This is a genomic window from Streptomyces sp. x-19 (assembly GCF_046549115.1).
GTDB lineage: Bacteria > Actinomycetota > Actinomycetes > Streptomycetales > Streptomycetaceae > Streptomyces > Streptomyces albulus_C.
Genome location: NZ_JAJPWK010000037.1, coordinates 1 through 44,782, shown reverse-complemented (window position 1 = coordinate 44,782; position 44,782 = coordinate 1). Strand labels below are relative to the sequence as shown.

The 44,782-nt window shown below is 72.4% G+C and carries 42 protein-coding genes and 1 pseudogene; 21 read left to right on the top strand and 22 right to left on the bottom strand.

Features of this window, described 5'->3' with window-relative positions:
- Positions 1-123: 123 nt before the first annotated feature.
- Complete coding sequence (locus ACLJT4_RS39310) at positions 124-288, bottom strand: hypothetical protein (protein WP_411129850.1); 165 nt, start codon at positions 286-288, stop codon at positions 124-126.
- Between the two features lie 228 nt (positions 289-516).
- On the opposite strand from ACLJT4_RS39310, the gene ACLJT4_RS39305 reads away from it, so the two are divergent.
- From ACLJT4_RS39305 to ACLJT4_RS39250, 12 genes and pseudogenes are all read left to right on the top strand, one after another.
- Positions 517-1,749 carry a helix-turn-helix domain-containing protein gene (locus ACLJT4_RS39305; RefSeq protein WP_411129849.1) on the top strand — a complete coding sequence of 411 codons (1,233 nt, stop codon included), beginning with the start codon at positions 517-519 and terminating at the stop codon, positions 1,747-1,749.
- Between the two features lie 172 nt (positions 1,750-1,921).
- Positions 1,922-2,101: a hypothetical protein gene (locus ACLJT4_RS39300; protein ID WP_411129848.1), complete on the top strand. Its 180-nt coding sequence runs from the start codon at positions 1,922-1,924 to the stop codon at positions 2,099-2,101.
- Positions 2,098-2,409 (top strand): hypothetical protein, encoded by a 312-nt coding sequence (locus ACLJT4_RS39295; RefSeq protein ID WP_411129847.1) that lies wholly within the window; start codon positions 2,098-2,100, stop codon positions 2,407-2,409. The genes ACLJT4_RS39300 and ACLJT4_RS39295 overlap by 4 nt, the downstream gene beginning before the upstream one ends.
- An 8-nt stretch (positions 2,410-2,417) precedes the next feature.
- Positions 2,418-2,837 (top strand): ATP-binding protein, encoded by a 420-nt coding sequence (locus tag ACLJT4_RS39290; protein ID WP_411129846.1) that lies wholly within the window; start codon positions 2,418-2,420, stop codon positions 2,835-2,837.
- Complete coding sequence (locus ACLJT4_RS39285; protein WP_411129845.1) at positions 2,834-3,370, top strand: DUF6624 domain-containing protein; 537 nt, start codon at positions 2,834-2,836, stop codon at positions 3,368-3,370. The genes ACLJT4_RS39290 and ACLJT4_RS39285 overlap by 4 nt, the downstream gene beginning before the upstream one ends.
- Before the next feature lie 101 nt (positions 3,371-3,471).
- Positions 3,472-4,386 (top strand): radical SAM protein, encoded by a 915-nt coding sequence (locus ACLJT4_RS39280; RefSeq protein ID WP_411129844.1) that lies wholly within the window; start codon positions 3,472-3,474, stop codon positions 4,384-4,386.
- A complete protein-coding gene (locus ACLJT4_RS39275) occupies positions 4,383-5,525 on the top strand; it encodes a methyltransferase domain-containing protein (protein WP_411129843.1) in 1,143 nt (380 codons plus the stop codon). The genes ACLJT4_RS39280 and ACLJT4_RS39275 overlap by 4 nt, the downstream gene beginning before the upstream one ends.
- Before the next feature lie 883 nt (positions 5,526-6,408).
- Positions 6,409-6,678 carry a helix-turn-helix transcriptional regulator gene (locus tag ACLJT4_RS39270; protein ID WP_411129842.1) on the top strand — a complete coding sequence of 90 codons (270 nt, stop codon included), beginning with the start codon at positions 6,409-6,411 and terminating at the stop codon, positions 6,676-6,678.
- 114 nt (positions 6,679-6,792) lie between these two features.
- Positions 6,793-8,166, top strand: a complete 1,374-nt coding sequence (locus ACLJT4_RS39265) for a tyrosine-type recombinase/integrase (RefSeq protein ID WP_411129841.1) — start codon at positions 6,793-6,795, stop codon at positions 8,164-8,166.
- Between the two features lie 14 nt (positions 8,167-8,180).
- Positions 8,181-8,294, top strand: a pseudogene (locus tag ACLJT4_RS39260) (3-hydroxyacyl-CoA dehydrogenase family protein); the annotation flags it as partial.
- Between the two features lie 390 nt (positions 8,295-8,684).
- Positions 8,685-9,956 (top strand): hypothetical protein, encoded by a 1,272-nt coding sequence (locus ACLJT4_RS39255; RefSeq protein ID WP_411129840.1) that lies wholly within the window; start codon positions 8,685-8,687, stop codon positions 9,954-9,956.
- A complete protein-coding gene (locus ACLJT4_RS39250) occupies positions 9,953-10,591 on the top strand; it encodes a hypothetical protein (protein ID WP_411129839.1) in 639 nt (212 codons plus the stop codon). Before ACLJT4_RS39255 ends, ACLJT4_RS39250 begins: the two co-directional genes overlap by 4 nt.
- A gap of 153 nt (positions 10,592-10,744) precedes the next feature.
- Here the strand turns inward: ACLJT4_RS39250 and ACLJT4_RS39245 are convergent, their stop codons facing one another.
- A complete protein-coding gene (locus ACLJT4_RS39245; RefSeq protein WP_411129838.1) occupies positions 10,745-12,895 on the bottom strand; it encodes a tetratricopeptide repeat protein in 2,151 nt (716 codons plus the stop codon).
- Positions 12,896-13,479: 584 nt separating this feature from the next.
- On the opposite strand from ACLJT4_RS39245, the gene ACLJT4_RS39240 reads away from it, so the two are divergent.
- Positions 13,480-13,737: a hypothetical protein gene (locus tag ACLJT4_RS39240; protein WP_275465444.1), complete on the top strand. Its 258-nt coding sequence runs from the start codon at positions 13,480-13,482 to the stop codon at positions 13,735-13,737.
- A gap of 12 nt (positions 13,738-13,749) precedes the next feature.
- On the opposite strand, the gene ACLJT4_RS39235 is transcribed toward ACLJT4_RS39240, so the two are convergent.
- The 9 genes from ACLJT4_RS39235 to infC all read right to left on the bottom strand — a co-directional run bounded on the left by ACLJT4_RS39235 (position 13,750) and on the right by infC (position 23,431).
- The gene (locus ACLJT4_RS39235) at positions 13,750-14,280 is read right to left on the bottom strand and encodes an NUDIX hydrolase (RefSeq protein WP_411129837.1); all 531 of its coding nucleotides are present in this window, start codon (positions 14,278-14,280) and stop codon (positions 13,750-13,752) included.
- Positions 14,281-14,328: 48 nt separating this feature from the next.
- The gene (locus ACLJT4_RS39230; protein ID WP_411129836.1) at positions 14,329-15,666 is read right to left on the bottom strand and encodes a transcriptional regulator; all 1,338 of its coding nucleotides are present in this window, start codon (positions 15,664-15,666) and stop codon (positions 14,329-14,331) included.
- A 200-nt stretch (positions 15,667-15,866) separates the two neighbouring features.
- Positions 15,867-18,392: a phenylalanine--tRNA ligase subunit beta gene (gene pheT / locus ACLJT4_RS39225; protein ID WP_411129835.1), complete on the bottom strand. Its 2,526-nt coding sequence runs from the start codon at positions 18,390-18,392 to the stop codon at positions 15,867-15,869.
- Positions 18,392-19,516: a phenylalanine--tRNA ligase subunit alpha gene (gene pheS, locus ACLJT4_RS39220; protein WP_016576623.1), complete on the bottom strand. Its 1,125-nt coding sequence runs from the start codon at positions 19,514-19,516 to the stop codon at positions 18,392-18,394. Before pheS ends, pheT begins: the two co-directional genes overlap by 1 nt.
- A 175-nt stretch (positions 19,517-19,691) precedes the next feature.
- A complete protein-coding gene (locus ACLJT4_RS39215; RefSeq protein WP_411129834.1) occupies positions 19,692-20,807 on the bottom strand; it encodes an ATP-binding protein in 1,116 nt (371 codons plus the stop codon).
- Positions 20,808-20,881: 74 nt separating this feature from the next.
- Positions 20,882-21,745 (bottom strand): TrmH family RNA methyltransferase, encoded by an 864-nt coding sequence (locus ACLJT4_RS39210; protein ID WP_016576625.1) that lies wholly within the window; start codon positions 21,743-21,745, stop codon positions 20,882-20,884.
- A gap of 179 nt (positions 21,746-21,924) precedes the next feature.
- Positions 21,925-22,311 carry a 50S ribosomal protein L20 gene (rplT, locus tag ACLJT4_RS39205; RefSeq protein WP_016576626.1) on the bottom strand — a complete coding sequence of 129 codons (387 nt, stop codon included), beginning with the start codon at positions 22,309-22,311 and terminating at the stop codon, positions 21,925-21,927.
- Between the two features lie 106 nt (positions 22,312-22,417).
- The gene (gene rpmI / locus ACLJT4_RS39200; protein ID WP_016576627.1) at positions 22,418-22,612 is read right to left on the bottom strand and encodes a 50S ribosomal protein L35; all 195 of its coding nucleotides are present in this window, start codon (positions 22,610-22,612) and stop codon (positions 22,418-22,420) included.
- Between the two features lie 123 nt (positions 22,613-22,735).
- The gene (infC, locus tag ACLJT4_RS39195; RefSeq protein ID WP_275465440.1) at positions 22,736-23,431 is read right to left on the bottom strand and encodes a translation initiation factor IF-3; all 696 of its coding nucleotides are present in this window, start codon (positions 23,429-23,431) and stop codon (positions 22,736-22,738) included.
- 358 nt (positions 23,432-23,789) lie between these two features.
- Here infC and ACLJT4_RS39190 point away from each other — a divergent pair, with 358 nt between their 5' ends.
- Positions 23,790-24,179, top strand: a complete 390-nt coding sequence (locus ACLJT4_RS39190; RefSeq protein WP_016576629.1) for a DUF1844 domain-containing protein — start codon at positions 23,790-23,792, stop codon at positions 24,177-24,179.
- A gap of 83 nt (positions 24,180-24,262) precedes the next feature.
- Here the strand turns inward: ACLJT4_RS39190 and ACLJT4_RS39185 are convergent, their stop codons facing one another.
- The 4 genes from ACLJT4_RS39185 to ACLJT4_RS39170 all read right to left on the bottom strand — a co-directional run bounded on the left by ACLJT4_RS39185 (position 24,263) and on the right by ACLJT4_RS39170 (position 28,559).
- Positions 24,263-25,030 (bottom strand): MIP family channel protein, encoded by a 768-nt coding sequence (locus tag ACLJT4_RS39185; protein ID WP_411129833.1) that lies wholly within the window; start codon positions 25,028-25,030, stop codon positions 24,263-24,265.
- Between the two features lie 101 nt (positions 25,031-25,131).
- A complete protein-coding gene (locus ACLJT4_RS39180) occupies positions 25,132-25,863 on the bottom strand; it encodes an SseB family protein (protein WP_411129832.1) in 732 nt (243 codons plus the stop codon).
- Between the two features lie 123 nt (positions 25,864-25,986).
- Positions 25,987-27,156, bottom strand: a complete 1,170-nt coding sequence (gene mycP, locus ACLJT4_RS39175; RefSeq protein WP_411129831.1) for a type VII secretion-associated serine protease mycosin — start codon at positions 27,154-27,156, stop codon at positions 25,987-25,989.
- Positions 27,153-28,559 (bottom strand): hypothetical protein, encoded by a 1,407-nt coding sequence (locus tag ACLJT4_RS39170; RefSeq protein ID WP_411129830.1) that lies wholly within the window; start codon positions 28,557-28,559, stop codon positions 27,153-27,155. The genes mycP and ACLJT4_RS39170 overlap by 4 nt, the downstream gene beginning before the upstream one ends.
- 216 nt (positions 28,560-28,775) lie before the next feature.
- On the opposite strand from ACLJT4_RS39170, the gene ACLJT4_RS39165 reads away from it, so the two are divergent.
- The gene (locus ACLJT4_RS39165) at positions 28,776-30,038 is read left to right on the top strand and encodes an amino acid deaminase/aldolase (protein WP_411129829.1); all 1,263 of its coding nucleotides are present in this window, start codon (positions 28,776-28,778) and stop codon (positions 30,036-30,038) included.
- A gap of 49 nt (positions 30,039-30,087) precedes the next feature.
- Here ACLJT4_RS39165 and ACLJT4_RS39160 read toward each other — a convergent pair whose 3' ends face one another.
- From ACLJT4_RS39160 to ACLJT4_RS39145, 4 genes are all read right to left on the bottom strand, one after another.
- A complete protein-coding gene (locus tag ACLJT4_RS39160) occupies positions 30,088-31,425 on the bottom strand; it encodes a haloacid dehalogenase-like hydrolase (protein WP_411129828.1) in 1,338 nt (445 codons plus the stop codon).
- A gap of 88 nt (positions 31,426-31,513) precedes the next feature.
- Positions 31,514-32,314 carry a 3-oxoacyl-ACP reductase gene (locus ACLJT4_RS39155; RefSeq protein ID WP_411129827.1) on the bottom strand — a complete coding sequence of 267 codons (801 nt, stop codon included), beginning with the start codon at positions 32,312-32,314 and terminating at the stop codon, positions 31,514-31,516.
- 43 nt (positions 32,315-32,357) lie between these two features.
- Complete coding sequence (locus ACLJT4_RS39150) at positions 32,358-33,731, bottom strand: aldehyde dehydrogenase family protein (RefSeq protein WP_411129826.1); 1,374 nt, start codon at positions 33,729-33,731, stop codon at positions 32,358-32,360.
- A gap of 9 nt (positions 33,732-33,740) precedes the next feature.
- Positions 33,741-35,108, bottom strand: a complete 1,368-nt coding sequence (locus tag ACLJT4_RS39145) for a glutamine synthetase family protein (protein ID WP_411129825.1) — start codon at positions 35,106-35,108, stop codon at positions 33,741-33,743.
- A gap of 73 nt (positions 35,109-35,181) precedes the next feature.
- Here ACLJT4_RS39145 and ACLJT4_RS39140 point away from each other — a divergent pair, with 73 nt between their 5' ends.
- The 3 genes from ACLJT4_RS39140 to ACLJT4_RS39130 all read left to right on the top strand — a co-directional run bounded on the left by ACLJT4_RS39140 (position 35,182) and on the right by ACLJT4_RS39130 (position 38,282).
- Positions 35,182-35,913 (top strand): FadR/GntR family transcriptional regulator, encoded by a 732-nt coding sequence (locus tag ACLJT4_RS39140; protein WP_411129824.1) that lies wholly within the window; start codon positions 35,182-35,184, stop codon positions 35,911-35,913.
- A 133-nt stretch (positions 35,914-36,046) separates the two neighbouring features.
- Positions 36,047-37,522, top strand: coding sequence for an ethanolamine permease (eat, locus tag ACLJT4_RS39135; protein ID WP_411129823.1), 1,476 nt, complete (start codon positions 36,047-36,049; stop codon positions 37,520-37,522).
- A 49-nt stretch (positions 37,523-37,571) separates the two neighbouring features.
- A complete protein-coding gene (locus ACLJT4_RS39130) occupies positions 37,572-38,282 on the top strand; it encodes a gamma-glutamyl-gamma-aminobutyrate hydrolase family protein (RefSeq protein WP_411129822.1) in 711 nt (236 codons plus the stop codon).
- 23 nt (positions 38,283-38,305) lie between these two features.
- On the opposite strand, the gene ACLJT4_RS39125 is transcribed toward ACLJT4_RS39130, so the two are convergent.
- On the bottom strand, positions 38,306-38,869 hold the full coding sequence (locus tag ACLJT4_RS39125; RefSeq protein ID WP_411129821.1) for a helix-turn-helix domain-containing protein: 564 nt from the start codon (positions 38,867-38,869) through the stop codon (positions 38,306-38,308).
- A gap of 152 nt (positions 38,870-39,021) precedes the next feature.
- Between ACLJT4_RS39125 and ACLJT4_RS39120 the strand changes: the two genes are divergently transcribed.
- Both ACLJT4_RS39120 and ACLJT4_RS39115 read left to right on the top strand, forming a co-directional pair.
- A complete protein-coding gene (locus tag ACLJT4_RS39120; protein WP_411129820.1) occupies positions 39,022-40,155 on the top strand; it encodes an aryl-sulfate sulfotransferase in 1,134 nt (377 codons plus the stop codon).
- 3 nt (positions 40,156-40,158) lie between these two features.
- On the top strand, positions 40,159-41,463 hold the full coding sequence (locus ACLJT4_RS39115; RefSeq protein ID WP_411129819.1) for a uracil-xanthine permease family protein: 1,305 nt from the start codon (positions 40,159-40,161) through the stop codon (positions 41,461-41,463).
- Between the two features lie 43 nt (positions 41,464-41,506).
- Here the strand turns inward: ACLJT4_RS39115 and ACLJT4_RS39110 are convergent, their stop codons facing one another.
- Entirely contained in the window at positions 41,507-42,466 is a 960-nt protein-coding gene (locus ACLJT4_RS39110) for a LysR family transcriptional regulator (RefSeq protein ID WP_411129818.1), read from the bottom strand.
- Positions 42,467-42,536: 70 nt separating this feature from the next.
- Here ACLJT4_RS39110 and ACLJT4_RS39105 point away from each other — a divergent pair, with 70 nt between their 5' ends.
- The gene (locus tag ACLJT4_RS39105) at positions 42,537-43,703 is read left to right on the top strand and encodes a TDT family transporter (protein ID WP_411129817.1); all 1,167 of its coding nucleotides are present in this window, start codon (positions 42,537-42,539) and stop codon (positions 43,701-43,703) included.
- 19 nt (positions 43,704-43,722) lie between these two features.
- Here ACLJT4_RS39105 and ACLJT4_RS39100 read toward each other — a convergent pair whose 3' ends face one another.
- Complete coding sequence (locus ACLJT4_RS39100) at positions 43,723-44,481, bottom strand: helical backbone metal receptor (protein WP_411129816.1); 759 nt, start codon at positions 44,479-44,481, stop codon at positions 43,723-43,725.
- Between the last annotated feature and the right edge of the window lie 301 nt (positions 44,482-44,782).

Genomic DNA, 44,782 nt, shown 5'->3' with positions numbered 1-44,782 from the left:
GCATCGCCACCCGCTACGACAAGACCCCAGACAGCTACCTCGCCGGCCTTCATCTTCGCGCCTCCATGATCTGGATCAAGGACCTCGCTCAAACCAGCCATTGATCACAACTCAATACGCGCCCTAGAACGGCTCCGCGGCGCAGTCGAGACCGGGTTCGCCCGCGTCGACGGCGCCCTCGCACTCGTCGTTCAGCGATCCGACCAAACCGACCGACGCCTCGCCGACCTCGACAACCGCCTCGACGCCGTCGAACGCCGCCGCTGGCCTCCCCAGCATCGCCGCCATGGTCGGCATCGTCGACCTGGCCGTGACCGTCTGGCAGGCCACCATCGCCCGATAGAACCAACGCGCCCCCGCACGGCCGTTCGTGGCCGTGCGGGGGCATTCGTGCGTTTCGGCATCTGGGACCGCCGGCCGCTCTTGCCATATCAGCCCAAGTTCCCGGTACCCGGAGCTTGCGCCCCGCGTACTCTGGCAGTAGTCCCGCGTCGTCACTACCCATAAGGGGTGCCGGTGAACACCTACTCGCGTGAACTCACCACAGGCGACCGAATCAAGCTGTACCGCCAGCGCAAAGGGCTCTCGCAGGCCGCGCTCGGGGGCCTGATCGGCCGTTCAGAAGACTGGGTAAGCAAGGTCGAACGGGGTGTGATCCCGGTCGACAAACTCTCTGTCCTGCTCGAAATCTCGCGCGTCCTCGACATCCGAGAGTTGGCCGAACTGACCGGCCGCAGCATCGCTCTGGCCGTGACCGGGTCGCCCGAACACGAATCAGTGCCGGCGATCCGCCGCGCGCTGAACACCATCTCGTCTCGCCTCGGCGCCGACCTTCCCGGCGCCCCGCTGACCGCAGACGAGTTGGCACTGCGCGTCGACGAGGCATGGCATTCGTACGAGCACGACGTCGACCGTTACGCCGTCGTCGGACCGCAGTTGCCCACCCTGCTCGCCGAAGCGCACTATGCCTCCCGCAACGCCAGCTCCAACGACGAGGCCAAAGTCGCGCGGGCCGTGATCAGCCTCTATCACCTGTTGCAGGTGTTCCTGCGCCGTGTGGGAGAACAGACGCTTTCCCGCCTGGCCGCCGACCGTGCGCTACAGCTCGCCGACCAGTCCGGCGACCCCATCCTGCTCGGCGCATCCGCGTGGAACCTGGCCGGGATCCTGACCAGCTCGGGTGACGTCGCCGAGTCGGCAGACCTCGCCCGGTCAGCCATGGAGGTAACCACGCCGGGCGACGATGCATCGCCCGAACTTCTCTCTGTTCACGGCGCGTTGCACCTTGCCGCGGCCGTTGCCACCATGCGCGACAGCCGGCCGTCGGCAGCATGGGATCTGTTGCACGACGCCGAGCGTGTGGCTCGCCGCGCCGGCGTTGACCGCAACGATTGGCGTACGTCGTTCGGTCCGACGAACGTGGCCATGCATGGGGTGCACCTCGCTGGCGAGGAAGGCGACGCAACCGAGGCACTGCGCCTCGCCGACACCGTCGAGGACGACAATCCGGTGCTGCCGCTCGAACGGCGGACCCGGTACATGGTCGAGGTGATGAACGCCAACCGGCTGAAGCAAGATGACTATGCGACCCTCTACATGATCGGTCGTATTCGCAAGACGTCGCCCGAAGAGGTCAAGTTCTTCCCCTTGGTACGCGAGGCCATCCGCGACCTCCTCAAGCGCGAACGCCCCACCTACCGCGCCGAATTGCGCGATCACGCCGCACATGTCGGCGTCCTCGCTGGCTGATTCACAAGCCCGGAAGAAAGGCACCCCGGAATTTTTTCCGGGGTGCCTTCGCGTGTGCCCCCTACGGTCTGGCCAGTGGTGAACTCCCCTGCCAAATCAAACAGTTGAAAGGGGCACGATGACCTCAAGCCATCAGTCCGCCCGACGCATCGAGAGGGCACCCAACAGGCCGATGGGCCGCACAAACGCCGGCCGCTTCTTCATCCCCTTACGAGTCACCGACGGCCAGCAGGTCACCGAGGAGTACCTCGTACTGACCGGCGCCGACTCCGAGCAGCTCATCGACGAGCTGTCACGACTGCTGGCCGGAGGCGAACCCGCGCCGCTCGACCCGGTAGGGGGGCCCGCGTGAGCGCCCCCGCCCCGACCGGATACGCATTCCTCGGCTTCACCTGCGCACACCGGGTTGTCGCCGGCGTTGTCGTCTGCGACGACAACGAATGGCGCGAGGTCTCCGAGGTACTCGACGAGCGACTGCACGCAGGCGCCCCCATCATCACGTTGGTGAGCGGCAGCACTTTCATGTTCGTACGCCCCGAGGCGCGACTGCTCATCTGCGCGCACCAGGCCCCCGCCCCCTGCGAGCGACACAAGACCCCCGAGCCTCTCGCCGGCCCGCCCGCTGGGCTAGCCCCGACGGCCCCGGAGGGTTGGAGGTGATCCGAACCATGACCCTCGCACATGACACGTGGGCCCTCATGGCGCCCCCGCCCCGGCTCGTACTCGACGCCGTCGAGACCTCCGCCAAACTGGCCCGCGACTTCACACGGGAGTACGTCACCTTTCACGCGTCGGACATCGGCGGCGAACTGCTCGACGACGTAACCCTCGTCGTCTCCGAGATCGTGACCAACGCCATTCGATACGGCACGGAACCGGGCGACTCCCTGCTCGTCGCCCTCGCCCACGGGCCCGACCGCGTCAGCGTCGAGGTCCACGACACCCGACGTGCCTCGCCACGCTTCAAGCCGGAGTCCGTAGAGAGACAACGGGGCCGTGGAATGTTCATCGTCGACGCGCTGGCAACCTGGGGCGTTCACGAACGCCCGTTCGGCAAAATCGTGTGGGCAGAGGTGAAAGCCTCATGAGCACAACCCGACCGACCCATCCGGAAATCGCCCTCGCGTTGCTCGACCTCAAGCGGAAGCACCGGGAGGCGCAGGCAGTTGCGGACCTCCGCAACGACGTCGAGTCGATCGCCCAGCTCGCCTGGGCCGAGGACAAAGGCACAGCAACGCTCCGCATGGTCATGGCCGTACATGGCTGGCCCGGTCACACCCTAGCCGGCGAGGCTGGCGCCGATGCGGCCTGGTGGCTCGCCCAGCACTCCGACGACCCGACCTTTCAAGAGCAGGCACTCGAACTCCTCCAGGAAGCCGTACAGGCCGGCGAAGCCACCCTGCGCCACCTAGCGTTCCTGACCGACCGGGTTCGTGTCCGCACCGGCCGTCCACAGCTATACGGAACCGCCTTTGCTGTCGACGCAAGCGGCGTTCGAGCGTTCGCTGTCGAAGACCCCGAACGCCTCGACGAGCGGCGCGCCGAGATGGGGCTCGAACCGTTCGACGAGTTCGACAAAGTCGTGCGTCTCATCACCAAGTTGCCGCCCGCAACCGCGTGACCAGTAGAACGGGCTGCCCCGGAGTGAGATGGACCCCGGGCCAGCCCGCCGAGATCGAGCGTACAAGCCACCACCCATCCAGAGCGCTGAAGGAGACCACCATGAACGCAGCAACCGACTTACGTGAAATCCGCTCCGTTGAGCTGGAGATCACCGGGACCTGCACCCTCCGGTGCTCGCACTGCTGCACCGAATCCAGCCCCCAAACCCCCGCCGGCGCCATGACCCCCGAGGACTGGCACCGCGCCATCACCGACATCGCGGACCTCGGCATCCCCCGGGTGCAGTTCATCGGCGGCGAGCCGACCCTCAGCCCCCACCTGCCGCAGTACATCGACCACGCCCTCGACCGCGGCCTCGGCGTCGAGGTCTACTCGAACCTCGTCCACGTCCGCCCGACCCTGTGGAACGCCTTAGACCGCGACGGCGTCCGCCTGGCGACCAGTTACTACAGCGACAACGCCGACGAGCACGAGCAGATCACCAAGGGCCGAGGCAGTCACGCCCGGATCCGCGCGTCCATCGTCGAGGCCCTGCGCCGCGGCATCCCCCTGCGCGTCGGCATCGTCGAGGTTCTCGACGAGCAGCGCGTCGCCCAGGCCGAGGCCGAACTGCGCCGCCTCGGCGTGCGGGTGATCCACACCGACCGTATGCGCAAGGTTGGCCGCGCCGCCGACCCCGCCGACGGCCTGCCCAGCACGACCGAGCTGTGCGGCCGGTGCTTCCGGCAGCGGGTGTCCATCTCCCCCGATGGCGAGGTGGCCGGGTGCATCCTCAGCCGCTTCCTGCCCGCTGGGAACGTGCGGCTGCAGCCCCTCGCCGAGATCCTGAACGGCGGCCGATGGGCCGAGATCACTGCCACCATCCCCGCGCCCCGGGCCGCCTGCCCGCCTGACGACTCCAGCGATTGCGACCCCGCCAACACCGAGGCGTGCGAGCCGGCATTCGACGATGACCTCGTACCCGCCCCCGCCCTGACCGCCCACACCGCAACCGTCCTGGAGGCCAGCGCGTGACCTGGCAATCCCTCGCGGAGGCCCTCGCCCAGAAAGTGACGCACCGCGCGTCACGATGGCGCGAGCCCCTCGCCACGACCCCCCGGCACCTCTTCGTCCCCCACTGGTGGGAGCGCGCCAACGACGGATGGTCGCTGCACTCGCCGGCCGACACCGACGCGCGGCTGCGCGCCACCTACGCCGACACGTCCCTCGTCACCCGCGTCGGCCCGCACCACGCCGACCACGCCCAACCTCACGACCACGCGCACGGCCGGCCGACGTCGTCCTCGACCCTGCCGAGCCTGGTCATCACCATGCACCGGCACGCCTACCTCGACCCGGCCGACTCCCTGCTCTACATCGGCACCGGCACCGGATACGGCACCGCCCTGGCCTGCCGCTACCTCGCCGCCCCCGAGCAGGTCACCAGTGTGGACGTCGACCCCTACCTCGTCGAGTCCGCACGCGACCACCTCAACGAGGCCGGCCTGCACCCACGCGTCGAGACCGTCGACGCCGCCGGCCCTCTACCGGTCACCCCCGGGTCCGTAGATCGACTCGTCTCCCTCGTCTCCGTGCCTCGCATCCCCGCAAGCTGGCTCGACGCCCTGTGCGTCGGCGGCCGACTCGTGACCACCATCGCGGGCACCTCCCTACTCGTCACCGCAGAGAAGAACCCCGACGGCACCGCGACGGGCCGCGTGGAGTGGGACCGCGCAGGCTTCATGCAGACCCGCCAGGGCCCGGACTACCCGCCCACACCCGGCCTTGACACCCTGCTCGCCGCCGCAGAGCAGCAGGACGGCGACGACGTCACCACGGGCCCATACCCCGTCGTGGACGTCGCTCAGGCGTGGGACCTCGATTCCATGCTCAGCCTGACCGCCCCCGGCATCGTTCACCGCTACCACCAGGCCGGAGAACGGCGCACCGCGCTCATGGCGCACGAGGACGGCTCATGGGCCCGCGCCACCGCCCAGGGCACCGACCGTCCCACCGTCCACCAGACCGGCCCCCGCCGCCTGTGGGACCTGCTCGACGACGTCCGCGCCTACTGGCTCACCCACGGCGAACTACCCGTGCGCGGCGCCCGCGTGCTGATCAACCCCCGCCGGACAGTCCTCACCCGCGGCCCCTGGCACATCAAGCTCACCTGACCCCCACACAGCAACGGCGCCCCACCGGAAACCCTCCGGCCGGGGCGCCGCCGCATCATCGCGAAAGCTCATGAACGAGATCATCCGAGACCAGCACACCGGCACCCTCCTGGCCCTACGCTGCCCCGCACCTCTGTGCCGAAAGATCATCTACGTGCTCGGACAGCGCCTCGAACGTCACTGGGGTGACCCCTTCCTGACGAACCCGGCAAACCCCTGCCGCTTCTCCGAAGCCCAAGTCGAGGACCTCGTCCCACACGGGCCACTCCCCGCCCCTGGAGGCGCCTCTTAGACGCGCTACACACCGATCGGGAGCGCCGACATCGACACCGCTACCGCGGGCCCGCCCGGCGACTGCCCCGGCCGCATAGTCAACAGCTTCTTGATTACGCCACGATGTACCGACCCGATCAGGCTGATGTCGGCCGCGGTCATGATGCGCGACCGCGTGGCGCCCTCACAGACCCGGCCGTCGCACTCCAGGAAGTGCGGCGGCCGGGTGCGGTTCACGCCGCGTCGGCAACGGCCTGCCGTCTGCGGCTGGCGCGTGGCCGAGGTGCCGGTGCAGGTCGTACCTCGTGACCTTGTAATAGAGCTGATGACCTGCCCATACGCCGGATTTTGCCTCCCGCCAGTTCGCCTATGGCAGACGCCCACGACTGGAGACTTGCTCGGACGCCATGCCAACGTACGGGTGTCGGCAAAACCGCCGCTCTACGTAGGGAAGAACCAGCGCCATGGACTTCTACGCCCAAGTGCAACAGCTACACCTCCTCACCGCCGGAGGTCTCCATTAGGCCCCTACCAGAATCCTCCGGTCTCACCAAGTTCGAACTCCTCTGGATAGTGAGCGCATAGGCACTTCTCACCTTGGAGACCGGAGATGCACGATCAGACCACTTCAACGCACGAAGCCGCGTTCTTGAATCTGACCAAGGCAGCAGAATACCTCGGCATTTCACCGAACACGTTGTACGTCTGGCGTCACCGGCGGCAGGGGCCGCCGAGCTTCCGCATGGGAGGCCGCGTCATGTACAGGATCTCGACGCTCAATGAGTGGGTCATAGCGCAGGAGCAGACGGATTCACGTTCCAACCCTGCCCTCAGTCCCCTCGGCCAGAAGCCGATGAAGCGCGCAGTACGCACTCCTTAAAAGGCTTCCCGCAGCCCGAACGAAGTTAGGGCCACCGATCTTCCGGGCCCTTGGCGCACGATTACCCATCGTCTCCCCACACATATCCAGTTGAGTTCGTAGGAGCAGTTTCCCTTGGCGGGGTACATAGAAGATCGCTGGCTCAAGAAGAAGCCCAACAAGGACACCGGCAAGCGGGAACGAACTGCCCTGTGGGGCAACGGAAAACGCTACCGAGTGAAGGGCATCCCGGGCGTCCGAGACCGCTCGTTCGACACGAGCGAGGACGCGAAGCAGTGGCTCGCGAACACGCAGACCGACGCCAAACGTGGCGAGTTCGTCGACCCTCGCGACGGGGCGATTCCCCTCACCGAGTACATCGAGAAGCACTGGTGGCCGAGCCGGTCAGACGAACCGTCGACCGCCGCCCCCATGCGCAGCAAGATCTGGAACCACATCATCCCGTTCCTGGGCGAGACTGCGCTCCGGGACATCGACGCTGCCGCGCTGCGCACCTGGAAGGCCCAGCTGCTCACGCGCGTCGAGGCATCCACGGCCCAAGTGATCTGGATCCACCTCTCCACCATCCTCGAAGCCGCCGTCGAAGACGGCCGCCTGGTCAAGAACCCCTGCAAGGCTCGCCGGACGGTCAAGGCACCCAAGCCCGCGAAGACGAAGGCCAAGGCGTGGGCCAGGGCAACCGTGGAGGCCGTCCGAGCGGGTCTTCAGGAGCGGTACCGCATCGCGGTGGACCTCGGCGTGGGTGCCGGCCCGCGGCAGGGCGAAGCGTTCGGCCTCGGCGAGGAGGACTTCGACTTCGATGCCGGCGTCGTGCACATCCGCCGGCAGCTACGGTGGGACTCCAGGGGAAGGCCGTACTTCTGCCTGCCGAAGGGTGGCAAAACGCGGACCGTCCCCCTCTCCCCCAACCTCGCCAAGCGTGTCCAGAGCCATCTGCGTCGCTTCCCCCCGGTCGCCTGCACACTCCCGTGGCGCAATCCCGAGCCACCGGCGACCGAGCTGGAGGCGCGGCAGCGCAAACCGATCACCGTCCGGCTGGTCCTGAGCACCTCGCAGGGCAATCGGATCAACTACTCGACGTGGAACAAGCAGAGCTGGCGGCCGGCGCTCGCGGCGGCCGGAGTCCTGAAGTTGGTCGGCGAGAAGGTCGCGACGTGCGGACGCCGCACCCGTCGGTACCCCGTCTACGAGCTCTCCCGCGCGGACATGTTCCACGTCCTCCGGCACACGTACGCGAGCACCCAGCTTGAGGCGGGCGAGTCGATCGTGAGCGTGTCGGAGTGGCTCGGGCACGCGTCGCCGCAGACCACGCTGAAGCACTACGCTCACTTCGTGCCCGGTGCGGGCAAGCGGGGCCTTGCCGCAATGGACGCGTGGTTCGATGAAGAGCCGTCGTCGGGTCAGGATCCACAACCGAATGTCCCTGAGAAATCCCTGGACGGTCCGCAAGCCCCGAGCGAGCCCGGAAACCGCAGGTCAGGGTGGTAGTCGCCCACATCGTCAGCCTGTACGAGGAGTACAAGGAACCGCTCTACGCCGCTCCCCCGCTGCTGCAGCGGATGGTGGACGCGGGCCGGCTCGGGCGCAAGAGCGGGTCGGGGTTCTACTCGTACTGAGACGTTTGAGAAGTCCGTCAAGTGGCGCTGTTCCAGAGGAAGTTCACCCGGAACAGCGCCAGTGGCGGCGTGGCGGGCGAGTGGCTCCGCTGCCCCCTCCATCGGCGGAGTGACGGTCGGCCTTGCCCCTGAAGAATGATGCGGGCCGGTGACGGGGCGGAGCTGACGGACCGCTCCGCCGGCTGGCCGCCTTCGCCAACGATGCGCCCCGACCGGCGCAAACGCTCCAGGACCTGTCGGCTTCTCCCGCGCTGCAAGCTTTCTGCAACCACCCGGCAAGCCTTTGGCACACCCACCCGGGCACCTCCTCCGTACCCCCGCGGATCGGCAGGGGCAACGGGAGGCGGCCGTCACCACGACGGCGGCGGACAGCAGACATTGGGGGATGTCATGTCGGCAATCACCACGTCCTACGGGCTGGGACGGGAGAGCCAGAAACCGGAGTACGAACGCGAGTGGCTGACGCTGGTCGGCCGCAAACGCGTCCTGGTCATCGTGCACACCGTGCCCTACGGGAAGCGGCTGCAGGAGGTGTTCTCGCTGCTGGAGTCGGACTTCCGCGTCCAGGTGATGTTCACCGCGCCACCGCATGAGTTCAGCGACGGGGTGGCGCAGTTGCTCAGCCGGCTGGGCACTGTGCAGCTCGCCTGGCAGGAAGCGGTGCGGATGGAGTTCGATCTCGTACTGGCCGCCGGTCCGCGCGGGGTGGAGGAGATCCGGGGCCCGCTGATCACGCTGCCTCATGGCGCCAACTACCTCAAGCGGGTGGGGCCTTCGGGCAAGCAGTGGGTGGCGGGACTGTCCCGGCGAGACATCGTCCCGGACGGCAGGGCGCTGCCCGCCGCCGTCGTACTGCCCCACGAGGACGATGCGGGCGAACTGGCACGCCACTGCCCAGCGGCCCTTCCCGTGGCGGTCGTGGCCGGCGATCCGGCGCATGACCGGATGGCGATCAGCCTGCCGGAGCGCGATGCCTACCGTAGGGCGCTCGGCATCGGCGCCCGGGAGCGGCTGATCGGCGTGGTCTCCACCTGGGGTCCGCATTCGTCCTTCGGCTCGTTCGAGACGCTGTTGCCCCGGCTCCTGACCGAGTTGGACGACGACTCGGTACGGGTGGCCATCCTCGTCCACCCCAATGTGTGGTCCGGGCACGGTGCCTGGCAGGTACGCGCCTGGCTGGCGCAGTGCCGGACGCGGGGCATCGCGGTGGTGCCGCCCGAGGCGGACTGGCGCGCGGTCCTGATCGCGGCCGACGGCATCATCGGGGACCACGGCTCGGTCACTCTCTACGGCACGCTCACCCACGCACCGATCCTGCTGGCGGCGTCACCGGAACGGGAGATCAACCCCGCCTCGCCGGCCGCCACGCTCGCCCTGACCGCACCGACGCTGTCGCCCGCCCATGGGCTGCTGGAGCAGTTGGACTACGCCGCGGCCGAATACCGACGGCCGGACTACGCCGCCATTGCTGCGCGCATCACCTCCGAACCCGGCCGGTTCAGCCGGAATATGCGGCGACTGCTGTACCGCGTCCTGGGCCTCGGCCAGCCCGCGTTTCCCGCCCTCACCCGACGCCTGCCGCTTCCGTCGGCGCTGCAGACCTGGGTGGCGCGGGATGACGGGGACACCTGGCACGCAGGAGAGTCGGAGGTGCCGGCATGACGGCGGTCACGTCCGATGCGCCCCGGTGGCTGCGGCGCGGCGGCCGGCTGGTGAGCGTCGAGCCGGCCGTGGCAGCGGGCGACCGGTGGGCCCTGCCCGGCACCGGGGGGCCGACGCTACGGATGGTCCTCGGCACGCCGGGGGGCGCGTATGTGGTGGAGGCCGTGAGGGAAGGCGGGTGTTTGGTCCAGGCACCGGGCGACGGGACAGCCGAGATCGCCGACGAACGCGTCGACGCGGGCCGGCTGTACGGCCTGCACGACCACTTCGCGGTCGATATCGACCTCTGCGCCGAGGAACGCTGGCTCGGGTGCGCCGACCTGCTGCACGGCAGTGTCCCCCGGCCACGTGACCACGCCCTGCGCTGGGTGGCCGACGTACTCGCCGACCGGGTCGGCTGCCGGCTCGCCACGCTGCCCCTGGAGGACGGGGGCTGGGTGGTGGCGGAGCGCCGGGGCAGCCGAGGTCAGGTGCGACCGTACCTGGTGCCCGCGCCGTCCTGGTGCGGAAGCCCGCCCACGGCCACGGACCGGGCGTTGCTCGCCTCTTGCCTGTACGGCTGGGCGGCAGCGGGGCAACCATGGGGCAGGCTGGCGTCGATGGTCGTCCTGACGCGCGTTACGTCCACGGTCTGAGGGTCCGCCACGTACCGGGCACCATCGAGTCGATCAGGCGCCGGGCAACGGGAAGACCGCCGCTGCCCGCCGCGTTGTGGACCCGTAGGGGGTGCTCGTGCCCCCTACGGGTTCTGTTCGAGCGCCCCTGGGGAGTGTCCGCCCCCAGCAACTTCACCCGCCCAGTTCGCCCAACCGCCCCGCCAGCCGCGCCGCCTCGTCAGGGCTGTGCGGCAGATGAGCCGCCCGGGAACGCTCGTAGAACTCCCGGGCGGCATCCCTCTCACCATGGTGCTGGGCGCTCCGGCCGAGCAGTTCCAAGGCCCTGGCCCGCCAGTGAGTCGCTCCCGACGCCTCGAATACGGCCAGCGCCTCCCGGAGTTCGCCGATGCCTCGCTCGTAGCCGTCGGCCCCGACGTCCGCGGCGCGCTTCCTCGGGCTTGCGGCCAGTGTGTGCGCGTAGCCGAGGAAGGCCAGCGCCCGCGCCGCGTCGTACGGGTCCCGTACCTCGGTCAGCAAGGTGTGCGCCTGGGAAAAGCAGTCGACGGCGCGGTCGATGTCGTCGCCCTCCAAGGCGATCTCACCGACGATGATCCGGGACAGCGCGGCACCGCGCTGATAGCCGCAGCCCTCCCACGCCGTGATGGCCTGGGAGAGGTACGAGACGGCCTGTCCGGTGCGGCCCGCCTCGCGATGGCAGGTGCCCAGACCGTGCAGCGCCTGTCCTTCGTCTCGCACGTCGCCGGCCTCGCGCGCGGCTGCCAGGGACCGGTGGTACCAGTCGACGGCGTCGTCGATGCGATGCGCGCTGGTGAAGCCGATGGCGCCGGAGTTGAGCATCTGGCGCTCCGCTGCCCGGTCACCGGCGCGTTCCGCGGCGGCGAGCCCCAGTTCGTGGGCCTCGATCCACAGGCCGTAGTGCCTCAACCGCAAGAACAGCGGCCACATCGCGTCGACGATCTGCCAGCCCGTGTCGTACCAGCCCTGTCCGGTCGCGGTGCGGACGGCTTCCAGCAGGTCCAGCCGGTGCACGGCCAACCACTCCAGCGCCCCCGTCTCGCCGTCGAACGGGAGCGGGAGACCGTCGGGGCGGAAGACGAAGTCCCGCCGCAGGGTGAGCTGAATGGGCGTGAGCAGCCGTTGAGCCTCGGTGGCCGTCGCCAGGTACCAGTCGCACGCCCGGCGCAGGGTCTCGCTGCGGCCGTCGTCCGTCTCGTCCAGGAGGCCGCGCTCACGTGCATGGAGCCGCACCAGATCATGGAAGCGATAGGCGTCGGGCCCGGACTCCTCGATCAGATTGGCCTCGAGCAGCGCGTCGATCAGCCGCTCGGCCACCCGCATGGGCACCCCGCAGACCGCCGCCGCGCTGCGTACTTCGAATACCCGCACCGGCAGCAGGCCCCACCGCCGGTACAGCCGCGCGGCACCCTCCGCCAGGACCGCGTACGAGCCGTCCAGTCCGCTGCGTACCGCCTTCTCCCCTTCCACTGTCAGCTCCTCCAGGCGATCGCGGTCCTCGGCGAGCGCGTCCACCAGGGCGCGCAGCGGCTGCTTGGGCCGCGCTGCGAGACGCGCGGAGGCCAGGCATACGGCCAGCGGGAGGCCGGCGCACAGCAGAACCACCTCGCGAGCCGCCGCGGCCTCGTTCTGCACCCGTTCCCGACCCACTCCACGCGACAGGAGTTCCTCGGCCGCTGCCGGGTCCAAGACGCCCAGGTGGTACACCCGAGCGCCGTCCACGCCCAGCCCGGTCAGCCGGTTTCTGCTGGTCACGACGGTGAGGCCGGATCTGCCGCCGGGGAGGAGGGGCCGGACCTGGGCCGCGGACAGAACGTTGTCGATCACTATGCCGATCCGGAGGTTCGCCGTGACCGAGCGCCAGAGCGCGGCTTGTTCGGCCAGCCCGGCCGGGACCGGGCCCACTCCGAGGGCCCGTAAGAACTGGCCGAGGATCTCACCGGGCTCGGCGGGCCCCTCGGGGGAGTGCCCGCGCAGGTCGGCGTAAAGGTGGCCGTCCGGATACGCCTCGTCGGTGTCGCGCAGCCACCGCGTCACCAACGCCGTCTTCCCGACGCCGGCGGGACCGCTGACCACTATCAGCGGCGCTGAGTGTCCTGTGTGCCGGGAGCGCAGGTCGTCCAGGGCCGCCAGGTCGTCGGAGCGGCCCATGAAATGGGCCGTGAGGGGCGGGAGTTGGCGTGGCACCGGAAGGGTCGGCTGTCGCCCGGCGCCATGAAGGTGGATGCCGCCGGTCACCTCTCCCGCCTGGATGACGGGGCCGTTGAGCTGCGCCTCGCCGCCGACCACGTTCCCGTCCCGACCCATCCGCCCCCCTGTTCCACCGACCCCCACCATCGATCACATCTGCATCAAAAAGTGGATCGCCTCGCTCACGGATCGATCACGAATGGATGGCCGGTCACGCATTGACCGGAGGGTAACTACCCATCAAGTGCGGGACGGAGAACCTGACATAGGAATTCGGCCATTGCGCCGGGCCCTCTGGTCCGCTCCACGGCGGACGACGGGGACGCCCAAGCCGCCGTCGACCTCCTGCACCAGGCCGACGATCTGCCGCTCCACAGACGGAGGTACGGGGGCCGTCCGCCCGCCGCTCGGGGGATGGTTCGGCGGGCGGATCCGGCCGGCGGGCGCCCGACCGCCGGCTTCGGCCCCCGTGCCTAAGAGTGAACCTCCTTCCGGCCGTTGATGACAGTGTGTGAATGCGCCATCTCCGTGCGCCCGCTTCGCACCCCGTGCGAAATGCTCACCGTGCGTCACTTCGCACGGGGTGTGAACCGCTGACCCGTATCCGCCCTCCGCACACGCTCCCGCCTTCCACCGCAGCACAGTTGACTGGTGCCGGTAATCCCCCGACCGCCACCAGGAGAAGGAAAGAGGAGCGGAACGTGACCGCCCACCGGGACCCCGATCCGATCACCGCCGACTTAGCGGAGCTCAGACGCCTACTCGACGTGCGCACCGCGACCGTCGACGGTCAACTCAGGTTGCAGGCCGAGCGCTGCGAGCAGAACACGCGTGACGCGGACGAACTGCAAGCCCGCGTCACGCGGTTGGAGAGCCGCCGCTGGCCACTGCCCTCGCTCGTCGCACTCACCGGGCTCGCCGCGCTGGCGGCCACCGTGTGGCAGCTCTCCGGACGCTGACTCCGGGCGGCCTCAGCCGAGTCGGATGTGGTGCAGCATCAGCAGCGCCGCGGCCATGTTGGCGGCCGGCACCTCCCCCCTGAGCACCATGTCGGGCACCAGCTTGAGGTCGACCCACTCGCGCCGGTCCGACTCGAAGTCGTCCTCCGGGGCGCCGAGGTACTCGGCACGGTCGGACCAGTAGATGTGGTGCCGCGCATCGGTGAGGCCGTTGGACGGCTCCACCGTGAGGAGGTGGTGGAGCGGCCCGGGGCGCCACCCGGTCTCCTCCTCCATCTCGCGCGCGGCCGCGCCGGCCGGATCCTCCCCGTCCTCCACGACGCCGGCGGCCAGCTCCCAGCCCCAGCTGTCGGTGATGAACCGGTGCCGCCACAGCAGCAGCACCTCATTGGCCTCGTTGACCGTGGTGGCCACCGCGACCGGCCGCATCCGGATCAGGAAGTGATCCAGGTGACGGCCGTCGGGCAGCGCCACGTCGGCCAGGTTGACCCGGAACCAGGGATTCGCGTAGACGGGCTTTTCGCTGAGGTTGTTCCAACGCACGTAACTGCCACCTTCCGGTGTTGGGCCGGCAAGGTGACACGAGCCCGGTCACAGCGGAACGCGCAGCACCTCGTCGATGAGATCGGCAGCCTCGTCCGTCGCGGAGCTCCCGGTCTCCGCCAGATGCTCGCGCACCGCTCGCAGCCGGTCCCGCAGGCGCTGCGACTCCATGCCCCGAACCTGCTCCGTCATCTCCGCGGCGTTGGCCACGGCCCGGTCCGCGTCCCCTTGGCGCAGCTCGATGTGGGTGAGCATGGCCAGCCGGTGCACCCGGCCGCGGTCGTGTGCGGGGGTGTCCACGGCGGCGTCCGCCTGCTCCCGGGCGGCCCGCAGGTCCCCGAGGCTGAGCAGCGCCTCCGCCACTTGTACGTTCACCAGGCCCGGCTGCACGTAGCCCGTCTCGGCGGGCTCCATCCCGGGGCGGATCCGCTCCGCCGCCGCCTCGGCCCGCCGGATGCAGTCCAGTGCGCCGGCGCCGTCGCCGAGCCGCGCGTACGCCTTGGCCTGCATGGCGTGCAGGTCGGCCGAGAGCGCCGGGGTGAGCTGTCCGCCCGCGGCGCGCAGGGCCGCCTCCGCGAAGGCGACGGCCTGGCGGTGTTCCCGTACGAAGAGGGACTGGTTGACCAACAGCGCGATGATGTACGCGCCGAGCCCGCGGTCCCCGCTGGCCTTCGCCAGCCGCAGCGCCTGATGGAAGTAGCGCTGGGCCAGCCCGAGAGCGTCCGAGTCGTACGCGCAGATGCCCGCGACGGCCACCAGCCCACCGGTCGCCCGGTGCAGCTGACGCCCCGTCGCATCGCTGTAACTGCCCCGCAGCAGCGGCGCCGCCTCGGTGTTGAGGAATCCGACGATGCGTGCTCTGGTAGCGATACCACCCGCCTTCCGGTACAGCTGCTCGTAGTGGGTCCGCGCGGCCCGGAGCATCTCGATGTCGGCCATCCCGACCCGGGCCACCCCGTCGCGCGAGACGTCGAAGTCCTCCGGCGGGTTCTCCCACTCCCACACGGGGATGATCGCCGACGTCCCGGTGAGCGCGGGCGCCGCGACCACGTGCGGCCGCTGCTGCTCGTCGGACCGCCACAGCGCGGTGGCCCGCTCGACGAACCCCGACAGCGGGGTGCCCGGAGCCTGGCCCGTGCCCGGCCCGCTGAACCCGATGTCGGCCAGCCCCACCGGCCGGTGCAGCCGCTCGCCGAGGATCTCGCAGATCAGGTCCGGGACCTGCCCGCGCGGCCGCTGCCCCTTGAGCCATCGCGCGACGGCGGTGTGCTCGTAGCGCAGCGCCAGCCCGCGCTGCCGCCCGAGGTGGTTGACCCGCGCCGCGAGCCCGGCGTGGGAGATGCCGGCCTCGTCCAGGATCGCGTCGAGCAGCGTGTTGGGCTCCATGCCTCGCCCCCAGGGACGTACGGACTCCGTAAGTCCAGCGTAATCAGGGGGAGTTCGCACCCCGTGTGAACCGGCCGCGGACGAACGGGGCGGAACGGGGGCGACCGGGCGACGCGCAGGTGACGGCTGCCCGCGGCACGCGTACGGGCCCCCGCCCACCAGCGTGGACGGGGGCCCGTACGGGGCACGGGGCCGGGGCGTCAGCCGCGCAGGACCGCGCCCACCCGCTCGACCGCGACGGCGACCGCCGCGTCCCGGGCCGTGGTGGCCTCCTCGGCGGTCAGCGTGCGGTCGTCCGCCCGGAACCGCAGTGCGTAGGCCAGCGACTTCTTGCCGGCGCCCACCTGCTCACCGGTGAAGACGTCGAACAGCCGCACCGACTCCAGCAGTTCGCCGGCACCGTCGCGGAGGGCGGCCTCGACGTCCGCCGCCGCCACCGAGGCGTCGACGATCAGCGCGACGTCCTGCGTGGCGACCGGGAACGTGGAGATCCGCGGCGCCTTCAGCGCACCGGCCGCGGCCCGCTCCAGGCGGTCCAGGTCGATCTCCATCGCGCTGGTGCGCTCCGGCAGGCCCAGCGTCTTGACGACGCGCGGGTGCAGCTCACCGGCGTTGCCGACGAGCACCTCCTCGCCGTCGACCAGGGCGAGCAGCGCCGCGCACCGGCCCGGGTGCCACGGGGCGTGCTGGTCCTGACGGACGATCAGCTCGACGCCGGCCTCGCGCGCGACCCGCCGGCCCGCCTCGATGGTGTCGGCCCATCCGGCCGGGTAGCCCGATCCCCACCAGCCGGCCTGCTCGCGGGCGCCGGCCAGGACCACGGCGGCCCGGCGCGGCTGCTGCGGCAGCGAGGCGTCCAGCGACGCGATCTCGTCATCGGTCGGCCGGCGGTCCACCACCAGGCGGCGCGCCGGCCGCTCCTGACCGGTCGCCCGGAACACCGGGCCGGTCTCGAAGAGGGCCACGTCGTGGTTGCCCCGCCCGTAGTTGCGGCGCAGCGCGCCCAGCAGCCCGGGGATCAGGGTGGTGCGCAGGTCCGGTTCCTCGTCGGACAGCGGGTTCACCAGGGTGACCGCGTCCCGCCGCGGGTCGTCCGCCTCGATGCCGAGCTGGTCCAGCACCGCCTGACCGGTGAACGGGTAGTTCAGGGCCTCGACGTAGCCGGCGCCGGCCAGCACCCGGCCGACCCGGCGGTGCAGGCGCTGACGCTCCGTCAGCCCACGGCCGGCGGGCGGCAGCGGCAGCGTGGACGGCAGGTTCTCGTAGCCCTCCAGCCGGATGACTTCCTCGGCCAGGTCGTTCGGCTCGCTGAGGTCGGGGCGCCAGGACGGCACGGTGACCACCAGCTCGTCCTGCCCGTAGACGTCGCAGCCCACCTGCTGGAGGCGGCGGACGACGGTCTCCCGGCCGTACGTCACGCCGGCCACCTTGTCCGGGTGGTGCGCCGGGATGGTGATCGTCCGCGGCCCACGCGGCGAGACGACCTCGGTGACGCCCTCCTCCGCGGTGCCGCCGGCGAGCAGTACCAGCAGGTCCACGGTCCGCTGCGCGGCCGCGGACGCCGCCTCCGGGTCCACCCCGCGCTCGAAGCGCTTGGCGGCCTCCGACGAGAGCTTGTGGCGGCGGGCGGTGCGGGCGATGGAGATCGCGTCGAAGTGCGCGGCCTCGATCACCACGTCGGTGGTGCCGCTCAGCCGCCCGGTCTCCGGGTCGACGACCGGCGCGGCGATCTCGGTGTTGGCGCCGCCCATCACACCGGCCAGCCCGATCGGGCCGCGGTTGTCGGTGATGACCAGGTCCTCGCCGTCCAGCACCCGCTTGGTGCCGTCCAGGGTGACCAGTTCCTCGCCGGGCGTGGCGCGGCGGACGCCGATCGGGCCGTCCACGGTCGAACGGTCGTAGGCGTGCAGCGGCTGGCCCAGCTCCAACATCACGTAGTTGGTGACGTCCACGGCGAGCGAGACCGGCCGCATCCCGGCCTTCTGCAGCCGGCGCTGGAGCCAGATCGGGCTGCGGGCCTCCGGCTCCAGGCCGGTCACCGTGCGCGCGGTGAAGCGGTCGCAGCCGATCGGGTCGCCGACCTGGACCGGGTAGCCGCCGGCGTTCGGCGGCGGCACGTCCAGCAGCGCCGGGTCGCGCAGCGGCAGCCCGAAGGCGATGGCCGCCTCGCGGGCCACGCCGCGCATCGACAGGCAGTAGCCGCGGTCCGGGGTGACGGCGATGTCCAGCACCTCGTCGCGGAGCTCCAGCAGCTCGATCGCGTCGGTGCCGACCTCGTACTCCGGCGGCAGCACGATGATGCCGTGCGTGCCGTCGTCGCCCATGCCCAGCTCGTCGCCGGAGCAGATCATGCCGTGCGACTTCTTGCCGTACGTCTTGCGGGCGGCGATCTTGAAGTCGCCGGGCAGCACGGCACCGGGAAGGACGACCACGACCTTGTCGCCGACGGAGAAGTTCCGCGCACCGCAGACGATCTCCTGCGGCTCACCGGTGCCGTTGGCCTGGCCGACGTCCACCGTGCAGAAACGGATCGGCTTCTTGAAGCCGTCCAGCTCCTCGATGGTGAGCACCTGACCGACGACCAGCGGGCCCGTGAGACCCTCGCCGAGCCGCTCGACGGTCTCGACCTCCAGGCCGACCTCGACCAGCTTCTCCTGCAGTTCGCGGCCGGTCGTCGTCGCCGGCAGGTCGACGTACTCCCGCAGCCAAGAAAGCGGGACCCGCATCAGATCTCCATCCCGAACGGCCGGGTGAACCGGACGTCGCCCTCGAACATGTCGCGCATGTCTTCCACGTTGTGCCGGAACATCAGCATCCGGTCGATTCCGAACCCGAAGGCGAAGCCGCTGTACTTCTCCGGGTCGACGCCGCAGGCGATCAGCACCTTGGGGTTGACCATCCCGCAGCCGCCCAGCTCGATCCAGCCCTCGCTGGAGCAGGTGCGGCAGGGCCGGTCCGGGTCGCCCACGGACGCGCCGCGGCAGACGTAGCAGACCATGTCCATCTCGGCGGACGGCTCGGTGAACGGGAAGTAGTTCGGCCGCAGCCGGGTCTTCATGTCCGGACCGAACAGCGCCTGGACCATGTGGTCCAGGGTGCCCTTGAGGTCCGCCATGGTCAGGCCCTCGTCGACGGCGAGCAGCTCGATCTGGTGGAAGACCGGCGAGTGCGTGGCGTCCAGCTCGTCGGTGCGGTAGACCCGCCCCGGGCAGACGACGTACACCGGCGGCTCGCGGTCGACCAGCGTGCGGGCCTGCACCGGCGAGGTGTGGGTGCGCAGCACCACGCCGGACTCGTCGCCCTCGGTGCCGTTGCCCCGGACGAAGAAGGTGTCCTGCATCTGGCGCGCCGGGTGGTCCGGCACGAAGTTCAGGGCGTCGAAGTTGAACCACTCCGCCTCGACCTCGGGGCCCTCGGCGACCTCGTAGCCCATGGCCACGAAGACGTCGGCGACCCGCTCCATGAAGGTGGTCAGCGGGTGCCGGGCGCCGGCCGGAACCCGGTCGTACGGCAGCGTGACGTCCACCGCCTCCTCGACCAGGACGCGCGCGTCGCGCTCCGCCTCCAGCTCTTCCTGGCGGACCTTGAGCGCCTGGTTGACCCGGCCGCGGGCCTGGCCGACGCGCTTGCCGGCGTCCGCCTTGGCGTGCGGGGGGAGGGCGCCGATCTCACGGTTGGCGAGGGCGAGCGGCGACGTGCCACCGGCGTGCGCGATCTTCGCCTGGGCGAGCGCGTCGAGGTCACCCGCGGCGGCGATGGCGGCCAGCGCCTCATCGACCCGTCGGGCGATCTCTTCCGGTTTCAGGGCTTCGACCTCGACAGGGTCGTACGACTTATTGGGTGCGGACATCTCTTCCCGTGCTTCCGGTGGTGTGGCTTGGCGCGGCTCGCTTCGCCTCGGCTCTGCGCCCGCGTGTCCGCGATGCCTGTGCGCCAAAGGTGCCAAAGGTCAAGTCTAAGGGGCGGGCCCTCCCGGACCCGCCGTCGGCCCTGTCCGGGCCGTCGCGGGGCGCCCGCCGCGCGCCTCAGGCCAGGAAGGCCGGGGCCGCGACGGGCAGGCTAAATCGGAACTGGGCGCCGCCGGCCGGGGCCCGGCCGACCGTGATCGTGCCGCCGTGGGCCTCGACGATGCCCTTGACGATGTAGAGACCCAGCCCGGTACCGCCGCGCTTGCTGCCCCGCCAGAAACGGGTGAACACGCGGCTCATCGACTCCTCGGGGATGCCGGGACCCTCGTCGCTCACGGTGACGCTCGTCCCCTCTCCACCACTGGTGTCCTTCACCGGTCCGACCTCGATGGTGACGGTTCCCTCGCCGTGGCGCACCGCGTTTTCCAGGAGGTTGCCCAGCACCTGGTCCACCTTGTCCGGATCCGCCCACAGATCGGGCAGTGGTTCCCGCAACCGGATCAGGAAACGGTCCGGCAGCTGGCCCGCGGTGGTCTGCGCCTGCACGTGCCGCCGGACCGCGGCGATCATGTCGACCCGTTGGCGGCGGACCTCCAGCCGCCCGGAGTCGATCCGGGAGATGTCCAGCAGCTCGGCGATCAACCGGGTGACGCGGTTGGCGTCGGCGTCCACCGTCTCCAGCATCAGCCGCTTCTGGTCGTCGGTGAAGCGTTCCCACTTCTGGAGGAGGGTGGCGGTGAAGCCCTTGACGGAGGTGAGCGGCGACCGCAGCTCGTGGGCGACGGTGGCGATCAGCTCGGCGTGGCTCAGCTCGGTGCGCCGACGCGCCTCGGTGCCGCGCAGCGCGATCACCAGGCGCCGCACCGGGCCGGTGGGCCGGGTGCGGACGTAGCGGGCGGAGACCAGCACCTCGCGGCCCCCGAGCAGCAGGTTCCGCTCCGGCTGGCCGCGTCGGATCGCGAGCCCCCCGTACGGGTCGGTCAGCTGCCACCAGCGCCGGCCCTCCAGGTCCTGCAACGGCAGCGCGTCCCCGACCGGCCGCCCCAGCGCGGCCGGCGGCTCGATGCCGGTGATCCGGGCGGCGGCGGCGTTGAAGCAGATCACCCGACCGTGCTCGTCGGCGACGACGAGGCCGTCGGGGAGGTCGTCGGGGGTCAGGCCGAGCACCGCGCCGGCCGCTTCGGGCGGGCAGTCGTCAGCGGCGGCAGTGCTGGCCGAAGTCCTCGCCGTCATCGCCGTGTTACCCCCTTCCGGGCCGGAGCTGGCAACACTACTAGCTCGGCCCGGCCCGACCGTCGGGATCGCGACTACGCCCCTCCGGCGGGTGACGTCGCGCGGCAACCTCCGGTGGTGCGCTGGGCGCGCGCGGAGGCGTACAGGCACACCGCGGCGGCGGTCGCCAGGTTGAGGCTCTCGGCCTTGCCGTGGATCGGGACGCGCACGACGGCGTCCGCCAGCGCCCGGGTCTCCTCCGGCAGCCCCCACGCTTCGTTGCCGAACACCCAGGCGGTCGGCCCGCCCATCGCACCGGCGTCCAACTCCGCGTCCAGATCGCGGTCGCCGGCCCCGTCGGCGGCGACGATCCGCACCCCGACGCCCTGCAACCCGGTGACGACCTGCTCGACCGGCACGCCCACCGCGACCGGCAGATGGAAGAGCGAACCCACCGACGCCCGCACCGACTTGGGGTTGTAGAGGTCCACGGAGGCGTCGGTCAGCACCACCGCGTCGGCGCCCGCGGCGTCCGCGCAGCGCAGCACCGTACCGGCGTTGCCGGGGTCCCGGACGTTGGCCAGCACCGCGACCAGCTGCGGGCGGGCGGCGAGGACCTCCTCGAACGGCGAGTCCAGGAAGCGGCAGACGCCCACCAGCCCCTGCGGGGTGACGGTCTGCGAGACGTCCGCGACGGTCCTGTCGTCGGCGAAGTGCACCGGCACCCCGGCCGCCCGGGCCGCCTCGACGATCTCGACGTGCCGCTCGGCGGCCTCGACGGTGGCGAACAGCTCGATGAGGGTGGGCGCTCCACCGACCCGGTGCGCGACGGCCTCGCGGACGGCCTGCGGGCCCTCGGCGATGAACCGGCGTTCCTTGCCCCGGAAGTGGCGGCGGGCCAGTCGCCGGGCGGCGGCGACGCGCGGGGAACGCGGGGAGATCAGCTCGGGGGTGCCCATCGGCGGCGGCTCGCTTCTTTCGTTCGGTGCGGGCGCCCGAGACGGGCGCGGGGGGTCTCCCCCGAGGAGGGGCCGGGAGTTCGGGGGAGGGTCCGGAAACGCGGCGGACCCGCAGGCCGGGGCCCGCGGGTCCGCACTCGTGACGTCGTCACGACGTCACCACGCTGTCAGGCTGCGCTTCAGGCGGCGGCCTTCGGAGCGTTCACGTCGCTCGGCAGCGCCTTCTGGGCGGCCTCGACCAGCGCGGCGAACGCGTTGGCGTCGGTCACGGCCAGGTCGGCGAGGATCTTGCGGTCCACCTCGATGTTGGCGGCCTTCAGACCCTGGATGAAGCGGTTGTAGGTCATGCCGTTGGCGCGGGCAGCGGCGTTGATGCGCTGGATCCACAGCTGACGGAAGTCGCCCTTGCGCTTCTTGCGGTCGTTGTAGTTGTAGACGAAGGAGTGGGTCACCTGCTCCTTGGCCTTGCGGTACAGGCGGGAGCGCTGGCCGCGGTAACCGCTGGCCTGCTCCAGGATCGCCCGGCGCTTCTTGTGAGCGTTGACTGCCCGCTTGACGCGTGCCACTTGTTAACTCCTTGTAGCGGGGTCGCGGTGGTTCGTCACACGACCCGATTCGACGTGGGTCCCGGTTCGGTCGGTGCGCCCCGCCCGTGTGGCGGAGCGCCCCGGCTCACTTGCCGAGAAGCTTCTTGATCTTCGCGGCGTCGCCCGGGGCCATCTCGGCGTTGCCGGTGAGGCGACGCGTCACGCGGGACGACTTGTGCTCGAGCAGGTGGCGCTTGCCGGCGCGCTCGCGCAGCACCTTGCCGGAGCCGGTGACCTTGAAGCGCTTGCTGGCACCGCTGTGCGTCTTGTTCTTCGGCATGCGCCGTTCTCTCCTCGTCAGTGGCGCTCCCACCGGCGGGGACCGGCATGCGGGAGCGTCAGATGTGTCGGTTGTTCCGGGGCGGGTGCCCCGGCGTGAATCCGGGGCAACTCACCCAAGAGGTCACGCCTCGGCGGGCTCCTCGGCGGGCGCCTCGGCAGCCTCCGCGGGAGCACCACCCTGGCGCTCTGCCTTGCGGGCGGCCTGCGCCTCGCGGGCCTCGGCCATCGCCTCGGTCTTCTTCTTGTGCGGACCGAGGACCATGATCATGTTCCGGCCGTCCTGCTTCGGGTTCGACTCGATGAAGCCGAGGTCCTGGACGTCCTCCGCGAGCCGCTGGAGCAGTCGGAAGCCCAACTCGGGGCGGGACTGCTCGCGACCACGGAACATGATCGTGATCTTGACCTTGTCACCCTGCTTGAGGAACCGAACGACGTGACCCTTTTTGGTGTCGTAGTCGTGCGGGTCGATCTTCGGCCGGAGCTTCATCTCCTTGATGACCGTGTGCGCCTGGTTCTTGCGCGCCTCACGGGCCTTCATAGCCGACTCGTACTTGAACTTTCCGTAGTCCATGAGCTTGCAGACCGGCGGACGGGCGTTCGCCGCCACCTCGACCAGGTCGAGGTCGTACTCCTGCGCAAGCTCCAGGGCCTTGGCAAGCGGCACAATGCCGACCTGCTCGCCACTGGGACCGACGAGTCGCACCTCGGGGACGCGAATCCGGTCGTTGATGCGGGGCTCGGCGCTGATGGATCCTCCTCGGTAGCACCACGCGACGGCCTGGCGGACTGCCGCGTAACGTCTGTTCGGTGTGACCAACCGCGCCGGTACATGAAAAATGCCCCGACGGGACACAGGCGGGGCTCCACGTGGATCAGGAGCACCGCCGCGAAACATCCGCGGGGCGCAGCCGGACCGTTGACCCGCCAACCTGAGATCGGTCGGGTGGGAGATCGGAGCCTCCACTTGTGGGCCGGTCACCTATGTGTCCGGCCGGTCGCAGCAACCAGAATACACGAGTCAAGAGGGGAGCCGCACTCTCGTGCGGACGGGTGACGCTCGCCGCACGGGAGGACACCTGCCGTCCCGGGGGACGACGGCTCCCGGGCGCGGGGCCGTCGGACAAGGGCCATAGGCTGGGGGGCGACCCCTCCAGCAGGAAGTGAAGCCCCAGCCCATGAGCGAGCAGACCCCCCAGCAGCCGGCCGCCCCGGAGACCGCCGGCGCGGCGCGGCCCGACTTCGAGACCATGACCCGGGACATCTCGGAGGTCCCGGCCGTCGAGGTCATCACCACGGTCGCGGTGCACCTGATGAGCTCGGCGGCGGTCAACCTCGGGCTCGCCGAGGGCGGCGAGGACCACAAGGACCTCGATGAGGCCCGCAAGCTCATCCACGCGCTGGCCGGGCTGGTCACCGCCAGCGCCACCGAGATCGGCTCGTACCACGCGGCACCGCTGCGGGACGGCCTGAAGTCGCTCCAGCTCGCCTTCCGCGAGGCGTCCGTGGTGCCGGACGAGCCGGGCCAGGGCCCCGGCGAGAAGTTCACCGGGCCGGTCTACGGCTGACCCCGGCGGGCGGACCCGTACGCGACGACGAGCCCCGGCCGGATCGGCCGGGGCTCGTCGTCGTCGCAGGCCATGCGGGCGCCTCAGACGCGACCGCCGGGAGCCGGTTCGTCCGGCTTGCTCGGCTCGCCGCGGGCGGCCCGGTCGGCGACCACGACCGGCTCCTGCGGTGGGTGGGTGATCTGGTGCACCACCGCCGCCAGTGCCCCGCCGATCAGGGGCGCGACGATGAAGAGCCACACCTGGGTGATGGCCGCACCGCCCGCGAAGATCGCCGGGCCGAGACTCCGCGCCGGGTTCACCGAGGTGCCGTCCAGCGGGATGCCGATGAGGTGGACGGTGCCCAGGGCCAGACCGATCGCCAGGCCGCCGAAGCCCAGCACCGCCACCTTGTGCGTGACGCCGAGCACCACGAAGACGAACAGGAACGTCATCACGATCTCGGCGACGAACGCGCCGCCGAGGTTGATGTGCACCGCCGAGCGGTCGCCCCAGCCGTTCGTGCCGAACGCGGCGTGGGTCTGGAGCCCCGGCACCTGCTTGGCGACCAGGAAGAGCAGGGCCGCGCCGACGATGCCGCCGAGGACCTGGGCGATCCAGTACTCGACGGCCGTACGGACCGTGATGCGCCGGGCCAACAGCATGCCGAGCGTCACCGCGGGGTTGATGTGGCAGCCCGAGATCGGGCCGAGGGCGTAGGCAAGCGCGAGCATGACGAATCCGAAGGCCAGGGCGATGCCGAAGGTGCCGATGTATTCGCCGGCCAGCACTGCCGCGCCGACGGCGAAGAACACCAGGAGCAGCGTGCCGAGGAATTCGGATACGACCGTGCGGGTCTCCGTGGTCTCCATGGGCTCTCCTCGCGTGGATCTTGAGCTCTCCTCGCATTGTGCGGCCCGGAGGACGAAGCCGCCCGTTGGGCGCGGGCGGCGCACGAGCGTGATCCGGCGGATCAGCGCTGGTAGAGGGGCTCCCCGGAGGTTTCGGCGCCCGGCGGGAGGAGGGCCAGGTCCAGGCCGCGGACCAGTCGGCCGCGGAGGGTCTCGTCCGTGGACAGCGCCTGCGCCAGCCGCTGGGCCGCCTCGGCGGGGACCACGCCCGGGGCGAGGCCGAGGGCGAGGGTGCCGTCGGTCTCGGCGGACGGCGTCAGGTGCGCCAGGACGACCGCGGGCTCGGCGGCGAGGACGGCCCGCAGCGCCTCGGTCACGGCGGGGTCGGCGAGCGGATCGGCGGCGGTCCGGCCCTCGGCGAGGGCACGCAGGGCGGCGCCGGTCAACTGGTACGTGGCGGGACCGGCCAGGTCGATGACCACCGTGTCGGCCTGCTCGTGCGCGGCGGCCAACAGGGCCTGCCGCAGCGGCACGGCGACCGGGCGGGCGTCCGGGCGCCAACGCTGGAGCGTCTCCATGGAGGTGAAGGCCGGCAGCGCGCGACGCCCGTCGGGAGCGGTCAGCGTGGGCACCGCCATGTCGCTGGTCTTCTCCCGGCGCAGCCCGTCGGGGCCGGTCTCGACCTCGCCGAGGACCGCCACGACCGGGACCAGGAGGCGGGCGTCGGCCAGGGCCGTCAGGAGGGCGGGTTCGGTGCCGGGATCCGCCGCGTACGCCGCGAGCGCCGCGGCGAGCGCGGGGTCCGCGGAGCCGTCGTCGTCGGCGAAACCGGGGTTGGGGATGTTCTTCTGCACCCCGCGAGACTATCCACGCCCGGTGCCCCGAACCACGCCCGCCCCCATGCCTCCCCCCTCACCCGACACCGCAGCCGAACGGCCCGCGCAGCGGACCGGCGGGACGGCCGGCAACAGGGGAGGTCAACCCACCGCGGAGGACCGCCGCCAGATGAGGACGGCGGCCGTGGTGAGGGCCAGGCCGGTGGCGGCGAGGGTCCAGGGGAGCCAGTTGACGGGGGTGTCGTCGGTGGGGTCCGCGACCGGGCCGGGGCCGAAGTAGCGGTGCGGGAAGGCGGCGGGGGCCGGTTTCTGGGGGGTGGGGGCGAGGTTCGCGGCGGCCTTGAGGGCGGCGGCCGGGTCGATGAGGCCGGCGCCGAAGTCGTCGTTGCGGCCGCCGTCGGGGCGGTGCTGGGCGGTGCTGGTGAGCAGGGTGCGGATCTGGGCGGGGCTGAGGTCGCGGTGGGCGGAGCGGATCAGGGCGATGGCGCCGGAGACGAAGGCGGCGGCGGGGCTGGTGCCCTGGCCGGAGACGTAGTCGGTGCCGTGGTCGGCCATGAGGATGTCGTTGCCGGGGGCGCAGACCGTCGCGTACCAGTGGCTGGTGGAGAAGGAGGCGCGGGCGTCCAGGTGGGTGACGGCGGTCACGGCGATGACGCCCGGGTAGGCGGCGGGGTACGAGACGTGGTTGCCCTTCTCGCCGCCGTTGCCGGCGGAGGCCACCACCGGGATGCCCTTGCCCAGGGCGTATTGGATCGCGGCGTCCTCGCGGGGGTCGGGGTGGGCGGTCTCGCTGTCGTCGCCGAGAGACATGTTGATCACGTCGGCGCCGTGGTCGGCGGCCCAGCGGATGCCGTCGGCGAGGGCGCCGGGCTTCTCGTCGCGGGCCCGCCGGCGGTCCGGGTCGTGGTCCTCCAGGATCACCCGGATCGGCAGGATCTTGGCCTCGGGGGCGATGCCGAGGATGCCGTCGGAGCGGCCGGCTCCGTGGCCGTGGCCGGCGATGACGCTGGCCATGCCGGTGCCGTGCTGGGCCCAGGTGGCGTCGCCGGCACGGGCGCCGAAGCCGATCAGGTCCTTCTCGGGCAGCACCTGGCCCTTGAGGTCGGGGTGGTCGGCGTCGACGCCGGTGTCGAGGACGGCGACGGTGGTGCCGGCGCCCTTGGTGGTCCGCCAGGCGTCCTGGGCGTGCACCGCCGCCAGGCCCCACTGCTGGGCGCGGATGGCGTCCGCACGGGCGGGCAGTGCGGGCAGGACGGCCAGGGCGGCGGAGGCCAGGGCGACGGTCGCGGCCCGCAGCGCGGACTTGGTCATGGCGCTTCCTCCGTGGGCGACGCGGGGATGCCGGACGCCGCGCGGAAGGTCGCGGTGACCTTGTCCGCCAGGCCCTTGGCGTCGTGGCCGAGTCCGGACTCGGCGGGGGCGGTGGCGGTGCCGGGCTGGACCGCGGCGTCGGCGGGCTGCGGATCGGTGACCTCGCGGCCGTCGGCGAAGCCGGAGACGGCGTAGACCACGACCGGGATGTCGGTGAGTATCCGCACCGTCCAACTGGCGCGCTGGGCCGGCCCGAAGCCCTCGGCCGGGGTGCCCCGGGCCGCCAGCGGCAGCGGCATCAGGGCCGTGCGGGTGGCCAGGTTGTGGGTGCTGAAGCGGGCGTTGAGGTCCATCATTCCGGACCGGTCCGCCTTGGTGGTCTGGGCGCCGACGGTGATGACGTCGGTGCGGGTGGCGTCGACGTAGGTGGCGCGCAGCAGGCGGGCGCAGCCGGCCGGGGCGAGTTCCTTGGCGAGCGGGCCCTCGGCGGCGGCGGTGCAGTCGGCGGCGGGGGCGACGGCGATCCGGATCCAGGTGCGGTCGGCGCCGCCCGGGCCGGCGGCCAGGCCCTCGACGGTGCGCGGGAAGAGGGTGTCGACGGGGGTGTTGCGCCAGGCGTCCTGGCCCTTGGCGAAGGCGGCCTCGGGCGTCGGGGTGCCCTTGGCGGGGGACTCGGTGAGCCAACTGCCGGCTGCCGCACCGCCCATGAGGCCGATGCCGAGGACCAGGCTGACGGCCGCGGCGACGATCCGGGTGCTCGGCAGTCGTTCGGCCAACGAGCGGTGCGGGGCGGGCTCGACTCCCGTGGGGCCGGCGGGAGTTGCCGGCCAGGGCGGGGCGGGTGGGACGGCCGGGGTCGGTGGGGGCGGTGTCGGGGTCGGTGGGGGCGGTGTCGGGGCCGGTGGGGGCGGGGTCGGTGGGGGCGGTGTCGGTGGGGGCGGGGTCGGCGCGGGGGCCGGGGCGGTGGGGGGCGGCGTCTGGGCCGGGGCCGGGCTGGTGCGGGCGGCCGGCTCGTCCCACAGGGACGCGCTGTTGGCGAGGTGGAAGGCCGCGGTGTCGCGGAACGAGCGCGGGGCGTCGGTGGGCGGCGGCGGCGCGGCGGGCGGTTCGGCGCGCGGGCGCGGCGGGGCGGTCGGCGGGGCCGACGGGCGGGGTGGTGCGACGGGGGCCGTGGGGGGCGCGGAGGCCGGGGCGGCCTCGGCGGGGAGCGGCTGCCGGGCGGCCGGGGGCGCGGCTGTGGGGGCGGCGGGATCGGCGGGTTCCGCGGGGACCGGGCGCAGGACGGTGGTCTTGGGGTCCTCGTCGGCGGGCGGCTCGGCGGGCGGCTCGGCGGGGCGGCGCGGCGGGCGCGGGGGTATGGGCGGGATGCGCGGAGCATCGGCGTAATCGGCGTCGGCGCTCACCAGCGCTCCCCCTCGCACGGTGTGCCCCGGACCCGACAAGCAATCGGGGCAGGGTGGTTCGTATCCGGACAACACGCCGCTGACCTGCTGGTTGCGGTGTCGAGCCACTGTAAGGGCTGCCCCGGTCACTGCTCCAACCCCCGCGCACCGGGGCGTCGCTTCCGGTGCGGTTCGTCCCCCTACCCAGCGGTAGCGGCGTCTGGCAGGCTGCGGGCCATGCCGCAGCACTCCGCCGACGCGTACGCCGCCACCGCCGCTCCCCGGGCCCTCGACTCCGCCGGAGCCGGCCGGAGCCCGGTCGACCGGGCCACCGCCCACCTCGACGCGCCGCTCGCCGTCGTCGACCTGGCGGCCTTCGACGCCAACGCCGACGATCTGGTGCGCCGTTCGAAGGGCAAGCCGATCCGGGTGGCGAGCAAGTCGGTGCGCTGCCGGGCGCTGCTGGAGCGGGTGCTGGCGCGGGACGGCTTCGCGGGGATCATGAGCTTCACGCTGGCCGAGTCGCTGTGGCTGGCGCGGTCGGGGTTCGGGGACGTGCTGCTGGCGTACCCGTCGGCGGACCGGGCCGGCTTCGCCGCGTTGGCCGCGGACCCGGGGCTCGCCGCGGCGGTGACCGTGATGGTCGACGACCCGGCGCACCTGGACCTGATCGACGCCGCGCGCCCGGCCGGCCCGGGCAGCGGCGCCGAGATCCGGGTCTGTCTGGAACTGGACACCTCCTTCCGGCTGGCCGGCGGGCGGGTCCGGATCGGCGCCCGGCGGTCACCGCTGCGCGACCCGCAGGCGCTCGCCGCGCTGGCCCGGACCGTGGTCCGGCGCCCCGGCTTCCGGGTGGTGGGGCTGATGGCCTACGAGGGGCACGTGGCGGGGGTGGGCGACGAGGTCGCCGGGAAGCCGGTGCGCTCGCGGACGATACGGCTGATGCAGGCGGCGGCCCGCAAGGAACTGGCGCAGCGGCGGTGGGCGGCGGTGCGGGCGGTGCGGGCGGTGGTGCCGCGGCTGGAATTCGTCAACGGCGGCGGGACCGGGAGCGTGCAGCACACCGCGGCGGAGGCGGCGGTGACCGAGATAGCGGCCGGTTCGGGGCTGTACGTGCCGCGGTTGTTCGACAACTTCCGCTCGTTCCGGGGCCGGCCGGCGGCGCTCTTCGCGCAGCCGGTGGTGCGGCGGCCGGGGCCCGGTGTCGTCACGGCGCTGGGCGGTGGCTATCCGGCGTCGGGCGTGGCCGGGGCGGACCGGCTGCCGGAGCCGTACCTGCCGGCCGGGCTGCGCTACGACCCGCAGGAGGGGCCGGGCGAGGTGCAGACGCCGTTGCTGGGGACGGCGGCGGACGGGCTGGCGGTCGGTGACAAGGTGTGGTTCCGGCACGCCAAGGCCGGCGAGCTGTGCGAGCGGTTCGCGGAGCTGCACCTGGTCGAGGGGGACCGGGTGGTGGGGACGGTGCCGACGTACCGGGGCGAGGGCCACACCTTCCTGTAACGGTGTCACAGGTCGGTGCGGCCCTCGCGCGGTCGGCCGGCGGGCCGGGTCAGGCGTGGATGCGGTCCTGCTGGTCGGCGACGACGGTGCCGTCGGGGCGACGGACCGGTCCGAGGGAACCGTCGGTGTTGGTGTAGCCCTTGGTGGCGCACGGGTAGGCGCCGGACTTGCGGGGCAGCGGGTCGATGAACATCGGGTTGACCACCCAGCGGCCGTCCGCGTCGTCGTAGCCGCGGCACATCAGCTCGTCCTTGTTGCGGTTGATGGCCAGGTGGGCGCCGGTGGCGTCGTCGACGAAGGTGACGTCGGTGTTGGCGTCGCCGCCGCCCAGGGCGATGCGGTGCGCGGGGTCCTGCTTCCGCCACGCCTCGGCGCCCTTGATCCCGTAGATCTCCTGGTTGATCCAGCAGCGCTTGCCGTCGACGTACGGGATCGCCTCGCCGGGGCCGTCCTTGACGCCGCCGCAGCCGGCGATGGTGGTGGTGAGCCGGCCGTGGCGGACACGGTTGCGTATGCCGATGGTGTGCCGGGCGTCCACCCCGACGCCGCCGGACCACGCCTCGGCGACGGTCTCCGACGACGCGGAGACGATGTAGACGTCGAAGCCGGCCGCCTTCAGCGTGCGGATCAGGTCCTTCTGCTGGTCGTAGTAGCGGATGTAGCCGGCCAGCTTGTGGGTGCCGACGGTCTGCACGGCGCCGATCGGCGCGGCGAGGTTCTCGGCGCGGGCCCGCTTGGCGTACGCGGTGAGGGTGGCGGGCTTCAGGCCGGCGAACAGCTGGGGGACCCAGGCGTATTCGGGGACCGTGCGGCGGTGGTTCCACTCGCCGGCGAAGGCCGGGGCGCCGCTCATGGTCTTGGCCTCGCCGCGGATCTCCATGAGCTCGTCGGCGCAGGCGGTGTTGGTGGAGGTGCGCAGCGGGCGGCCGGGGGTGCCGGTGCCGCAGGCCCGGGTCAGCGCCCGGTCGGCGGCGGCGGTCAGCCAGGGGCTGGTGTCCCGCCAGCTCTTGGGCCGGGGCACCTTGTCGTGCCGGACCATCCAGGCCAGCGTGGCGTCGGAGATGTCGTTCTTGACGACGGTGTTGTCCCAGTCGAAGGCGGCGACCGGGCGGGGCCCGGTCGAGAGGGGCTGCGCGGAGCGCATCCGGCCGGGGCGGTGGTCGGGCGACGGGTGGGCGGAACAGGTGCCGCGCTCGTCGATCATCTTCTGGAGTTTGGCGCGGTTGTCGCCGTACCAGGGGACGTCCTTGGACAGCTGCGGGCAGTGCGCGCGGGCGGTGGCCGGGCCGGGCGTGGCGGCGGTGGCCGGCACCGTGGCCGTGAGGGCGGTCAGGGCGGCGGCCCCGGCGAGGCCGAGGGCGAGCAGGCGCCGGGTGGGGGCGGTCATGTGTCCTCCGTGGTCAAGGGGGGAAGCACGCCGGGACCGGCACGCGGAGGCGCCGGTCCCGATGTTGATCATGGAGACTACAGGGCAGCTACACGGGGGTGACGTAGGCGCCGGCGATGCCGCCGTCGACGAGGAACTCGGCGGCGTTGACGAACGAGGAGTCGTCGCTGGCGAGGAAGGCGACGGCGGCGGCGATCTCCTCGGGCTCGGCGAACCGGCCGACCGGGACGTGCACCAGGCGGCGCGCGGCGCGCTCGGGGTCCTTGGCGAACAGCTCCTTGAGCAGCGGGGTGTTGACCGGCCCCGGGCAGAGCGCGTTGACGCGGATGCCCTCGCGGGCGAACTGGACGCCCAGCTCGCGGGACATGGCCAGCACGCCGCCCTTGGAGGCGGTGTAGCTGATCTGCGAGGTCGCGGCGCCCATCACGGCCACGAAGGACGCGGTGTTGATGATGGAGCCGCCGCGCCCGGTCTGCTCGAACTGGCGCTGCATGTAGGGCAGGGCGTGCTTGCAGCAGAGGTAGACGGAGGTGAGGTTGACCTCCTGGACGCGCTTCCAGGCGTCCAGGCCGGTGGTGAGGATGGAGTCGTCGTCGGGCGGCGAGATGCCGGCGTTGTTGAAGGCGACGTCCACCGAGCCGTAGGTGTCGAAGGCGGTCTTGTAGAGCGCCTCGACCTGTTCGGCGTCGGTGACGTCGACCTGGACGAAGGTGCCGCCGACCGCTTCGGCGGCGGCCTTGCCGGCCGTCTCGTCGATGTCGGCGCAGACGACGTTGGCGCCCTCGGCGGCCAGGCGGCGGGCGGTGGCCAGGCCGATGCCGCTGCCGGCCCCGGTGATCACGGCGGTCCGGCCGACGAGGCGGCGGCACACGGCGGTCTGGTCGGTCACTTGCTCTCCTCGCGGGTGGTGGCGGTGCGGGTTGCGGTGCGGATCACGAGCCGGCCGGCTCGGTGGCGATGAAGACGTTCTTGGTCTCGGTGAACGCGGCCAGCGCGTCCGGGCCCAGCTCGCGGCCGATGCCGGACTGCTTGAAGCCGCCGAACGGCGTCCAGTAGCGCACGCTGCTGTGGGAGTTGACGGAGAGGTTGCCGGCCGCGACGGCGCGCGAGACGCGCAGCGCCCGGCCGACGTCACGGGTCCACAGCGAGCCGGAGAGGCCGTACTCGGTGCCGTTGGCGAGCCGTACGGCCTCCGCCTCGTCCTCGAAGGGGAGGACGACGGCGACCGGGCCGAAGACCTCCTCGACGGCGGTGCGGTCCTCGGGGCGGCCTTCCAGGACGGTGGCCGGGTACCAGAAGCCCTTGCCGGCCGGGGCCGCGCCGCGGACGGCGGCCGGTGCGTCCTCGGGGACGTAGGACCGTACGCGGTCGCGCTGGGCGGCGGAGATCAGCGGGCCCATCTGGGTGGCCGGATCGGCCGGGTCGCCGACCGTGAACGCCTTGACGGCGGGCTCCAGCAACTCCAGGAAGCGGTCGTAGACGCTGCGCTGGACCAGGATGCGGCTGCGGGCGCAGCAGTCCTGGCCGGTGTTGTCGAGGAAGGAACCGGGGGCGGCGGCCGCGGCGGCCTCGACGTCGGCGTCGGCGAAGACGATGTTGGGGCTCTTGCCGCCGAGTTCGAGGGTGAGCCGCTTGGTCTGCGCGGCGCACTGGGCGGCGATCCGCCGGCCGGTGGCGGTGGAACCGGTGAAGACGACCTTGGCGACGCCGGGGTGGTCGACCAGCGCGCTGCCGGTGACCGGGCCCTCGCCGGGCAGCACCTGGAAGAGGCCCTCCGGGAGCCCGGCCTCCAGGGCGAGTTCGGCGAGCCGGAGCGCGGTCAGCGGGGTCGTCTCGGCCGGCTTGAGGAGGACCGCGTTGCCGGCCGCGAGGGCGGGGGCGGTGCCCCAGGCGGCGATCGGCATCGGGAAGTTCCAGGGGGCGATGACGGCGACCACGCCGAGCGGTTCCTGGAAGGTGACGTTCAGGCCGCCGGCCACCGGGATCTGGGTGCCGGTCAGGCGCTCCACTCCCCCGGCGGCGTAGTGCAGCAGGTCACGGACGTTGCCCGCCTCCCAGCGGGCGTTGCCCAGGGGGTGGCCGGCCTCGCGCAGCTCCAGTTGGGCCAGCGGCTCGATCTGGGCGTCGACGACGTCGGCGAACCGGCGCAGCAGCCGGGCCCGGTCGCCGGGGGCCACCGCGGCCCACGCTTCCTGGGCGGCGGCGGCCCGGCGGACGGCCGCGTCGACCTCGACGGGCGAGGTGGTGGGGACGGTGGCCACCACCTCCTCGGTCGCCGGGTTGAGGATGGTCAGCTCTTGCAGCACGGGCGTTCCTTACATGCGCTCGAAGGAGCGGAAGCGCTCCCAGTCCGTGACGGCGGCGTCGTAGGCGTCCTGTTCGACGCGGGCCATGTGGCGGTAGTGGTCGACGACCTCGTCGCCGAAGGCGGCGCGGGCGATCGGACTGTGCTCCCACAGCTCGGCGGCCTCGCGCAGGGTGGTGGGGACGTGTGCGGCGTCGCCGTTGTAGGCGTTGCCAGTGGTGGCGTCAGGGAGTTCGAGCGCGTGCTCTATGCCGTACAGGCCGGCCGCGACCATGCCGGCGACCGCGAGGTAGGGGTTCACGTCGCCGCCGGGCAGGCGGTTCTCCAGGCGGTGGGAGCGGCCGTGGCCGACCACCCGCAGGGCGCAGGTGCGGTTGTCCGGGCCCCAGGCGACGGCGGTGGGCGCGAACGAGCCGGGGCGGAACCGCTTGTAGGAGTTGATGTTGGGGGCGTAGAGCAGCGTGAAGTCGCGCATCGCGGCGAGTTGGCCGGCGAGGAAGTGCCGCATGGTCCGCGACATGCCGTGCGGGCCGGTCTCGTCGGCCAGCACCGGGCGGCCCTGCTCGTCCTGGAGCGAGAGGTGGATGTGGCAGGAATTGCCCTCGCGCTCGTCGTACTTGGCCATGAAGGTGAGCGCCATGCCCTCCTGGGCGGCGATCTCCTTGGCGCCGGTCTTGTAGATGCTGTGCTGGTCGCAGGTGATGAGCGCCTCGTCGTAGACGAACACGATCTCGTGCTGGCCGAGGTTGCACTCGCCCTTGGCGGACTCCACGGTCATTCCGGCCGCGCCCATCTCGTTGCGGATCCGGCGCAGTACCGGCTCGACCCGGCCGGTGCCGAGGACGGAGTAGTCGCCGTTCCACTGGTTGGCCGGGGTCATCCCCCGGTAGCCGCGGGACCAGGCGTCCTCGTAGGTGTCCTTGAAGACCATGAACTCCAGCTCGGTGCCGGCGTACGCGCGCCAGCCGCGCTCGGCCAGCCGGTCGAGCTGGTGGCGGAGGATCTGGCGGGGGGAGGCGACGACCGGTGAGCCGTCGTGCCAGGCCAGGTCGGCGGTGATCAGGGCGGTGCCGGGGTTCCAGGGGGTGCGGCGGAGGGTCGCCGCGTCGCCGTGCATGGCGAAGTCGCCGTAGCCGCGCTCCCAGGAGGACATCGCGTAGCCGTCGACGGTGTTGAGGTCGACGTCGACCGCGAGGAGGTAGTTGCAGCCCTCCGTGCCGTGTTCGAGGACGGTGTCGAGGAAGTAGCGGGCGGCGAACCGCTTGCCCTGGAGCCTGCCTTGCATGTCGGTGAAGGCGAGGACGACAGTGTCGATCTCCCCGTTGTCGACGAGGACGCTGAGCTCCTCGACGGAGAGCGGGGGCCTGCGGTCTACCACGGTGGTGCCTCCTGTCGCTGCATCCGGAGGTCATAAGGTAGGCACACGAACCATTGCTTGGGAAGGGGTTCCGATGGACGGTGCGGCCGATCGGCTGGCGCCGGTGCTGCGGCCGGTCCGGGCGGGCAACGGCTTCGAGGAGGCGCTGGAGCAGATACTCCAGATCGTCCGCCTCGGGCTGGTCCCGCAGGGCGAACGGCTGCCCGCCGAGCGGGAGTTGGCGGAACGGCTCCAGATCAGCCGGGTCACCCTGCGCGAGGTGCTCAAGGTGCTCCAGGACGAGGGTCTGGTGGAGAGTCGGCGCGGTCGCTACGGCGGCACCTTCGTCCGGGTGCGCACCGAGAACCCGGGCGAGGCGGAGCTGCGGCGCCGGATCGACAAGACCGACGTCGAGGACATCCTCCGCTTCCGCGAGGTGCTGGAGGTCGGCGCGGCCGGGCTGTGCGCGGCGCACGGGCTCTCCGACGACCAGGCGGAGCAGCTGCGCGCGGCCCTGGCCGCGACCGAGGACGCCCCGCTGGCCGACTACCGGCGGCGCGACACGCTGCTCCACCTGACCCTGGCGGAGCTGTCCGGCTCGCCGTCGCTGGCCGCCCAGTACGCCGCGGTCCGGGCCGGCGTCAACGACCTGTTGGACTGCATCCCGCTGTTGGTGCGGAATCTGGAGCACTCGCAGACGCAGCACGCCGCGCTGGTGGAGGCGGTGTTGGAGGGCGACGCGGACGGCGCCCGCGAGGTGATGCGGGAGCACTGCTGCGGCACCGCGGCCCTGCTGCGCGGCTTCCTGGCGGCACCGGTCCGCTAGGCGAGCGCCCCGCCCGCGCCTCTCGGCCATGCCACCAGTCTTTTCCGCACGGGTCTTGCGCTGAGCCCCCAGGACGACAAAGGTATGCGGCTAAACCTTTACTCCGGTTGTCCCCGCAAGGCAGGAGCGGCTCATGGCCGACAGCACCCGTGCGCAGACCGCAGCGACCGCCGCCTCCGCGGACGGCGGGCCCCCGGGCGAGGGCGCCTCCTACCTGGAGCGACGGACGCTGCGCCGCGGCAGCGCCGGCCCCCTGCTGCTGACCGGCCTGGGGGTGGCCTACGTCGTCTCCGGCGACTTCTCCGGCTGGAACAACGGGCTGGCGCAGGGCGGTTTCGGCGGGCTGGCGATCGCCGCGGTCCTGATGGGCCTGATGTACACCTGCCTGGTCTTCGCCCTGGCAGAGCTGGCCTCGATCCTGCCCACCGCGGGCGGCGGCTACGGCTTCGCCCGGCGCGCGCTGGGCACCTGGGGCGGCTTCCTGACCGGCACCGCGATCCTCATCGAGTACGTCCTGGCACCGGCCGCGATCTCCCTGTTCATCGGCGACTACGTCGAATCGCTGGGCCTGTTCGGCCTGCACTCCGGCTGGCCCGTCTACCTCGCCTGTTTCGTGCTCTTCATCGGGATCCACCTGTGGGGCGTGGGCGAGGCGCTGCGGTTCAGCCTGGTCGTCACGGCGGTGGCGGTCGCCGCGCTGCTGGTCTTCGCGGTGGCCGCGTTCAGCAACTTCCACGTGGACACCCTCAACGACATTCCGGTGAAGTCCGGTGCCTTCGGGGCGAGTTCGTGGCTGCCGTTCGGGGTGCTGGGCATCTGGGCGGCGTTCCCGTTCGGGATGTGGTTCTTCCTGGGGGTGGAGGGCGTCCCGCTGGCCGCCGAGGAGACCAGGGACCCGGCGCGCGTGCTGCCGCGGGCGATGGCGGCCGCGATGGGCGTGCTGCTGCTCCTCGCCGTGGTCACCTTCACCGCGGCGACCGGGGCGCGCGGTTCGGCCGCGATCCAGTCCGTCGGCGATCCGCTGGTCCAGGCGCTCCAGCCGCACGGCACCCCGACCACGATCAGCCGGATCGTCAACTACGCCGGGCTGGCCGGACTGGTGGCGTCGTTCTTCTCGCTGATCTTCGCCGGGTCCCGCCAGCTCTTCGCGCTCTCCCGGGCCGGCTACCTGCCCCGCTTCCTCTCCCTGACCAGCCGCCGCAAGGCGCCCTACCTGGGGTTGCTGGTCCCCGGCGCGCTGGGCTTCGCGCTCGCCGCGGCCACCGGCGACGGCGCCCGGATGCTCAACGTCGCGGTCTTCGGCGCCACCATCTCCTACGCGCTGATGGCCCTTTCGCACCTCGTGCTGCGCCGCCGCGAGCCCGGCCTGGAGCGCCCGTACCGGACCCCGGGCGGCATGCTGACCTCCGGCGTCGCCTTCGTCCTGGCATGCTCGGCGTTGGTGGCGACCTTCCTCGTCGACGAGGAGGCCGCCTTCATCGCGCTCGGCGTCTACGGGGTCGCGCTGGCCTACTTCGCCTTCTACTCCCGCCACCGGCTGGTGGCCGCCGCGCCCGAGGAGGAGTTCGCGGCGCTGGCCGCCGCCGAGGCCGAACTCGCCCGCGACTGACCCCCGCACCACGGCCCACCGCACCGCACCACACCGGAGGAACCGCCCGATGTCCCAGCCGCAGCCGCCCCTCATCGGCATCAGCACCTACCAGGAAGAAGCCCGATGGGGCGCCTGGGCGCTGCCCGCCGCCCTCGTGCCCGCCGGTTACCCCCGCCTGGTGCGGCGCGCCGGCGGGCTGGCGGCCCTGCTGCCGCCCGGCGACCCGGAGACCGCCGCGGCGACCGTCGCACGGCTGGACGGACTGGTGATCGCGGGCGGCGCGGACATCGCCCCGGCCCGCTACGGCGCGCAGCCGCACCCCCGCACCGGGCCGCCCGCACTGGACCGGGACGCCTGGGAACTTGCCCTGATCGAGGCGGCGTTGGCGGCCCGGGTGCCGCTGCTGGGCATCTGCCGCGGGCTCCAACTGCTGAACGTGGCGCTCGGCGGCACCCTCGTCCAGCACCTGGACGGCCACGCCGGCCCGCCCGGGGTCTTCGGCCGGCACGAGGTCACCTCCGTGCCCGGCACCCTGCTGGCGGCGACGCTGCCCGAGCCGGTGGCCGTGCCCACCTACCACCACCAGGCGGTGGACCGGCTCGGCAACGGGCTGATCGTCTCGGCCTACGCGGAGGACGGCACCATCGAGGCCGTGGAGCTGCCGGGCGCACCGGCCCTCACCCTGGCGGTGCAGTGGCATCCGGAGGCCGGCGAGGACACCCGGGTGATGGACGCGCTGGTGGCCGCGGCCCGTGGCACCACTCCGGCCGGCGTCTGACCTCCGGACGTCCGGGCAACGCCTCACCCCCGGAAGTCGTCCGACACCCCCACCAGCAGCACCCGGCTGTCCGGAGCCAGCGCGCGCCAGCGGTGGGCGACGCCGCCGGCGCAGTAGAGGGTGTCGCCCGGGCCGAGTTCGTAGCGCTGCCCGTCCGCCTCGGCCTCCACCGCGCCCTCGATCACGTACATGACCTCGTCGTGCGGGTGCCGGAAGGTGCGTTGCCAGTCGTGCCGGCCGGTGAACTCCAGGGCGTGCAGCTGCTGGTGGCCGCGGACCAGCGGGCGTACCCGGCCGGCCTCGCCGCCCTCGGGGACCGCGGCGGAGTCGGCCCGCACCACGTCGACCGCGCGCGGCCCGTCCGCGGCGGCCAACAGGCGGACCGCGGTGGTCTCCAGGGCGTCGGCGATCAGTTGGAGCGAACGCATGCTGGGCCGGGCCCGGTCGTTCTCCACCTGGCTGAGGAAGGGCGCGGAGAGTCCGGTGGCGCGGGCGAGGTCGGCCAGCGTCAACTCCCGTGCCCGGCGCCGCCGTCGGACGGCCGCCCCCACCCGCGGCACCGCCGTCGTGGCCTCGGTCCCGCTCATCCCTCGCTCCTCACCGGCACCATCGCGCACTCCTCGTCGAGCTCCTTATTGGGGCGTTCACAGCCCTGCAACACACCGGTCCTAGCGTCTACGCTGTTTGATCCCATCAAACAAAGTTTGACAAGACGTAGTTTGACGAGGGGATTTCCGGCATGAAGCCCGGCCTGACCGCAGTCGATCAAAACACACGCCGCCGCCGCGGCACCGGCCTGATCGCGCTCGACCCCACCACCGCGTACGACGGCTACACGCTCTACGCCCCGCTCACCGGCGGTGGTCAAGTCCTGCTGGTCGACCTGTACGGCGACGTCGCCCACCGGTGGCAGCTCCCGCACCGCCCCGGCCGCCACGCCCGCATCCTGCCCAACGGCAACCTCGCCTACAACGCCACCCTGCCCGACCAGAAGGCGCTCTTCCCGATGTGGCACAAGTACCGCGGCGGGCTGATGCAGGAGATCGCTCCCGACGGCACGGTGCTGCGCTCGTTCACCGATCCGCTCCAGCACCACGACGCCCATCACTACGGCGACGGGCGGATCCTGTACTCCGCGCTGGAGCCGCTGACCGGCGACCGGGCCACGGCGGTCCGCGGCGGCGTCGCGGGCTCCGAACCGGCCGGCACGGTCTACGCGGACACCCTGCGCGAGGTCGACGCCGACGGGCGGTTGCTCTGGTCCTGGAACGCCGCGGACCACCTCGACCCGGACGCCTACGCCCTGCACCCCGCCTACTCCCGCGAACACTGGCCGCTGATCAACTCCGTGCTGCCGCTGGCCGACGGCGACGTGCTGGTCAGCCTGCGCAGCTCCTCCGCGGTGATCGTCGTCAACCGGGCCACCGGCGACGTCCGTTGGCGGACCGCACCGGGCCTGGTCTCGCAGCAGCACCATCCCACCGAACTGCCCAACGGCAACTTCCTGATCTTCGACAACGGCGTCTTCCGGCCCGACTGCGACGTCCCCTACTCCCGCGTCATCGAGGTGGACCGGGCGACCGGCACAGTGGTCTGGGAGTACCACGACCCCGCCCGCGAGGCGTTCTTCGCGCCCTTCATGGGCAGCGCCCAGCGGCTGCCCAACGGCAACACCCTGGTCACCGACTCCCCCGGCGGCCGGCTCTTCGAGGTCACCGCCGAGGGCCGGCTGTGCTGGGAGTACGTCGTCCCCGAGTTCGGCGCCTACCGCGAGCCCGAGGTCGGCGAGCTGTTCCCGACCCAGAACAACGCGGTCTTCCGCGCGTACCGCTACGCCGCGGCCGAACTGCCCTGGCTGAAGCGGCAGGTGTGAGCGATGACCGCCCCCGGGTCCGCGCCCGCCACGGCACCGGTGGACGCGCGGGTCCCGCCGTCCCGACTGGTGCCGCTCGCCGCCCAGCACGTCCTGGCGATGATCGCCGCCCCGGTCTCCACCGTCTTCCTGCTGGCCGGCGGCTTGCACCTGTCGCCCGACCGCACCGCCGGCCTGCTCAGCGCCACCCTGGTGCTGTGCGGCGTCGGATCGCTGCTCCAGTCGTTCGGGGTGCTGCGGATCGGCGCCCGGCTGCCGTTCGTGATGCTCCCCGGCGGCGCGGCCGCCGCCCTCTTCCTGCAGATCTCCCGAGAGCACGGCGCGGCCACCGCGTCCGGCGCGGTGCTGCTCGCGGCCCTCCTGCTGCTGGCCGTGCTGCCGCTGTACGGGCGGATCGTGCGGTTCTTCCCGCCGCTGGTGATGGGCACGACGGTGCTGGTCATCGGGGTCAACATGGTCGCCGTGGCGGCCCCGATGGCGGCCGCCGGCAGCGGGGTGGCACTGGTCACGGTCGCCGCGACCGCACTGGGCTTCCTGCTGCTGCGCGGCGTCTGGCGGCAGCTGTCGGTCCTGCTCGGCATGGCGGTGGGCACCGCGGTGGCGGCGCTGGCCGGCACCCCGTTCCGCGCCGTCCCCGGGGACGCGGTCGTCGCCCCGCCCCGCCTCCTGCCCTACGGCGTCCCGCACTTCGACCTGCTCGCCGCGCTGCCGCTGCTGGTCTTCGCCCTCGCCTCGCTCGCCGAGGCGACCGGTCAGACGGTGCTCAACAGCGAGGCGGTGGGTCGGACCCCGGAACCGGCCCGCGACGTGCCGCGCACCGCCCGCGCGGACGCGGTGGCCTCCCTCGTCGCCGGGCTGTTCGGCGGCCCGACGATGGTGACCAGTGCGGAGAACATCGGCATCGTCCGACTCACCGGCGTGCGCAGCCGGTTCGTGACCGCGGCCGCCGGGGCGCTGCTGGTGCTCGGCGGGCTGCTGGCCCCGGTCACCCGGCTGCTGGCCGCGCTCCCGGTGCCGGTGGTCGGCGGCGCCGCCCTGGTGATCTACGCGGTGATCGCCGCCATGGGGATCGACATGCTGCGCCGCACCGACCTCGGCGACCGCGCCGCCTCCACCGTCGTCGCCCTGACCCTCCTCGCCGGCCTGCTCCCGGTGCTGGCCCCGAAGCTGTACGCGCCGCTGCCCGGCTGGGCCCACACCCTCTTCGGTAGCGGAGTGCCGGCCGCCGCGCTCACCGCGGCGGTGCTCTCGGCGCTCTTCCGCCGGCTGGACGCGACGGGCCGGGCGGCCCCGGCCGGGGCGGGCTGACGGCAGCGGGCCGGGGCCGTCAGCCCGCCGGGGGCCGGCCCGGTCACGGCGCGCCGCGGGTCAGTCCGAGCAGGTCGCGGGCCGGCCCCACCGGGCGCTGGCCGACCCGCCACACCGCGCGCAGTTCCCGCCCCAGGTGCAGACCGCGCACCGGGACCTCCACCAGCCGGCGGGCCGTCAGCTCCTCGCGGACCGCCAGCTCGCTCAGCACGGACGGGGCCGCCTCGCTGACCACCGCGGACTTCACCGCGGTCGTCGAGGCGAGCTCCAGCAGTGGCGCGGCCAGCCCACCGGCCCCGGCCAGCGCCGCGTCCAGCACCTGGCGGGTGCCCGAACCGCGTTCCCGCAGGATGAGCGGGGTCGCGGCGAGTTCGGCGGCGGTCAGTTCGGTGCGCCGCCTGGTCCAGGGGTGGGACGGGGCGGCCACCACGACCAGCCGGTCGTGCCCGATCACCGCGCCGTCCAGTCCGGCCGGCACGTCCAGCCCCTCCACGAACCCGAGGTCCGCCTCACCGGCCAGCAGCCGGTCGGCGACCGCCCGGGTGTTCCCGGCCGACAGCGACACCGCGGTCCCCGGGCGCTGGGTGCGCAGCGCGATCAGCCATCCGGGCAGCAGGTACTCGGCGATGGTCATGCTGGCCACGACGCGCAACCGGGAGTCGCGTCGGCCGCGCAGCGCCTGGGTGCCCGCGTCGAACGCCTCCGCCGCCTCCACCACCCGGCGCGCCCAGTCGGTGACCAGGGCCCCGGCCTCGGTCAGCCGGGACCCGCGCGGCGACCGCTCGACCAGCGCCACTCCCAACTGCCGTTCCATGGACCGGATCCGGCTGCTCGCGGCGGGCTGGGTGATGCCCTGTGCCCGGGCGGCCCGGCCCAGGCTGCCGAGCCGCGCGACGGCCAGCAGCAGCTCCAGCGCCCCGAGGTCCGGCACCCGGTGGTGCAGCGGCACCCCGGCGCCCACTTCCGCGGGCTCCGGCCGCGGCCCCGCATTCTCGCCACTCATAACCCCAGCTTATGCCCTCATAGACACGAGGTCCCTGGTGGGCGCCGCCCGCAGCGGAGACGCTGCTGTCATGTCAACGCTCGCCCAGACCCCGTCCAGGATCCCCGTCGCCCTCCGCGACGTCGCCCCCGACACCGGCCCCTCGGTGCGCCACCTCGGCCCGAACTGGTACGCCGCCGTCATGGGCACCGCGATCGTCGCCAACGCCGGGGCGACGCTGCCGGCGTCCGTACCCGGCCTGCGCACCGGCTGCCGGGTGGTCTGGGCGCTGTCGGCGCTGATGCTGCTCGCCCTGCTGGCCGCACGCACCGTGCACTGGGCCCGCCACCGCGACCAGGCCCGCCGCCACCTGCTCGACCCCACCGTCGCCCCGTTCTACGGATGCCTGGCGATGGCGCTGCTCGCGGTCGGCGGCGGCACCCTCGCGGTCGGCAAGGACGTGCTCGGCACACCCGCCGCGGTGGCCGTCGACGCCGTGCTGTGGAGCGCCGGGACGCTGGTCGGCCTGGCCACGGCGGCCGGCATCCCGTACCTGATGGTGGTGCGGCACCGGATCGCCGAGGGCAGCGCCTCACCGGTGTGGCTGCTGCCGCTGGTCGCCCCCATGGTGTCGGCGGCACTGGGCCCCGCGCTGGTTCGCCACCTGCCGCCCGGCCAGGCGCAGGAGGCGATGCTGCTGTCCTGCTACGCACTGTTCGGGATGTCGCTGCTGATGACCGTGATCGTCCTGCCGCTGGTGGTCAGCCGGCTGTTCCACCACGGGCCGCTACCGCTCGCCCTCACCCCCACCCTCTTCCTCGTCCTGGGCCCGCTGGGCCAGTCCACCACCGCCGTGCACAACCTCGCCGACGCCGCCCCCGGCGTCGTCCCCCCGCCCGCCGCGCACGCCATGGCCGCCTTCGCGATGCTCTACGGGGTACCGGTACTGGGCTTCGCACTGCTGTGGCTGGCACTGGCCCTGGCGCTGGTGGTGCGCGCGGTCCGCCACGGAATGGGCTTCGCGATGACGTGGTGGGGCTTCACCTTCCCCGTCGGGACGTGCGTCACCGGCGCCGCGGGCCTGGCCCGACAGACCTCACTGGCGGCCTTCGGCTGGCTCGCGGTGGCCCTCTACGCGTGCTTGGTGACCGCGGTCGCGGTGGCCGGGACCCGCACCGCCCGCGGACTGCTGAACGGCACCCTGCTGGCCCCGCCGCCGCAGCCCGCCGCCCCGGCCCGACACCCGGCAGCGGCGTAGCGGCGCACCGGCGTGCGGCTCACGCCCCGGGCCGGCGGCCCGCCCCCCGAACACCCAGGGCCGCGGCCAACACCTCCGGCGCCGCCACCAACGACGGCCCGTACCAGGTGAGATGGCGTCCGCTGACCAGCGCGGCGGGCAACCGCGGGAACGCCTCTGGCCCGTCCGCCGCGGTGAAGCGGTACGGCTCGTCGGGCAGCACGACCAGATCGGCCGGGACGGCGTTGAGGTCGTCGAGCGGAATCCGCGGGTACCGGTCCGCGTGGTCGGCGTAGACGTTGCGCACCCCGAGCCGCGCCAGCACGTCCCCGGCGAAGGTGTCGCGGCCCAACACCATCCAGGGCCGCCGCCAGATGGGCACCACCGCGGCCCGCTCCGGCGAGCGGGTCGGCAACGCCCGCCAGACGTCCTCGGCGGCGTCCAACCAACCGGGCCGGGCCACACCGCAGCCCTCCACCAGCACCCGGGCCAACTCCCGGAACGCCTGCTCCAGGGTGCGGACCTCGGTGACCATGACGGCCACCCCGGCCGCCCGCAGCGCGTCGAGGTCCTGCGGGCGGTTCTCCTCCTCGTTGGCGAGCACCAGGTCCGGCGCCAGATCCACGATCCGGGCGGTGTCCGGATTCTTGGTGCCACCGATCCGCGAGACGTCCAGACCGGCCGGATGCGTACACCAGTCGGTCGCCCCCACCAACACCCCGGGCGCGCTCACCGCCACCGCCTCCGTCAACGACGGCACCAATGACACCACCCGCCGCGTCGTGCTCCGCAAGGTCATTCCCTCACGTTACGCGCTGGCGCGCGGGGTCTTCCCACGTTGTCGGCCGTCCCGCCGTGGGGGTTTTGCCGTTGCGCCTGGCGGCGCGGCCGTTGTCCGCTGCGCTGGACTACGCCGTGGGGTGTCGGCTACCTCGCCGCTGCGCGGGGCTTTGACGTACGTGGTCGGCCGACCCGCCGTGGGGGTTTTCGCCGTTGCGCCTGCGGCGCGGGGCGTTGTCCGCTGCGCGGGGCTGTTGGGTGCCGGTGACGGGCCTGCGGGGGTGGTGTGCAGGACTGCTGCGCTTTACGTCCTGCACACC

Bases quoted from the DNA above. Each gene is read 5' to 3' on its own strand.
- ACLJT4_RS39310 (WP_411129850.1), bottom strand. From the start codon at position 288: ATGGCGGCGATGCTGGGGAGGCCAGCGGCGGCGTTCGACGGCGTCGAG.
- ACLJT4_RS39300 (WP_411129848.1), top strand. From the start codon at position 1,922: ATGGGCCGCACAAACGCCGGCCGCTTCTTCATCCCCTTACGAGTCACC.
- ACLJT4_RS39290 (WP_411129846.1), top strand. From the start codon at position 2,418: ATGACCCTCGCACATGACACGTGGGCCCTCATGGCGCCCCCGCCCCGG.
- ACLJT4_RS39285 (WP_411129845.1), top strand. From the start codon at position 2,834: ATGAGCACAACCCGACCGACCCATCCGGAAATCGCCCTCGCGTTGCTC.
- ACLJT4_RS39280 (WP_411129844.1), top strand. From the start codon at position 3,472: ATGAACGCAGCAACCGACTTACGTGAAATCCGCTCCGTTGAGCTGGAG.
- ACLJT4_RS39270 (WP_411129842.1), top strand. From the start codon at position 6,409: ATGCACGATCAGACCACTTCAACGCACGAAGCCGCGTTCTTGAATCTG.
- ACLJT4_RS39255 (WP_411129840.1), top strand. From the start codon at position 8,685: ATGTCGGCAATCACCACGTCCTACGGGCTGGGACGGGAGAGCCAGAAA.
- ACLJT4_RS39250 (WP_411129839.1), top strand. From the start codon at position 9,953: ATGACGGCGGTCACGTCCGATGCGCCCCGGTGGCTGCGGCGCGGCGGC.
- ACLJT4_RS39245 (WP_411129838.1), bottom strand. From the start codon at position 12,895: ATGGGTCGGGACGGGAACGTGGTCGGCGGCGAGGCGCAGCTCAACGGC.
- ACLJT4_RS39230 (WP_411129836.1), bottom strand. From the start codon at position 15,666: ATGGAGCCCAACACGCTGCTCGACGCGATCCTGGACGAGGCCGGCATC.
- pheT (WP_411129835.1), bottom strand. From the start codon at position 18,392: ATGCGGGTCCCGCTTTCTTGGCTGCGGGAGTACGTCGACCTGCCGGCG.
- pheS (WP_016576623.1), bottom strand. From the start codon at position 19,516: ATGTCCGCACCCAATAAGTCGTACGACCCTGTCGAGGTCGAAGCCCTG.
- ACLJT4_RS39215 (WP_411129834.1), bottom strand. From the start codon at position 20,807: ATGACGGCGAGGACTTCGGCCAGCACTGCCGCCGCTGACGACTGCCCG.
- ACLJT4_RS39210 (WP_016576625.1), bottom strand. From the start codon at position 21,745: ATGGGCACCCCCGAGCTGATCTCCCCGCGTTCCCCGCGCGTCGCCGCC.
- rpmI (WP_016576627.1), bottom strand. From the start codon at position 22,612: ATGCCGAAGAACAAGACGCACAGCGGTGCCAGCAAGCGCTTCAAGGTC.
- ACLJT4_RS39190 (WP_016576629.1), top strand. From the start codon at position 23,790: ATGAGCGAGCAGACCCCCCAGCAGCCGGCCGCCCCGGAGACCGCCGGC.
- ACLJT4_RS39185 (WP_411129833.1), bottom strand. From the start codon at position 25,030: ATGGAGACCACGGAGACCCGCACGGTCGTATCCGAATTCCTCGGCACG.
- mycP (WP_411129831.1), bottom strand. From the start codon at position 27,156: ATGACCAAGTCCGCGCTGCGGGCCGCGACCGTCGCCCTGGCCTCCGCC.
- ACLJT4_RS39165 (WP_411129829.1), top strand. From the start codon at position 28,776: ATGCCGCAGCACTCCGCCGACGCGTACGCCGCCACCGCCGCTCCCCGG.
- ACLJT4_RS39160 (WP_411129828.1), bottom strand. From the start codon at position 31,425: ATGACCGCCCCCACCCGGCGCCTGCTCGCCCTCGGCCTCGCCGGGGCC.
- ACLJT4_RS39140 (WP_411129824.1), top strand. From the start codon at position 35,182: ATGGACGGTGCGGCCGATCGGCTGGCGCCGGTGCTGCGGCCGGTCCGG.
- eat (WP_411129823.1), top strand. From the start codon at position 36,047: ATGGCCGACAGCACCCGTGCGCAGACCGCAGCGACCGCCGCCTCCGCG.
- ACLJT4_RS39130 (WP_411129822.1), top strand. From the start codon at position 37,572: ATGTCCCAGCCGCAGCCGCCCCTCATCGGCATCAGCACCTACCAGGAA.
- ACLJT4_RS39125 (WP_411129821.1), bottom strand. From the start codon at position 38,869: ATGAGCGGGACCGAGGCCACGACGGCGGTGCCGCGGGTGGGGGCGGCC.
- ACLJT4_RS39120 (WP_411129820.1), top strand. From the start codon at position 39,022: ATGAAGCCCGGCCTGACCGCAGTCGATCAAAACACACGCCGCCGCCGC.
- ACLJT4_RS39115 (WP_411129819.1), top strand. From the start codon at position 40,159: ATGACCGCCCCCGGGTCCGCGCCCGCCACGGCACCGGTGGACGCGCGG.
- ACLJT4_RS39110 (WP_411129818.1), bottom strand. From the start codon at position 42,466: ATGAGTGGCGAGAATGCGGGGCCGCGGCCGGAGCCCGCGGAAGTGGGC.
- ACLJT4_RS39105 (WP_411129817.1), top strand. From the start codon at position 42,537: ATGTCAACGCTCGCCCAGACCCCGTCCAGGATCCCCGTCGCCCTCCGC.
- ACLJT4_RS39100 (WP_411129816.1), bottom strand. From the start codon at position 44,481: ATGACCTTGCGGAGCACGACGCGGCGGGTGGTGTCATTGGTGCCGTCG.